52 protein-coding genes and 1 pseudogene (1 of these 53 cut by a window edge) are annotated in these 56,485 nt (G+C 59.3%); 31 read left to right on the forward strand and 22 right to left on the reverse strand.

Annotated elements, in window-relative coordinates; genetic code table 11:
* The 3 genes and pseudogenes from ICA15_RS07890 to ICA15_RS07900 all read left to right on the forward strand — a co-directional run.
* Window positions 1-790: the 3' portion of an exonuclease SbcCD subunit D C-terminal domain-containing protein gene (locus ICA15_RS07890; protein ID WP_210552914.1), read on the forward strand. The gene continues 455 nt to the left of window position 1, outside the view; the window shows 790 of its 1,245 coding nt (coding positions 456-1,245); its start codon lies off the left edge, out of view; it ends in the stop codon at window positions 788-790.
* Window positions 787-4,428, forward strand: coding sequence for an AAA family ATPase (locus tag ICA15_RS07895; RefSeq protein ID WP_210552915.1), 3,642 nt, complete (start codon window positions 787-789; stop codon window positions 4,426-4,428). Before ICA15_RS07890 ends, ICA15_RS07895 begins: the two co-directional genes overlap by 4 nt.
* Window positions 4,425-5,010, forward strand: a pseudogene (locus ICA15_RS07900) (glutathione S-transferase). The gene ICA15_RS07895 and the pseudogene ICA15_RS07900 overlap by 4 nt, the downstream one beginning before the upstream one ends.
* Before the next feature lie 105 nt (window positions 5,011-5,115).
* Here ICA15_RS07900 and ICA15_RS07905 read toward each other — a convergent pair.
* The 8 genes from ICA15_RS07905 to ICA15_RS07940 all read right to left on the reverse strand — a co-directional run bounded on the left by ICA15_RS07905 (window position 5,116) and on the right by ICA15_RS07940 (window position 11,879).
* A complete protein-coding gene (locus tag ICA15_RS07905) occupies window positions 5,116-5,373 on the reverse strand; it encodes a hypothetical protein (protein ID WP_210552916.1) in 258 nt (85 codons plus the stop codon).
* Window positions 5,370-5,582: a hypothetical protein gene (locus ICA15_RS07910; RefSeq protein ID WP_150602746.1), complete on the reverse strand. Its 213-nt coding sequence runs from the start codon at window positions 5,580-5,582 to the stop codon at window positions 5,370-5,372. The genes ICA15_RS07905 and ICA15_RS07910 overlap by 4 nt, the downstream gene beginning before the upstream one ends.
* Before the next feature lie 264 nt (window positions 5,583-5,846).
* Entirely contained in the window at window positions 5,847-6,026 is a 180-nt protein-coding gene (locus tag ICA15_RS07915) for a hypothetical protein (RefSeq protein WP_150602747.1), read from the reverse strand.
* 156 nt (window positions 6,027-6,182) lie between these two features.
* The gene (locus ICA15_RS07920) at window positions 6,183-7,358 is read right to left on the reverse strand and encodes a lactonase family protein (RefSeq protein ID WP_210552917.1); all 1,176 of its coding nucleotides are present in this window, start codon (window positions 7,356-7,358) and stop codon (window positions 6,183-6,185) included.
* On the reverse strand, window positions 7,345-7,656 hold the full coding sequence (locus ICA15_RS07925; RefSeq protein WP_210552918.1) for a DUF5629 family protein: 312 nt from the start codon (window positions 7,654-7,656) through the stop codon (window positions 7,345-7,347). Before ICA15_RS07925 ends, ICA15_RS07920 begins: the two co-directional genes overlap by 14 nt.
* A gap of 158 nt (window positions 7,657-7,814) precedes the next feature.
* The gene (locus ICA15_RS07930; protein WP_210552919.1) at window positions 7,815-9,395 is read right to left on the reverse strand and encodes an aldehyde dehydrogenase (NADP(+)); all 1,581 of its coding nucleotides are present in this window, start codon (window positions 9,393-9,395) and stop codon (window positions 7,815-7,817) included.
* A 9-nt stretch (window positions 9,396-9,404) separates the two neighbouring features.
* Window positions 9,405-10,397, reverse strand: a complete 993-nt coding sequence (araD1, locus tag ICA15_RS07935; protein WP_210552920.1) for an AraD1 family protein — start codon at window positions 10,395-10,397, stop codon at window positions 9,405-9,407.
* Between the two features lie 159 nt (window positions 10,398-10,556).
* Entirely contained in the window at window positions 10,557-11,879 is a 1,323-nt protein-coding gene (locus ICA15_RS07940; protein WP_150602752.1) for an MFS transporter, read from the reverse strand.
* 193 nt (window positions 11,880-12,072) lie between these two features.
* Here ICA15_RS07940 and ICA15_RS07945 point away from each other — a divergent pair, with 193 nt between their 5' ends.
* Both ICA15_RS07945 and ICA15_RS07950 read left to right on the forward strand, forming a co-directional pair.
* On the forward strand, window positions 12,073-13,809 hold the full coding sequence (locus tag ICA15_RS07945; protein ID WP_150615390.1) for an IlvD/Edd family dehydratase: 1,737 nt from the start codon (window positions 12,073-12,075) through the stop codon (window positions 13,807-13,809).
* A gap of 186 nt (window positions 13,810-13,995) precedes the next feature.
* Window positions 13,996-14,715, forward strand: coding sequence for a FadR/GntR family transcriptional regulator (locus ICA15_RS07950; protein WP_150592137.1), 720 nt, complete (start codon window positions 13,996-13,998; stop codon window positions 14,713-14,715).
* A 192-nt stretch (window positions 14,716-14,907) separates the two neighbouring features.
* Here ICA15_RS07950 and ICA15_RS07955 read toward each other — a convergent pair whose 3' ends face one another.
* Window positions 14,908-17,292, reverse strand: coding sequence for an efflux RND transporter permease subunit (locus ICA15_RS07955; protein WP_150602753.1), 2,385 nt, complete (start codon window positions 17,290-17,292; stop codon window positions 14,908-14,910).
* Window positions 17,289-18,332: a WD40/YVTN/BNR-like repeat-containing protein gene (locus ICA15_RS07960; protein ID WP_210552921.1), complete on the reverse strand. Its 1,044-nt coding sequence runs from the start codon at window positions 18,330-18,332 to the stop codon at window positions 17,289-17,291. Before ICA15_RS07960 ends, ICA15_RS07955 begins: the two co-directional genes overlap by 4 nt.
* Window positions 18,333-18,780: 448 nt before the next feature.
* Here ICA15_RS07960 and ICA15_RS07965 point away from each other — a divergent pair, with 448 nt between their 5' ends.
* The 7 genes from ICA15_RS07965 (at window position 18,781) to ICA15_RS07995 (ending at window position 24,119) form a co-directional block, all read left to right on the forward strand.
* On the forward strand, window positions 18,781-19,371 hold the full coding sequence (locus tag ICA15_RS07965; protein ID WP_007917992.1) for an amino acid synthesis family protein: 591 nt from the start codon (window positions 18,781-18,783) through the stop codon (window positions 19,369-19,371).
* A 31-nt stretch (window positions 19,372-19,402) separates the two neighbouring features.
* A complete protein-coding gene (locus ICA15_RS07970) occupies window positions 19,403-20,236 on the forward strand; it encodes an alpha/beta fold hydrolase (protein WP_210552922.1) in 834 nt (277 codons plus the stop codon).
* Entirely contained in the window at window positions 20,233-21,714 is a 1,482-nt protein-coding gene (locus ICA15_RS07975) for an aldehyde dehydrogenase (protein ID WP_210552923.1), read from the forward strand. The genes ICA15_RS07970 and ICA15_RS07975 overlap by 4 nt, the downstream gene beginning before the upstream one ends.
* A gap of 12 nt (window positions 21,715-21,726) precedes the next feature.
* Window positions 21,727-22,212, forward strand: coding sequence for a flavin reductase family protein (locus ICA15_RS07980; RefSeq protein ID WP_210552924.1), 486 nt, complete (start codon window positions 21,727-21,729; stop codon window positions 22,210-22,212).
* Between the two features lie 129 nt (window positions 22,213-22,341).
* Window positions 22,342-22,731, forward strand: a complete 390-nt coding sequence (locus tag ICA15_RS07985) for a carboxymuconolactone decarboxylase family protein (protein ID WP_065259878.1) — start codon at window positions 22,342-22,344, stop codon at window positions 22,729-22,731.
* Window positions 22,732-22,789: 58 nt separating this feature from the next.
* Window positions 22,790-23,554 (forward strand): GntR family transcriptional regulator, encoded by a 765-nt coding sequence (locus ICA15_RS07990; protein WP_150602758.1) that lies wholly within the window; start codon window positions 22,790-22,792, stop codon window positions 23,552-23,554.
* Between the two features lies 1 nt (window position 23,555).
* Complete coding sequence (locus ICA15_RS07995) at window positions 23,556-24,119, forward strand: NUDIX hydrolase (RefSeq protein ID WP_150592145.1); 564 nt, start codon at window positions 23,556-23,558, stop codon at window positions 24,117-24,119.
* 139 nt (window positions 24,120-24,258) lie between these two features.
* Here ICA15_RS07995 and ICA15_RS08000 read toward each other — a convergent pair whose 3' ends face one another.
* Complete coding sequence (locus tag ICA15_RS08000; protein WP_150615385.1) at window positions 24,259-24,552, reverse strand: DUF1330 domain-containing protein; 294 nt, start codon at window positions 24,550-24,552, stop codon at window positions 24,259-24,261.
* A gap of 69 nt (window positions 24,553-24,621) precedes the next feature.
* On the opposite strand from ICA15_RS08000, the gene ribBA reads away from it, so the two are divergent.
* From ribBA to ICA15_RS08025, 5 genes are all read left to right on the forward strand, one after another.
* Window positions 24,622-25,731: a bifunctional 3,4-dihydroxy-2-butanone-4-phosphate synthase/GTP cyclohydrolase II gene (ribBA, locus tag ICA15_RS08005; protein ID WP_210552925.1), complete on the forward strand. Its 1,110-nt coding sequence runs from the start codon at window positions 24,622-24,624 to the stop codon at window positions 25,729-25,731.
* Window positions 25,732-26,089: 358 nt separating this feature from the next.
* Window positions 26,090-27,115: an ABC transporter substrate-binding protein gene (locus tag ICA15_RS08010; RefSeq protein WP_210552926.1), complete on the forward strand. Its 1,026-nt coding sequence runs from the start codon at window positions 26,090-26,092 to the stop codon at window positions 27,113-27,115.
* Entirely contained in the window at window positions 27,112-28,059 is a 948-nt protein-coding gene (locus ICA15_RS08015; protein WP_210553196.1) for an ABC transporter permease, read from the forward strand. Before ICA15_RS08010 ends, ICA15_RS08015 begins: the two co-directional genes overlap by 4 nt.
* Before the next feature lie 6 nt (window positions 28,060-28,065).
* Window positions 28,066-28,875, forward strand: coding sequence for an ABC transporter permease (locus ICA15_RS08020; RefSeq protein WP_007918021.1), 810 nt, complete (start codon window positions 28,066-28,068; stop codon window positions 28,873-28,875).
* 16 nt (window positions 28,876-28,891) lie between these two features.
* Entirely contained in the window at window positions 28,892-30,046 is a 1,155-nt protein-coding gene (locus ICA15_RS08025; RefSeq protein ID WP_210552927.1) for an ABC transporter ATP-binding protein, read from the forward strand.
* Between the two features lie 221 nt (window positions 30,047-30,267).
* Here ICA15_RS08025 and map read toward each other — a convergent pair whose 3' ends face one another.
* Both map and ICA15_RS08035 read right to left on the reverse strand, forming a co-directional pair.
* The gene (gene map, locus ICA15_RS08030) at window positions 30,268-31,059 is read right to left on the reverse strand and encodes a type I methionyl aminopeptidase (RefSeq protein ID WP_210552928.1); all 792 of its coding nucleotides are present in this window, start codon (window positions 31,057-31,059) and stop codon (window positions 30,268-30,270) included.
* Complete coding sequence (locus ICA15_RS08035; protein WP_150615381.1) at window positions 31,056-31,283, reverse strand: ParD-like family protein; 228 nt, start codon at window positions 31,281-31,283, stop codon at window positions 31,056-31,058. The genes map and ICA15_RS08035 overlap by 4 nt, the downstream gene beginning before the upstream one ends.
* 506 nt (window positions 31,284-31,789) lie before the next feature.
* Between ICA15_RS08035 and ICA15_RS08040 the strand changes: the two genes are divergently transcribed.
* Window positions 31,790-33,166, forward strand: a complete 1,377-nt coding sequence (locus tag ICA15_RS08040; protein WP_210552929.1) for a pyridoxal-phosphate dependent enzyme — start codon at window positions 31,790-31,792, stop codon at window positions 33,164-33,166.
* Window positions 33,163-34,335 carry a cystathionine gamma-synthase gene (locus ICA15_RS08045; RefSeq protein ID WP_210552930.1) on the forward strand — a complete coding sequence of 391 codons (1,173 nt, stop codon included), beginning with the start codon at window positions 33,163-33,165 and terminating at the stop codon, window positions 34,333-34,335. The genes ICA15_RS08040 and ICA15_RS08045 overlap by 4 nt, the downstream gene beginning before the upstream one ends.
* Before the next feature lie 527 nt (window positions 34,336-34,862).
* Here the strand turns inward: ICA15_RS08045 and ICA15_RS08050 are convergent.
* Entirely contained in the window at window positions 34,863-35,861 is a 999-nt protein-coding gene (locus ICA15_RS08050) for a bile acid:sodium symporter family protein (RefSeq protein ID WP_210552931.1), read from the reverse strand.
* A gap of 84 nt (window positions 35,862-35,945) precedes the next feature.
* Here ICA15_RS08050 and ICA15_RS08055 point away from each other — a divergent pair, with 84 nt between their 5' ends.
* Both ICA15_RS08055 and ICA15_RS08060 read left to right on the forward strand, forming a co-directional pair.
* Window positions 35,946-36,734 (forward strand): AraC family transcriptional regulator, encoded by a 789-nt coding sequence (locus ICA15_RS08055; RefSeq protein ID WP_210552932.1) that lies wholly within the window; start codon window positions 35,946-35,948, stop codon window positions 36,732-36,734.
* 136 nt (window positions 36,735-36,870) lie between these two features.
* Window positions 36,871-37,845 (forward strand): TerC family protein, encoded by a 975-nt coding sequence (locus ICA15_RS08060; protein ID WP_150615376.1) that lies wholly within the window; start codon window positions 36,871-36,873, stop codon window positions 37,843-37,845.
* A gap of 116 nt (window positions 37,846-37,961) precedes the next feature.
* On the opposite strand, the gene ICA15_RS08065 is transcribed toward ICA15_RS08060, so the two are convergent.
* Complete coding sequence (locus ICA15_RS08065) at window positions 37,962-39,062, reverse strand: polyamine ABC transporter substrate-binding protein (RefSeq protein WP_210552933.1); 1,101 nt, start codon at window positions 39,060-39,062, stop codon at window positions 37,962-37,964.
* Between the two features lie 337 nt (window positions 39,063-39,399).
* On the reverse strand, window positions 39,400-40,839 hold the full coding sequence (locus tag ICA15_RS08070; RefSeq protein WP_210552934.1) for a purine-cytosine permease family protein: 1,440 nt from the start codon (window positions 40,837-40,839) through the stop codon (window positions 39,400-39,402).
* Window positions 40,840-41,163: 324 nt separating this feature from the next.
* Between ICA15_RS08070 and ICA15_RS08075 the strand changes: the two genes are divergently transcribed.
* Together ICA15_RS08075 and ICA15_RS08080 are read left to right on the forward strand one after the other, a co-directional pair.
* Window positions 41,164-41,649: a flavin reductase family protein gene (locus tag ICA15_RS08075; RefSeq protein ID WP_047301703.1), complete on the forward strand. Its 486-nt coding sequence runs from the start codon at window positions 41,164-41,166 to the stop codon at window positions 41,647-41,649.
* A gap of 209 nt (window positions 41,650-41,858) precedes the next feature.
* Entirely contained in the window at window positions 41,859-42,902 is a 1,044-nt protein-coding gene (locus ICA15_RS08080) for an LLM class flavin-dependent oxidoreductase (RefSeq protein ID WP_210552935.1), read from the forward strand.
* Between the two features lie 94 nt (window positions 42,903-42,996).
* On the opposite strand, the gene ICA15_RS08085 is transcribed toward ICA15_RS08080, so the two are convergent.
* Window positions 42,997-43,446, reverse strand: coding sequence for a winged helix-turn-helix transcriptional regulator (locus ICA15_RS08085; RefSeq protein ID WP_210552936.1), 450 nt, complete (start codon window positions 43,444-43,446; stop codon window positions 42,997-42,999).
* Window positions 43,447-43,630: 184 nt separating this feature from the next.
* On the opposite strand from ICA15_RS08085, the gene ICA15_RS08090 reads away from it, so the two are divergent.
* Window positions 43,631-44,449 (forward strand): alpha/beta fold hydrolase, encoded by an 819-nt coding sequence (locus tag ICA15_RS08090; RefSeq protein WP_210552937.1) that lies wholly within the window; start codon window positions 43,631-43,633, stop codon window positions 44,447-44,449.
* A gap of 163 nt (window positions 44,450-44,612) precedes the next feature.
* Window positions 44,613-45,236, forward strand: a complete 624-nt coding sequence (locus ICA15_RS08095; RefSeq protein ID WP_210552938.1) for a glutathione S-transferase family protein — start codon at window positions 44,613-44,615, stop codon at window positions 45,234-45,236.
* Window positions 45,237-45,242: 6 nt separating this feature from the next.
* Here the strand turns inward: ICA15_RS08095 and ICA15_RS08100 are convergent, their stop codons facing one another.
* Window positions 45,243-45,740, reverse strand: coding sequence for a winged helix-turn-helix transcriptional regulator (locus tag ICA15_RS08100; RefSeq protein ID WP_210552939.1), 498 nt, complete (start codon window positions 45,738-45,740; stop codon window positions 45,243-45,245).
* A 99-nt stretch (window positions 45,741-45,839) separates the two neighbouring features.
* On the opposite strand from ICA15_RS08100, the gene ICA15_RS08105 reads away from it, so the two are divergent.
* On the forward strand, window positions 45,840-46,478 hold the full coding sequence (locus tag ICA15_RS08105) for an isochorismatase family cysteine hydrolase (RefSeq protein ID WP_210552940.1): 639 nt from the start codon (window positions 45,840-45,842) through the stop codon (window positions 46,476-46,478).
* 95 nt (window positions 46,479-46,573) lie between these two features.
* On the opposite strand, the gene ptrR is transcribed toward ICA15_RS08105, so the two are convergent.
* Window positions 46,574-47,452, reverse strand: coding sequence for a putrescine utilization regulator PtrR (gene ptrR, locus ICA15_RS08110; RefSeq protein ID WP_210553197.1), 879 nt, complete (start codon window positions 47,450-47,452; stop codon window positions 46,574-46,576).
* Between the two features lie 104 nt (window positions 47,453-47,556).
* Between ptrR and ICA15_RS08115 the strand changes: the two genes are divergently transcribed.
* From ICA15_RS08115 to ICA15_RS08125, 3 genes are all read left to right on the forward strand, one after another.
* Complete coding sequence (locus tag ICA15_RS08115; protein WP_210552941.1) at window positions 47,557-48,948, forward strand: aldehyde dehydrogenase family protein; 1,392 nt, start codon at window positions 47,557-47,559, stop codon at window positions 48,946-48,948.
* Between the two features lie 256 nt (window positions 48,949-49,204).
* Window positions 49,205-49,801: a paraquat-inducible protein A gene (locus ICA15_RS08120; RefSeq protein WP_150615366.1), complete on the forward strand. Its 597-nt coding sequence runs from the start codon at window positions 49,205-49,207 to the stop codon at window positions 49,799-49,801.
* Entirely contained in the window at window positions 49,798-50,487 is a 690-nt protein-coding gene (locus tag ICA15_RS08125; protein WP_150615365.1) for a paraquat-inducible protein A, read from the forward strand. Before ICA15_RS08120 ends, ICA15_RS08125 begins: the two co-directional genes overlap by 4 nt.
* Here ICA15_RS08125 and ICA15_RS08130 read toward each other — a convergent pair.
* Window positions 50,420-53,446, reverse strand: a complete 3,027-nt coding sequence (locus tag ICA15_RS08130) for an FAD-binding and (Fe-S)-binding domain-containing protein (RefSeq protein ID WP_210552942.1) — start codon at window positions 53,444-53,446, stop codon at window positions 50,420-50,422. The genes ICA15_RS08125 and ICA15_RS08130 overlap by 68 nt on opposite strands.
* A gap of 158 nt (window positions 53,447-53,604) precedes the next feature.
* Between ICA15_RS08130 and ICA15_RS08135 the strand changes: the two genes are divergently transcribed.
* The gene (locus ICA15_RS08135) at window positions 53,605-54,489 is read left to right on the forward strand and encodes a LysR substrate-binding domain-containing protein (protein WP_210552943.1); all 885 of its coding nucleotides are present in this window, start codon (window positions 53,605-53,607) and stop codon (window positions 54,487-54,489) included.
* A 167-nt stretch (window positions 54,490-54,656) separates the two neighbouring features.
* Here ICA15_RS08135 and ICA15_RS08140 read toward each other — a convergent pair whose 3' ends face one another.
* On the reverse strand, window positions 54,657-55,262 hold the full coding sequence (locus ICA15_RS08140) for a DUF6338 family protein (protein ID WP_210552944.1): 606 nt from the start codon (window positions 55,260-55,262) through the stop codon (window positions 54,657-54,659).
* 242 nt (window positions 55,263-55,504) lie between these two features.
* A complete protein-coding gene (locus ICA15_RS08145) occupies window positions 55,505-55,840 on the reverse strand; it encodes a hypothetical protein (protein ID WP_150602794.1) in 336 nt (111 codons plus the stop codon).
* A gap of 183 nt (window positions 55,841-56,023) precedes the next feature.
* On the opposite strand from ICA15_RS08145, the gene ICA15_RS08150 reads away from it, so the two are divergent.
* Window positions 56,024-56,263, forward strand: a complete 240-nt coding sequence (locus ICA15_RS08150) for a hypothetical protein (RefSeq protein WP_016983018.1) — start codon at window positions 56,024-56,026, stop codon at window positions 56,261-56,263.
* Window positions 56,264-56,485 lie beyond the last annotated feature (222 nt).

Genomic DNA, 56,485 nt, shown 5'->3' on the forward strand with positions numbered 1-56,485 from the left:
GCACTTGGGCGACAACTATTTGCGCGGCATTGGTCAGGTGCATGAATGGCTGATCGAAGCGGCGAATGCCAAGCGCAAGCCGGGCCAGGCACTGATCGCCATCAGCCATGCGCACATGGCCGGCGGCTCCGTTTCAGAGGATTCCGAGCGCAGCCTGATCATCGGTAATGCTGAAGCCCTGCCCGCCAGCCTGTTCGGGCCAAGCATCAGCTACGTTGCCCTCGGCCACTTGCACAAACCGCAGAAGGTCAACGGTGAGGAGCGCATTCGCTACAGCGGCTCGCCGATTCCGTTGTCGTTCTCGGAGATTGGTTATCAGCACCAGATTCTCGACGTCACCCTCGACGGCGAAACGCTGGTCAGCGTCGAGCCGAAACTGATCCCCCGCGCGGTCAACTTGCAGCGCATCGGCCCGGTGCCCTTGGCGGAAATCCTCGTGCAACTGGCGGACTTGCCGAACGTCGACCTGCTGGCTGAAACCCAGCGCCAACCGTGGCTGGAAGTGCGCGTGCGCCTCGACGAGCCGCAACCGGATCTGCGCCATCAGGTAGAAACCGCCCTGCAAGGCAAAGCCGTGCGTCTGGTGCGCATCGCCGCCGAATACGCCGGCAACCGTGGCGCCGATGGCGCGGAGGACGGCACCGCGTTGATCGAACTTGACCAACTCACGCCCCAGGAATTGTTCAGCCGCGCGTGGCTCGACAACTATGGCAACGAGGTCGATGAGCAGACGCTCAAGGACTTCGCCGAACTGTTGCAAGACGTGCAAATGGAGGGCGAGCAGCCATGAAGATTCTCGCCATTCGTTTGAAGAACCTCGCCTCGCTGGCAGGTCCGTTTGAAATCGACTTCACCGCCGAGCCGCTGGCCAGCGCCGGTCTGTTCGCGATCACCGGCCCGACCGGCGCCGGTAAAAGTACTTTGCTCGACGCCTTGTGCCTGGCGCTGTTCGGCGCCGTGCCGCGTCTGAACAACACCGGCCGTGACGCCAAAGTCCCGGATGCCGATGGCGAAATCGCTACCGGCGACCCGCGCACGTTGCTGCGTCGCGGCACCGGTGAAGGCTACGCCGAGGTGGATTTTGTTGGTGTCGACGGTCGTCGCTACCGTGCACGCTGGGAAGCCAATCGTGCACGGGAAAAGGCTGGCGGCAAGTTACAGGCCAGTCGGCAGAGCCTGCGCGACATCGATCAGGATCAACTGCTCGCCAGCCAGAAAGGCGAATACAAGACTCAACTGGAAGCCGCGCTGGGCCTGAACTTCGAACAGTTCACCCGCGCCGTGCTGCTGGCCCAGAGTGAGTTCAGTGCCTTCCTCAAGGCTGACGACAACGATCGCAGCGAACTGCTGGAAAAACTCACCGACACCGCGCTGTACACGCGCCTTGGCCGCCGCGCCTTCGACAAGACCAAGGAGGCCCGCGAAGCGCATAAGCTCTTGCAGGATCAGGCCACCGGCGTCACCCCGCTTGCGCCCGAAGCCCGGGCGGAACTGGATGAGCGTTTCAATACTGCGCAACAACAACTGAAGTTGCAGCAGACGCAACTCAAGCAGCTTGAACAGCAGCACGGTTGGCTGAAGGATTTGCGCCTGTTGCAGGACTCGCAGCAAGCCGCAACCGAGCAACTGCACAGCGCGCAACAGCAATGGGAAAGTCTGGCCGGCGAGCGCGTCAAGCTGACGCGCCTGGAGCAACTCGGCCCGCAACGTCACCAGTTCGCGCGTAAATCCGAACTGGATGCGCTGCTCACACCGTTGGCCGCACAGATTGCCGCGCACACCCAGCAACATGCAGAACTGAGCAACCAGCAGACGCTGCTGGAGCAAAATCTGGCGGCGGCGAAAGTCGCCCTGAGCGAGGCACAACAGCGTCAAAGCGAGAATGCCCCGCTGTTGCGTCAGGCCTTCGAAGAACAAAGCACTCTCGCCCGCCTCGCCAAGGAAGCAGCCAGCAGCGCCGATGCCAAACAGAATGCGCAGCAAGCGTGCACGCAAGGCCAGAGCGACATTCAAGCCTTGCTGGAAAAGCAGGGCCAGGTCGCTGAACGCCTGCAACGCATCGCCGCCGGGCTTGAGCAAAGCGCTCACCTTGCACCGTTGAGCGATGCGTGGAATGCCTACCGCGATCGTCTCAAACAGTTAATGCAGATCGGCAATCGGCTCAATCATGGTCAGGCCGAACTGGCTTCGCTCGAAGAGAGCGCCACGCGCAACGCTGAGGCATTCGCCGCACAGAAGCAGCAACTTGAAGTGCTGTTCAAGGAGGCCGGCGCCGAACCCGATGCCGTCGCCGAACAGATCGGCATCCTCGGCAATCTGTTGCAGGACAATCGCAAGCAACTGCGTGCCTTCGAAGACCTGTCGCGCCTGTGGGCCAGCCAACAGGATCTGCACAAGCGCAGCAGCGAGCTGCAACAACGCCAGCTCAGCGCCCAGCAGGAACGTGATCGCCTGACCCAGGACGGCGTGAAAACCAAGGCTGAGCTGACCGTCGCCGAACAGACCCTCAACGTCACCCGCGAACTGCTGGAGCGTCAGCGTCTGGCCCGCAGTGCCAGTGTCGAAGAGCTGCGCGAGCAGTTGCAGGACGATCAGCCCTGCCCGGTTTGCGGCAGCAAAGAGCACCCATATCACCAGCCCGAAGCGCTGCTGCAAAGCCTTGGTCGCCACGATGAAAGCGAGCAGGCCAACGCCCAGCAAGTGGTCGATCAGCTCAAGGAAAAGCTGGTTGAACTGCGCGCTGAGGTTGGTGGAGTCATTGCTCAGCAAAAAGAGCTGCTGCAACAACAGGAACAATTGGCCGCTCAGCAACAGGCGCTGGCGCCGAGCCTCGACGCTCATCCGCTGTCGGCGCAATTGCATAATCAAGACGCCGATAAACGCGACGCCTGGCTCACCCGCCAAAACGAGCAATTGAATCAAAGCATCGCTCAGGACGAACAACGCCAAGACGCCCTGCTCACCCTGCAACAGGACGCCGCGCGCCTGACCCAGCAATTGCGTCAGGCCGAAACTGCGCATCAGCAAGCGGCGCAGCACTTGAGTAACCAGCAGCGCGAGTTGAGCAGCGATCGCCAGCGCCTAGACGAAGAACTCACCGCGTTTGGCAGTCTGCTGCCGGCGGACACCCTCGAAGCCTTGCGCCTGGAACCGGCCGCGACGTTCATGCAGCTCGATCAGCAGATTGCCGAGCGCCTGGCGCAAGTCGAGCAGCAGAAGGAAGAACTGGCCGAGCAGCAACAACGTCAGCAAACGCTGGAGAAAGAACAGGATCGCCAGCAGACCCGCCTGCAGCAATCGCAAGCCGCCGAACAGCAATTCAATGCGCTGGCCGAGCAACAACAGGCTTGCCAGCAAAAACTCACGCAACTGCTCGGTGAGCACAGCAGCGCCGAGCACTGGCAGCAGCAACTCGAACTCGCCGTTGAGCAGGTACGCAACGCCGAAACAAGCACGGCTCAAGCGCTGCAAAACGTCAGCACGCAACGCGTGCAGATCGCCGCCGAGCTCAAGGCACAGCGTGAACGTTTACAAGCGCTGGAAAGCGAAGACAAGGATCTCGCCGGCAAGATTGCCGACTGGCGCGCCCGCCATCCCGAGCTGGACGACGGCGGCCTCGAAGACCTGTTGCGGGTCGATGATGCGCAACTGGCTGAATTACGCGAACACTTGCAGCGCAATGAAAAAGCCATTGAACAGGCCAAAGTGCTGGTGCAGGAACGCGATCAGCGTTTGCTCGCTCATCAGGCGCAGCACAACGGCAATCTCGATGCCGAACAACTCGCCAGTGCGCTCGTTGACCTGCAGCACCAGTTCAACGTCAGCGAGCAGCAATGCGCCGAATTGCGCGCCGAACAGGCTGAAGACCAGCGCCGACAGAACGCCAATCAGGCACTGGCGCAGCAAATCGCCGACGCCTATGCCGAATACCAGCGCTGGGCACGTCTGAGTGCGTTGATCGGTTCGGCGACGGGCGACACTTTCCGCAAGATCGCCCAGGCCTACAACCTCGATTTGCTCGTGCACCACGCCAACGTGCAGTTGCGCCAATTGGTCAAACGCTATCGCCTGAAACGCGGCGGCAGCATGCTCGGCCTTTTGGTGATGGACAAGGAGATGGGCGACGAATTGCGCTCGGTGCATTCGTTGTCCGGCGGCGAGACGTTCCTGGTTTCGCTGGCCCTTGCGCTGGGCCTGGCATCAATGGCGTCGAGCACGCTGAAAATTGAATCGCTGTTCATCGACGAAGGCTTTGGCAGCCTTGATCCGGAATCCCTGCAACTGGCGATGGATGCCCTCGACGGCTTGCAGGCGCAGGGCCGCAAGGTCGCGGTGATTTCCCACGTGCAGGAGATGCACGAGCGAATCCCGGTGCAGATTCAAGTGCTGCGCCAGGGCAACGGTTTGAGCACGCTGGAGGTGAAATGAATACGCTGTACTCATTCCGCCGCTGCCCCTACGCCATGCGCGCGCGGATGGCCCTGCGTTATTGCGGCGTGCCGGTGGAAATCGTTGAGGTCAGCCTCAAGGCCAAACCGGCCGAGATGCTCGCGATCTCGCCCAAGGGCACGGTACCGGTGCTGGATGCGGATGGTCGGGTGATCGATGAAAGCCTGGAAATCATGCGCTGGGCGCTGGCACAGAATGATCCGCAGGATTGGTTGCTCAGCGGTGATGCTCGTGTTGCCGAGTTGATCGAAGCCAATGATCAGGTGTTCAAGGTCCATTTGAACCGCTACAAATATGCCGAGCGCTATCCCGAGCAGCCGATGGAAGTTTATCGGGCCGAGGGGGCGGTGTTTTTTGCGCAGGCTGGACGAATTGCTTGAGGGCCGGGATTACTTGCTGACCGATCATCCGAGCCTGGCGGATGTGGCGTTATTGCCGTTCGTACGCCAGTTCGCCCATGTCGATCGCGAGTGGTTCGCGCAGACGCCGTACGTTCGCTTGCAAGCCTGGCTTCAACACTTCCTCGAATCTGATCTCTTCACCTCGATCATGAAGAAATAGCCCCCCAGCCTTCTGCATGCACATTACCTGTGGCGAGGGGATTTATCCCCTCACCACAATGAATTTCACTCAAGGCAGTTGTTGGAGTTTGGTCAAGCCTGCAGGTCAAGCCAGCACCTGGCACATCCCGAGGGCCGAGCAATCCACTTCGAACGGGTCGAGAAAATTCGCTGCGGCCTTGCTCGGCGGATTGCCGGCCAGCAGCCCCAGCGTATTCGCCCGCTCGATGTCGTGGGCGATGTTGTGATTGGCCTCTATGGCTCGTGCCAGCGCTCCCACCGAACCCTGCCCAATGCCCAGCAACGACGCGCCGTTAGTCATCAACGCGAGACTGGCGATAACCCAAAGTCTGTAGCCTTTCATGCGCCGCCGACTCCTGCGAGTTCAGCCCGGTCGACCATCACGCTTTGCGAGCGGTGTTCGAACTGAATGCCGGGACTTGCGACCTGAATCGGTGCGTCGAAGCTGTGTTCCATCTGCGATGAGATGCTGACGATCAGCACCAGCGCCAGGTACAGGCCGATGGCCAGGTAGGCGCCGAATTTGGCAGAAGAGATGATTGCGCTGGCCATGGTGTTCTCCCGTGGGCATGTTTCGATGCCCACAGAATCGATCAAAAAAGCTGTGGCAACCACTCAGGGTTTTCCATAGTGAACATCAGCTTCGTTGATCATTAAGCCGGTCTATTTCGGCGTTGAATAAAACCTATCGTGTGGTCAAACGCACACACATGTAGGAGCTGCCGAAGGCTGCGATCTTTTGACGTTGAAGATCAAAAGATCGCAGCCTTCGGCAGCTCCTACAGGAGATCGTGTATCTCTCGGGAACGGGGAATTTCAGTGTTGGGCTTTGTGATCCAGCGCAGCGTAGAAGTTGGCGCTCTGTTGCAGATATTTCTGGGTGTAGCTCTGGGCGTGGGATTTTTTGCTGTTGATTTCGACGTTGGCACTGGCTGGCAGAACCACGGTGGCGGAGATGGCGGAAGCGGCGATGACGGAGAAAAGATTGAAGTTCATGGCGGTAACCCTCGTGTTCGGTTGGCTTGCTTGCCCGGTTGGGCTGTGGAGCCAACTTAACGCTCGAGGGTTGATCGCTTGAAATGCTTTGTAACAGTAGCAGTTATCAGCGCGATTAATACATAGAGACAGGCCCCGCGAACCGGGGCCTGTGGCTTATTGTCGCACTACGAACTTCAGGTCGCTGGGCGCGTCCATCGGCAGTTTCTGCACGGTTTTACCGAGCAGACCGGTCTTGCCATCGCGTTCAACAACGACAATCTCATTGCTCTTCTGGTTGGCAATCAGCAGGAATTTGCCACTCGGGTCGAGGCTGAATTCGCGCGGGTGATCACCTTCCACCGAACGTTTTTGCAGCTCTTTGAGTTGGCCGGTCGCCGGATCAATGCTGAACACGACCAACTGATTGGCGGTGCCACGGTTGCTGACGTAGAGGAATTTGCCGTCAGCGGAAGCATGCAGCGCAGCCCCTGCCTTGTCCGAGGTCGGTTGGCCAGCCGCGAGGTCTACAAGTTGTGTCTGAGTCAGCACGCCGTCGTTGTAATCGAATACCGCGACTTGCGCACTCATTTCCATGGTCAGCCAGGCATGTTTGCCGTCAGCACTGAACAACAGATGACGCGGACCGCTGCCGGCAGGCATGGCCACCGAGGCGGTTTTGGCCGGGGTCAGCGGCAAATCCGGGTTGGCCTTCGGGTCGAACTGGTAGATGAAGACCTTGTCCGCGCCCAGATCATTGGAGAACACATAACGGCCGTCCGGCGAAGAGACCGTCGAGTGCACGTGGTTCGATGCCTGACGTTCTGGGTTGACCCGGCTCGCCGGGTGCGCGCTCATCTGCACCACCGGTTTGAGTTTGCCGTCTGCCCCTACCGGCAACACCGCCAGCGTGCCGCCCGGATCTTCCATCACCGAATAGTTGCTGACGAACAAATGGCTGGCGTCATGGCTGAGGCTTGAATGGGTCGGCTCGTTGCCCAGGCTTTGTACCTGATTGATGAGGCTAAGCGCATGGGTTTTCGGATCGATCGCATAACTGCTGACGCGACCGACCGGATCGGTTTGACCTGGACCATTTTCGTTGACCACGAACAAGCGTTTCTGGTCTTTGGACAGAGTGAGCCACGATGGGTTTTCGCTTTTCACCACTTGCAGTGGTTTGGCTTCGATCTGACCAGTGGCGCTATCGAAGCTCATCCGATAGATGCCTTGGCTGGCGCCGGCAGTGTAAGAGCCGACCAGCAGCTGGAAGCTTTCAGCGGATGCACTGGAAAGGCCCATCGCACCGACGCTGCCGGCCATCAGCAGCGGCCAGAATTTACGCATTTTCATCAGTTTCATCCTCGTCGTCGCTGCTGCTGACTACGTCGCCAAGGCACACCAGACGGTGTTCGCCGGTGGTCTTGGTATCGCTGGCATAGCCAATGACCAGCCAGCTCTGCAGAGCTTCGTCAAACGTCGCCGCTTCAACTTGAGCCGGGGTGAATTCCCAATGCTTGGCCGCTCGGCCATCGATGCATTCGATGTGCAGATTATCGTCTTCATCGAGGGCGAATTCGAAAGCGTGCAGGCCGTCGATTTCGACCATTCCGCAGTGTTCGAGGGCGTTGAGAAGGGTTGGGGCAGTCATGGTGAACAGTCTTTGTAGGGGGGAAAGAGCGAATGATAGCTCATGGCGCCCCCGCTCCCCACTGTAGGAGCTGCCGAAGGCTGCGATCTTTTGATCTTGGTCTTTAAAACAGGATCAAAAGATCGCAGCGTGCCGCAGCTCCTACAGAGGAGCGGTGTTTAGAGGGCTTCGCGCGATGGCTTGCCATCCACCAGGCGCTGGATGCGCAGCGGGTTGGCGTTTTTCAGCGGTTCCGGCAGCAAGCTGTCCGGGTAGTTCTGGAAACACACCGGACGCAGGAAACGGTCGATGGCCAGCGTGCCGACCGAAGTGCCACGGGCGTCGGAGGTTGCCGGATACGGGCCGCCATGGACCATCGAGTCACACACCTCGACACCGGTCGGATAACCGTTTAGCAGGATCCGCCCGACCTTCTGCTCCAGCAGCGGCGTGAGTTCTGCGAACTGCTCAAAATCACTAGGCTCGCCGATAATCGTCGCCGTGAGCTGCCCGTGCAAACCGTTCAATGCGGCACTGAGTTGCGCTTGATCGGCCACCTCGACAATCACTGTCGTTGGGCCGAACACCTCTTCCTGCAGCACTTCATCGCCGTTGATCAAAAGGCTGACATCCGCTTTGAAAAGTTGCGGCTGCGCTTGATTGCCCTGCTGCGGATTGCCCGCCAGATGCTCAATGCCTTGATGCGCGAGAAGCTTCTGCAAGCCGTTGCCGTAACTGCCAAGGGTGCCGGCATTGAGCATGGTTTGAGCCGATTGGTCGCCGATCAAACCTGCAACCTGTTGCACGAATGCGCTGAATTCAGGCGAGCGAATACCGATGACCAAACCGGGATTGGTGCAGAACTGACCGCAGCCCTGCACGACCGACGCGGTGAGGTCGCGAGCGACGCTTTCCGAGCGAGCGGCCAGCGCCTGTGGCAAGACGATCACCGGGTTGATGCTCGACATCTCGGCAAATACCGGGATCGGTTGCGGGCGTGCCGCGGCCATGTCGCACAACGCACGTCCACCCTTGAGCGAACCGGTGAAACCCACAGCCTGAATCGCCGGATGCTTGACCAGCCACTCGCCGACGCCACCGCCGTAGATCATGTTGAACACACCCGCTGGCATCGCGGTTTTTTCCGCCGCACGAATCAGTGCATCAGCCACCAGCTCGGCCGTGGCCATGTGACCGCTGTGCGCCTTGAACACCACCGGGCAACCGGCAGCCAGTGCCGATGCGGTGTCGCCACCGGCAGTGGAAAACGCCAGCGGAAAATTGCTCGCGCCGAACACGGCGACTGGACCGAGGCCGATGCGGTACTGACGCAGATCCGGGCGCGGCAATGGCTGGCGATCCGGCAACGGCAAATCGATCCGTGCGCCATAGAAATCGCCGCGGCGCAGCACTTTGGCGAACAGGCGCATCTGGCCGCTGGTGCGACCGCGTTCGCCCTGAATACGGCCAGCCGGCAACGCGGTTTCGCGGCAGACAACGGCGACGAAATCATCACCGAGCGCGTCCAGTTCGTCGGCAATCGCGTCGAGAAACTGCGCGCGGCGCTCGGCGCTGAGGCTGCGATAGGCCGGGTAGGCGGCAGCGGCGGCTTTGGCGGCGGCGTCAACTTCTTCGGCAGTGGCCTGGATGAAATCGTGCGGCAGTTGTTCGCCCGTCGTCGCGTCAACGCTTTGCAATTTGACGTTGCCGGCAGCGCTACGCTGACCGCCGATGTAGTTGTGACCGAGAATCTGAGTCATGGGATCTCCTTAAAGGGTGCCGATGCTGTCCGGTTCGAAAACCGCTTGAACCGGGGCGATGCCATTGATCAGCGGTGCGCCGAATTCGGCCTGGCTGATTTCGAAAACGTCACCCGGTTGGGTGCGAATGCCATCGGCGAACGACAGGGTCGCGGTGCCGAAAAAGTGAATGTGCACGTCGCCCGGGCGCAGGAACTGGCTGTACTTGAAGTGGTGGTATTCGAGGTTCGCCAGGCTGTGGCACATATTGGCCTCGCCACTGAGGAACTCGTTCTGCCACAACACTTCGCCATCACGCAGGATACGACTGGTGCCTGCAAGGTGTTGGGGTAGCTCACCGACGCGAAGTTCCGGGCCATAACTGCAACTGCGTAATTTCGAGTGGGCCAGGTACAGGTAATTCTTGCGCTCCATGACGTGATCGGAGAACTCGTTGCCGACGGCGAAGCCCAGGCGATACGGCTTGCCGTCATGGCCGATGATGTACAGGCCGGCCATCTCCGGCTCTTCGCCGGCGTCTTCGGCGAACGGCGGCAACGGGAAGGCTTCGCCCGGACGCACGACGATGCTGCCGTCGCCCTTGTAGAACCATTCCGGCTGAACACCCGCCTGCCCCGCCGCCGGCTTACCGCCCTCGACACCCCATTTGAAGATTTTCATGGTGTCGGTCATCGCGGTTTCGTCACCGGCCTGCTGGTGCATCTTGTCGCGGGCCGAGGCGCTGCCCAGATGCGTCAGACCGGTGCCGCTGACCAGCATGTGCGCCGGGTCCGGGTGATCGAGCGGAGGCAGGATGCGCAGGTCTTTGAGCAACTGCGCATAGTCATGGCTGGTGCCCAGGCCGAGGCTTTTTACTTGCTGCTCCAGAGTGCCGCCGGCTTCGATGGCGGCCAGGGCCAGATCACGCACGCTGCGGGCATCCTGCACTTCGCGCACCACAGTGCTTTCGACCACGCCGACGCGGCGTTCGCCGTTACTCAATTCGAATTGAACCAGATGCATAAATTTTCTCCTTTATACAAAACTCTTGAACACTGAAGAACTCTGTGGGAGCTGGCTTGCCAGCGATAGCAATCTGTCAGACACATCAATGTGGGATGTGCCGCCGCCATCGCTGGCAAGCCAGCTCCCACAGGGTCGGTGGTGATTGATGGATGAGTGTCAGGTGCGGGTCGCACCACGCGCACTCGCGGCAAATTGATCAGCCGGCAACACGTGCTTACGCTCCAGCACGCGATACACCACGCCAGTCAGAATCAGCCCAAACACCATCACTCCCGACAGGAAGTACAACCCCGAAGCCAGATTGCCGGTGTGTTCTTTGAGCGCGCCGATCACGAACGGCCCGATGTAGCCGCCGAGGTTGCCCACCGAGTTGATCAGCGCGATCCCCGCCGCCGCACTCGCACCGGCAAAGAACCGCCCCGGCAGCGTCCAGAACACCGCCGTGCAGGAAAACAGCGCAAACGCCACCAGACACAGCGCTGCCAGTTGCGCCACCGGCAATGTCAGCCAGGCACTGAGGAACAAGCCAATCGCGCCCAGTACATAAAGCACCGCCAAATGCCCGTAGCGATCGTTCATGCGATCGGAACTGCGCGGGATGATCAGCAGACCGATGATCCCGAAGATGTACGGCACCGACGACACGAAACCGGTCATCAGATCGCTGCCGCCGAACTGTTTGATCAACGTCGGCAACCACAAGCCGAGGCCGTAAATGCTCAGGGTCACCGGCAGATAGAACAGCGCCAGCAGCAACACGCGTTTGTCTTTCAACGCATGCAAAGGATTGCCGTGACGGGTCTGGCCGTACTCCTGCAGATCCTTTTTCAGCTCGCCGGTCAGCCAGTCTTTCTCGGCCTGATCCATCCACTTCACCTGTTGCGGGCCGTCAGGCAACCAGCGCAGCACCGGCCAGGTCAGCAGGATCGCCGGGGTGCCGATGACGATGAACAGCCACTGCCAGCCGTGCAGGCCGAGAATGCCGTCCATGCCTAGCAAACCGCCGGACACGGGGCCGGTGATCATCATGGCGATGGGTTGCGAAAGAATGAACAGCCCGAGGATCTTGCCGCGATGGCGCACCGGGAACCATTGGGTGATGTAGTAGAGAACGCCGGGGAAGAACCCTGCCTCTGCCGCGCCGAGCAAAAAGCGCATGACATAGAAGCTGTGCGGGCCCTGGACGAAGGCCATGCCGATGGTGATCGCGCCCCAGGTGATCATGATCCGCGCAAACCAGCGCCGCGCACCGAAGCGTTCGAGCATCAGGTTGCTGGGGATTTCGAAAAGGAAATAACCAATGAAGAACAGCCCGGCACCGAGGCCATAGGCCGCATCGCCGATGCCGATGTCGGCGCCCATGTGCAGCTTGGCGAAGCCGACGGCGGAGCGATCCACATAGGCGATCAGGTACAGCAGGATCAGGAAGGGAATCAGTTTCAGTGTGATGCGCCGTATCAGGCGCAATTCCTGGCTCATGAGATCGGTCTCCGATTGTTGTTTTTATAGAACCTCGGGGGACGCCTCTCACGGAAAACCGCCAGGGCCATCCCTCCGTCGAAAACGACTATATAGTAATACTAATTACCCAACAACACTTCCAAACCGTTGAATTTGAGCTTATGTTAAGCCACAGCTGGAACACTATAGTCATACAATAAGAGAATCGATCATGTCTGATAAGAAACCCACCCTGCGCTCCGCCCAATGGTTTGGCACGGCCGACAAGAACGGCTTCATGTACCGCAGCTGGATGAAGAATCAGGGCATCGCCGACCACCAGTTTCATGGCAAGCCGATCATCGGCATCTGCAATACCTGGTCGGAACTGACCCCGTGCAACGCGCATTTCCGCCAGATCGCGGAGCACGTCAAACGCGGGGTGATCGAGGCCGGTGGTTTCCCGGTGGAATTCCCGGTGTTCTCTAACGGTGAATCCAACCTGCGCCCGACCGCCATGCTCACCCGCAACCTGGCGAGCATGGACGTTGAGGAAGCGATTCGCGGCAACCCGATTGACGGCGTGGTGCTGCTGACCGGTTGCGACAAAACCACCCCGGCGCTGCTGATGGGCGCGGCAAGTTGCGACGTGCCGGCCATCGTCGTCACCGGCGGACCGATGCTCAACGGCAAGCACAAGGGCAAGGATATCGGTTCCGGCACCGTGGTCTGGCAGCTCAGCGAACAGGTCAAGGCCGGCACCATCACCATTGACGATTTCCTCGCGGCCGAGGGCGGCATGTCGCGTTCGGCGGGCACCTGCAACACCATGGGCACCGCGTCGACCATGGCCTGCATGGCCGAAGCGCTGGGCACTTCGCTGCCGCACAACGCGGCGATTCCAGCGGTGGATGCGCGGCGTTATGTGCTGGCGCACATGTCCGGCATGCGTGCAGTGGAGATGGTTCGCGAAGATCTGAAACTGTCGAAGATCCTCACCAAGGAAGCCTTCGAAAACGCCATCCGTGTTAACGCCGCGATCGGTGGTTCGACCAACGCCGTGATCCACTTGAAAGCCATCGCCGGACGCATTGGCGTCGAACTGGATCTGGACGACTGGACGCGCATCGGCCGCGGCATGCCGACGATTGTCGATCTGCAACCGTCCGGGCGTTTCTTGATGGAAGAGTTCTATTACGCTGGAGGTCTGCCAGCGGTGTTGCGTCGCCTCGGTGAAGCTAATCTGATCCCCAATCCGAATGCCCTGACCGTCAACGGCAAGTCCATCGGCGAGAACACCAAGGACGCGCCGATCTATGGCGAAGACGAGGTGATCCGTACCCTCGACAATCCGATTCGTGCCGACGGCGGTATCTGTGTGCTGCGCGGTAACTTGGCGCCACTGGGCGCGGTACTCAAACCGTCCGCAGCCAGCGCCGAACTGATGCAGCATCGCGGTCGTGCAGTGGTGTTCGAGAACTTCGACATGTACAAGGCGCGAATCAACGATCCGGAACTGGATGTTGATAAAGATTCGATTCTGGTAATGAAAAACTGTGGGCCGAAGGGTTATCCGGGCATGGCCGAAGTCGGCAACATGGGCCTACCTGCCAAGCTGTTGGCCCAGGGTGTGACCGACATGGTGCGCATTTCTGATGCGCGGATGAGCGGCACGGCGTACGGCACGGTGGTTTTGCACGTCGCGCCGGAAGCGGCAGCCGGTGGGCCGCTGGCCACGGTGAAGGAAGGCGACTGGATCGAACTCGATTGCGCCACTGGCCGTTTGCACCTGGACATTCCGGATGCCGAACTGGCGGCGCGCATGGCCGATCTGCAACCACCGCAGCAATTGCTGGTGGGCGGTTATCGTCAGCTGTACATCGACCATGTGTTGCAGGCGGATCAGGGCTGTGACTTTGACTTTTTGGTGGGTTGCCGAGGGGCTGAAGTGCCGCGTCATTCTCACTGACAGCACAAACCCCTGTAGGAGTGAGCCTGCTCGCGATAGCAATCTGTCAGTTGACACCTCTATTGACCGTCACACCGCCATCGCGAGCAGGCTCACTCCTACATTCGGTTTTGCATCCACCTCAAGAATGCCCGGTGCCTGCTATGATGCGCGGCATCTCCATCGCTCAGGATCGCGCCGCTCCCCATGGATTACCGTAAACCTTCCGACCGCAAAAGCATGCACTCGCGCATTGTCCAGGAACTGGGCAAGCAGATCGTCTCCGGACGCTTTTTGCCCGATGACAAACTGCCCGCCGAAGCCTTGTTGTGCGAGGAGTACGCGGTCAGCCGGCCGGTGTTGCGCGAAGCCACGCGGGTGTTGGTGGCCAAAGGTCTGGTGTATTCGAAGCCGCGCGTCGGCACGGTGGTCAAGGCGCGCCGCGAATGGCACATGCTCGACCCGGACGTGCTGCACTGGCTGATGCAAAGCAGCCCGCAGAATGAGTTTTTCAACGTACTGACCAGCGTGCGCAGCATCATCGAACCTGCCGCCGCCGCCCTCGCCGCCCAGCATGCGACCGACGCCGACATTGCCGCCATCGGCGAAGCCTACCAACGCATGGAAGCGGCGCCGACGCCGGAAGCACTGCTGCAACCGGACCTGGATTTTCATAGCCGCATTGCCGATGCGACGCACAATGATTTGTTGGCGAATCTGTGCAACATGTTGTCGGTGGCGATTGCCGAGGCGTTGAAACATTCGAATCAGCGGCCGAATCTGCATGAATTGGCGTTACCGAGGCACAAGGCGATTTTGACGGCCATTGAAAATCGCGATGCGCTGGGGGCGCGGCATGCAACGTTGGTGCAGCTGGATGATGCGCGCAGTGCGTTGAGTGTTGTGTTGGGGGCTGAGCTTTCTTGAAGCAAAGTCAAAAGATCGCAGCCTTCGGCAGCTCCTACAGGGGCTGAGTGCATCCGCAGTTCAACGATGCATGGGGCATCTAACCTGAATGAAACCCATGTAGGAGCTGCCGAAGGCTGCGATCTTTTGATCCTGATCCACAAAAAAAGCCGCAACCCTAAGGTTGCGGCTTTGTCGTTTCAGCCCTTCAGATCAATGCGCAAACAGCGAGTTGCCCTTCTGCCCCGCCAGTTTCTCTGGCTTGATCAGGAACTTCGCCAGTGCCGGCAGCAGCCACAGCGCACCGAACATGTTCCACAGCAGCATGAAGGTCAGCATCAGGCCCATGTCGGCCTGGAACTTGATCGCCGAGAAGATCCAGGTGCATACGCCGATGGCCAGGCACAGACCGGTGAACAGCACCGCTTTACCGGTGGATTTCAGGGTCTGGTAATAGGCTTCCTGCAACGGCAGACCGGCACGCAGGAAACTTTCCAGGCGGCTGTAGATGTAGATCCCGTAGTCGACGCCGATACCCACGCCCAGCGCCACCACCGGCAACGTCGCCACTTTTACACCGATGCCCATGAACGCCATCAGCGCGTTGCCGAGTACCGAAGTCAGCACCAGCGGCAGCACGATGCACAAGGTCGCCGCCCACGAGCGGAAGGTGATCATGCACATCACCGCCACGCAGATGTACACCAGGATCAGGATGGTCAGCTCAGCCTGTTTGATGACTTCGTTGGTGGCCGCTTCGATACCGGCGTTACCCGCGGCGAGGATGAATTCCAGGCCGTCCTTGTTGTTGTCCTTGGCGAATTCCTGCACCGCATGCACCGCACGATCAAGGGTTTCCGCCTTGTGGTCGTTGAGGAACACCAGCACCGGCGCCAGCGAGCAGCTGTTGTTGTACAAACCATCAGCACGGGCAATCGAGTTGTTCAGCACGTCCGGGTTGCGCGACAGGGTTTCCCATTTCAGGTTGCCCTCGTTCATGCCTTTGATCATCTGCTTGGACACAGTCACCAACGAGATCGCCGACTGCACGCCCTCGGTGTTCTGCATCTTCCACATCAGCTCATCGATCGGCGCCATGGCTTCAATGCGTGAGCAGCCTTCAGCCTTTGTCTTGACCATCACCACCAGCACGTCGGAACTGGTCGAATAGTTGCTGATGATGAAGTTGTTGTCCTTGTTGTAGCGCGAATCAGGACGCAACTCCGGCGCGCCTTGGTCAAGGTCGCCGATTTTCAGGTTCTGGCTGTACCAGAGGCCACCACCGAAGGCGACCAGCGCCAGAGCGACGGAGATCGGTGCAACTTTCGGGCTGGCAAAGTTCGACAGCAGGCGCCAGAACGGATGTTCGCGGTTCGCGTCCTTCTTGCTCTTGGCAATAGCGCGTTTGCTGATGCCGACATAGGAGATGGCGACCGGCAACAGGATCAGGTTGGTAAACACGATCACCGCCACACCGATGGACGCACCGATGGCCAGTTCACGGATCACGCCGATGTCGATGATCAGCAGCGTGATGAAGCCCACCGCATCCGCGAGAATCGCGATCATCCCCGGCAGAAACAGTTGCCGGAACGTGCGTCGTGCAGCGGTCAGCGCGTTGTCGGCCTCGCTGGATTGCAGGGCGATACCGTTGATCTTCTGCACGCCATGAGAAATGCCGATGGCGAAAATCAGGAACGGCACCAGCATCGAATACGGATCGAGTCCGAAGCCGAAGAAGTGCATCAAGCCGAGTTGCCAGACCACCGCCACCAGCGTCGTGCTCAATACCGCGATGGTGCTGCGCACGCAGTTGGTGAACCACAGCAGCAGAATCAGGGTGATCACGAAGGCAATGCCGAAGAACAGCACCACCATCACCAGACCATCGATCAGATCGCCAACCTTCTTGGCGAAACCGACGATGTGGATCTTGATGTTCGGGTTCTGCGCTTCGAACTTGTTGCGGATCTTGTCTTCCAGCTCATGGGAGAACTTGCGGTAATCCAGCGCCAGCAACTTGCCCTGATCCTGCGGGTCCGGGTAGGACTCCAGCAGCGGGATGTCGACGATGCTCGACTTGAAGTCGTTGGCCACCAGACGGCCAACCTGACCGGACTTGAGCACGTTGTTGCGCAGCAGATCGAGGCTGTCTTGCGAGCCGTTGTAGCTCTGCGGAATCACCTCACCGCCGGCGAAACCCTCCTCGGTCACTTCGGTCCAGCGCACGCTCGGGCTCCACAGCGACTTCAGCCCGGAGCGGTCAACGCCGGAAATGTAGAACACCTCGTCGTTGATCTGGCGCAGGGTCTCCATGTACTCCTTGGAGAAGATGTCGCCATCGGTGGCTTCCACCGAAATCCGCACGGTGTTACCCAGGTTCGCCAGATCGTTGCGGTGCTCCATCATCTTCTCGATGAACGGATGCTGCAGCGGGATCATTTTTTCGAAACTGGTGGACGGCCGGATCAACGTGGCCTGCCAGAACAGGAAAATGCTCACCACCAGGCAGATCAGGATCACAGCCGGGCGGTTGTTGAAAATCAGGCGTTCGAGAACCGTCGCCTTTTCCTGGTTATGTGTGTTCAAGGAAGTCATAGCCCCGCCTTCTTATTATTGATCTCGGCGCCGTTTGGCAGCGTGGTGTGGACGCCACCCTGCCCGGTCAGAATCAGGTTGCCATTGCCGGCGGCGGTGACCGACGACAGCGAAATGCGATCCGCGCGGTTGAATACGCTGAAGGTTTCGCCGTTGTCGCTGCTGCTGATCACCGAGCCGCCGTTGCCGACGATGACGATTGAGCCGTCTTCAAGCAAGGTCGCGCCGGAAAGGCCGAATTCCAGTGATCCGCGCGCGGCTTTCAGCTCGACCTGTTCCCAGTTGCTGCCGAAATCGCTGGAGCGGTAGAGGTTGCCGCGCAAGCCGTAAGCCAGCAGCGTCTGCGGTTGAGCCGTGCCGATCACGCCGAACAGCGAGCCTTCGTATGGGCCTTCGAGTTTTTCCCAGGTCTGGCCCTCGTCGGCGGAGCGGAACATGCTGCCCGATTCGCCGACGATGAACAGCCCGGCGTCTTTCACAGCAGCGATGGCGTTGAGGTGGAACTGGTCTTCGTTGTCGAGGCGGTCACTGACGTCTTCCCAGTTTTTGCCGCCATCGGTGGTTTCCAGCAGCGCGCCATAAGCGCCCACGGCAAAGCCGCTGTTGGCGTCCTTGAACCAGACGTCGAGCAGCGGCGATTCACGTTTGAGGTCTTCGAATTGTTTGGTCCAGGTCAGGCCACCGTCCTCGCTGGCGAGGATTTGCGCGTCATGGCCGACCGCCCAGCCGTGCTTGTCGTCGACAAAATACACGGCCGTCAGCAACTGCCGGCTCGGCACCTTGGCCTGAGTCCAGGTCTTGCCCTGGTCATCGGAATAGAGAATGTGCCCGCGATCCCCGACCGCCACCAACCGGGCGCCGGCGTGGACTACGTCAAGAATGAGGCTTTTCGCGGCTTTGGCTGATTCGGTGGCATAAACCACATCGGCTGGAGCCTGGGCGGCAATCACAGGTGCCGACAACATGGCAAAGCCCAGCATCGAGAGTGCTGTGGCCAGCAACGCGGTGTTGCATAACGCCGGCGGGCGGCAACGACTCATAGACCTTCCCCTATTTATTATTGTTAGGCCATTTGGCCTTCAAGGGCGCCGCAAGGGTGTTCGAGCGATCGCTGGTCAGAAGCATAGTCCTGAAACCCGCAATCCAGAGCCCCTTCGGAAGCTGGCTCATCCTATCGGGCTTTGGAAACGTCTGACAATCGGCGCCACGTTATCTTTTGTTAACCGCCGGGGAACGACACAACCCCTGTAGGAGCTGCGGCACGCTGCGATCTTTTGATCCTGATGTTTAAAAACAGGATCAAAAGATCGCAGCGTGCCGCAGCTCCTACATATAAATCGCCTCCGCTCCGATGGATTGCGACGGCGGCTGAATGCACCGCCATTCGCCGGATGGATGACGCAAAACTCGCAAGGGGGACTTGCGCGACAGGTATTATGGTATACCATCAGACGGACAGACACTTTCAATCCTCCACCGGAGCAGCTCATGAGTTTCGAAATTCGCAAGATCGTCAGCTATGTCGAAGAAACCTTCATCGAAGGCGGCAAAGCCACCGACAAGCCAGTGACCATGGTTGGTCTCGCCGTGGTGATGAAAAACCCTTGGGTGGGCAACGGCTTTGTTGAAGACCTCAAGCCGCAGATCCGCGCCAACTGCTCCGACCTCGGCGCGCTGATGGTTGAGCGACTGGTGGGGATCATTGGCGGCGCAGAAAAAATCGAGGCCTACGGCAAAGCCGCTGTCGTCGGCGCTGATGGCGAGATCGAGCACGCCTCCGCCGTGATCCACACCCTGCGCTTCGGCAACCACTACCGCGAAGCGGTCAACGCAAAGAGCTACCTGAGCTTCACCAACAAGCGCGGCGGCCCGGGTACCTCGATTCAAATCCCGATGATGCACAAAGACGACGAAGGCCAGCGTTCGCACTACATCACCCTGGAAATGCAGATCGAAGACGCGCCGCGCGCCGACGAAATCGTCGTCGTGCTGGGTTGCGCCGACGGTGGTCGCCTGCACCCGCGCATCGGTAACCGCTACATCGATCTGGAAGAACTGGCCGCCGAAAAAGCCCAGTAATCACAATAAAAAAGGCAAGCAGGAGCGCTCCATGATTCGGCTCACCGCTGAACTCACCCCGGCTGGCACCAGTTACCTGGCGACCGGCCAAGGCCAGCCCGTGGTTTTGATCCACGGCGTGGGCCTGAACAAAGAAATGTGGGGCGGCCAGATTGTCGGCCTCGCCAGCCAATATCAGGTGATCGCCTACGACATGCTCGGCCACGGTGCCAGCCCACGACCGGCCAGCGGCACCAACCTGCTCGGTTATGCCGATCAGTTGCTGGAGCTGCTCGATCACTTGAACTTGCCTGAGGCAGCGGTGATCGGCTTCTCCATGGGCGGTCTGGTGGCGCGGGCGTTTGCCCTGCATTACCCGCAGCGCCTGCAAAGCCTGGTGGTGCTTAACAGTGTGTTCAATCGCAGCGAAGAGCAGCGTAATGGCGTCATCGAACGCACCGCTCAGGCGGCCGAACACGGCCCTGATGCCAATGCCGAAGCGGCGCTTTCACGCTGGTTCAGCCGCGAATATCAGGCAGCGAATCCGGCGCAGATCGCCGCGTTGCGTCAGACCCTGGCGAACAACGATCCGCAGGGTTACCTGACCACTTACGAGCTGTTCGCCACCCAAGACATGTATCGCGCCGAAGACCTGGGCAGCATTCAGGCGCCGACGCTGATCGCCACCGGTGAGCTCGATCCGGGCTCGACCCCGGAAATGGCCGAGCAACTGGCCCTGCGCATCCCCGGCGCCAAGGTTGCCGTGCTGCCCGAGCAACGGCATATGATGCCCGTAGAGTCGCCGCGTCTGGTCAACCAGACACTGCTGGAATTTCTCGAATTCGCACACTCCCGACAAAACCAAATAAAGGGGATCGTTGCATGACGCTCGCACGCTTCCAGATGTGCATCGGCGGAGAATGGGTCGACGCCCTCTCCGGCAAGACTTTCGAAAGCCTCAACCCGGCCACGGCCCAAGCCTGGGCCGAATTGCCCGACGCTGATGAAGCTGACGTCGAACGCGCCGTGCAATCGGCGCAAAACGCTTTCGACAGCCCGGCGTGGCGTGGTCTGACCGCCACTGCGCGCGGCAAACTGCTGCGTCGTCTCGGTGACTTGATCGCCGAGAACAAGGAACAACTGGCGCAACTGGAAAGCCGCGACAACGGCAAACTGATCCGCGAAACCCGTGGTCAGGTCAGTTATCTGCCAGAATTTTTCCACTACACCGCAGGGCTTGCCGACAAGCTCGAAGGCGGCACCTTGCCGCTGGATAAGCCGGATCTGTTCGCCTACACGGTGCACGAAGCCATGGGTGTGGTCGCCGCGATCATTCCGTGGAACAGCCCGCTCTATCTGACCGCGATCAAACTCGCCCCCGCCCTCGCCGCCGGCAACACCATCGTGATCAAGCCATCGGAGCACGCTTCGGCGACCATTCTTGAGCTGGCGCGCCTGGCCCTCGAAGCCGGGATTCCGCCAGGCGTGGTCAACGTCGTCACCGGTTACGGCCCGAGCACCGGCGCCGCCCTCACCCGTCATCCGCTGATCCGCAAAATCGCCTTCACCGGCGGAGCGGCCACAGCTCGGCATGTGGTGCGCAGCAGTGCCGAGAACTTCGCCAAGTTGTCGCTGGAACTCGGCGGCAAGTCGCCGAACATCATCTTCGCCGACGCCGATCTGGACAGCGCGATCAACGGCGCGATTGCCGGGATTTACGCGGCATCCGGTCAGAGTTGTGTGTCCGGCTCGCGGCTGTTGGTGCAGGACGAAATCTACGACGAGTTCGTCAGTCGACTGGTCGAGCGCGCCCAGCGCATTCGCATCGGCAACCCGCAGGAAGACAGCAGTGAAATGGGCCCGATGGCCACCGCACAGCAGCTCGCGGTGGTTGAAGGTCTGGTCGCCGATGCCCTTGCCGAAGGTGCAGTTTTGCGTACCGGTGGCAAGCGTCCGACGGGGCTTGGTGACGGCTGGTTCTACGAGCCGACACTGTTCGTGTGCGACAGCAATTCGATGAAGATCATGCAGGAAGAAGTCTTCGGCCCTGTCGCCTCGGTCATTCGCTTTAAAGATGAAACCGAAGCGCTGGCCATCGCCAACGATTCACAGTTTGGCCTCGCCGCCGGTATCTGGACCCGTGACCTGGGCCGCGCCCATCGCCTCGCTCGGGATGTGCGGTCGGGGATTATCTGGGTCAACACCTACCGCGCGGTGTCGGCCATGGCGCCGATTGGCGGCTTCAAGAACAGTGGCTATGGACGCGAAAGCGGCATCGATTCGGTGCTGGCCTACACCGAACTGAAAACGGTGTGGATCAACCTTTCTCAGGCGCCAATGCCTGATCCGTTTGTGATGCGCTAGGAGACCTGCGACATGATCGAACCCGGCATATATAAAGACGTGATGAGCTCGTTTCCGTCCGGCGTCACGGTGGTCACCGCCCTCGACCCGGACGGCGGCATCGTCGGCATCACCGCGAGCGCCTTCAGCGCACTGTCGATTGACCCGGCATTGGTGCTGTTCTGCCCTAATTACGCTTCCGACACCTACCCGATCTTGCGCGACAGCAAGCGCTTCGCCATTCATTTGCTCTCAGCCGAGCAGACCGCCGAGGCCTACGCTTTTGCCGGTAAAGGCAAGGACAAGGCCAAAGACATCGAGTGGCATTTGAGCGAACTGGGCAACCCGATATTGGCCAAGGCTACGGCGATCATCGAGTGCGAGTTGTGGCGTGAATACGATGGCGGCGATCACGCGATCATCGTTGGCGCGGTGAAAAATCTGATCCTGCCCGAGCAACCAGTGACGCCGATGATTTATCACAAGGGCAAGCTAGGTCCCCTGCCAACCTTGGCCTGACGGATTCACACAATTCCCTGTGTAGGAGCTGCCGAAGGCTGCGATCTTTTGACTTTGATTTTTAAAGACAAGATCAAAAGATCGCAGCCTTCGGCAGCTCCTACAGGGGAATGTGTGTGAGGAGGAATGATGAACAATGAAAAATACGAAAAAGGCCTGAAGATCCGCACTCAGGTATTGGGCGAAGCCTATGTGCAACGCTCAATAGAGAACGCCGACGACTTCACCCGCCCGTTGCAGGAAATGGTCACCGAATACTGCTGGGGCCATGTCTGGGGTCGCGAGGGTTTGTCGCTCAAGGAACGCAGCATGATCAACCTGGCGATGATCTCGGCGCTCAACCGCCCGCACGAACTCAAGCTGCATGTGCGTGGCGCCTTGCGTAACGGCCTGAGTCGTGAGCAAATACGCGAAATTCTGCTTCAAGTCGGCATTTATTGCGGCGTCCCGGCGGCCGTGGACAGTTTCCGGCTCGCCCGTGAAGCCTTTGCCGAAGCCGACGCCGAGGCATCCAGTTAACCCCTCGGCTGTTTTGATGCCCGTCTGGCATGGACAGCCACAGTAAAGAGCGGACCCCATGAAACGCCAGCCACTCGACGACAGCTTCAAGGTCAATCGCAACCCCGTTACCCTGCGCGAAATCGTGCTGGATAAACTGCGTAGCGCGATCATGAATTTCCAGCTTATGCCAGGGGATCGTCTGGTCGAACGCGATCTGTGTGATCGCCTGGGCGTCAGCCGTACGTCGGTGCGCGAAGCCTTGCGGCACCTTGAATCCGAAGGCCTGGTGGAGTTCGCCGATGCCAAGGGCCCCCGCGTCGCCATCATCACCCTCGCCGATGCCGTCGATATCTACGAACTGCGTTGCGTGCTGGAAGGCTTGATCGTGCAACTGTTCACCCTGCGCGCCAAAGCCAAGGACATCAAAGCCCTGGAGAAAGCCCTCGACGAGAACCGCAAGGCGCTCAAGGACGGCGAATTGCAGCAAGTGATCGACTCGGTACAAGGTTTCTACGATGTGCTGCTGGAAGGTTCGGGCAACCATGTCGCGGCCACTCAGTTGCGTCAGTTGCAGGCGCGCATCAGCTACCTGCGCGCGACCTCGGTGTCTCAGGAAAACCGTCGCGGCGCGAGTAATCAGGAAATGGAAAAAATGGTCGAAGCGATCAAGAGCGGTGATCCGCTGCTGGCGCATCAGGCTTGCGTGGATCACGTTCGCGCTGCCGCTGCCGTTGCTCTCGACTATCTCAAGCGCAAGCAGGAAGAAACCGGTGTCGCCGTCAAAGGCACGCCACCGATCACCCTGCCCATCGCGCTCAAAGAACCTCGTATAGGTCACTGACATGTTCAGCCCGAGCTTTTGCCCAAAGTGCGGTGGCCCTGATCTCGGTCAGCAGGTACCGCCGGGCGATACGCACGAGCGCCTGATGTGCCGCGGTTGCGGCTTCATCCACTACGTCAATCCGAAGATCATCGCCGGCTGCATCATTGAGCAGGACGGCAAATACCTCTTGTGCCAACGGGCGATTCCCCCGCGCCCGGGCACCTGGACGCTGCCCGCAGGCTTCATGGAAAGCGGCGAAACCACCGAGCAGGCCGCGCTGCGTGAAGTCTGGGAAGAAAGCGGCGTGCGCGCGGAAATCCTCTCGCCCTACTCGATTTTCAGCGTGCCGAAGATCAGCGAGGTGTACATCATCTTCCGCGCCATCGCGCTGGAGATCACCGGCCAGTTTGGCCCGGAAACCCTCGACTATAAGTTCTTCGCTCCGGAAGATATTCCGTGGGAACAGATCTATTACCCGGCGATCCGGCAGATCCTCGAACGCTATATCGAGGAACGCCAGGCTGGGGTTTACGGGATCTATGTGGGCAATGACGACAGCGGCAAGATCCATTTCATCCGCTAATCCCCCAAACGACGTAGCCCCTGTAGGAGCTGCCGAAGGCTGCGATCTTTTGATCTTGTCTTTAGAAAAACAACATCAAAAGATCGTCCGATCGCGGCCCGAGCCTTCGGCAGCTCCTACAGGGTGATCGTATGTTCGGTTAGGGGGCAACGCCTTCGACAATGATGATTTCCGCCCTCGCCCATCCCTCGCGGTAACTTTTCGCCTCTTGATACGCCGCCGAGTGGTAGCACGCCACCGCTTGTTCATAGCTATCAAACTCGATCACCACGCTGCGCTGCGGGGTCTTGCGTCCTTCCATCGCCTCGCTGCGACCGCCTCTGGCCAAAAACCGCCCACCAAACTCCGCAAACGCCTTCGGTCCGCGCTGGGTGTATTGGCTGTAGTGGTCGGGATCGGCAATGTCTACGTGAGCAATCCAGTACGCCTTCATAGTGACCTCTTTGCTGATTATGTATTATGGTATACCAATAATATTTCCAACAAACACTGAGAGTCCAGCATGGCCTTCAACAGCATCGAAGAAATCATCGCAGATTATCGCCTCGGCAAAATGGTCTTGCTGGTCGATGACGAAGATCGGGAAAACGAAGGCGACCTGTTGCTGGCCGCCGACTGTTGCACGCCCGAGGCGATCAGCTTCATGGCCCGTGAAGCACGCGGCCTGATCTGCCTGACGTTGACCGACGAACATTGCCAGCGGCTAGGTCTGGAGCAGATGGTGCCGAGCAATGGCAGCGTGTTCAGCACCGCGTTTACCGTGTCGATTGAAGCGGCGGTTGGCGTGACCACCGGTATTTCTGCAGCGGATCGCGCCTGCACGGTGGCAGCCGCGGTGGCCCCGAACGCCAGCGCCGAAGACCTGGTGCAGCCCGGCCACATCTTCCCGCTGCGCGCCAAGGAAGGTGGCGTGCTGACCCGCGCCGGCCATACGGAGGCAGGTTGCGATCTGGCCAGACTGGCCGGTTTTACGCCGGCCTCGGTCATCGTCGAAGTGATGAACGACGACGGCACCATGGCTCGTCGCCCGGATCTGGAAGTGTTTGCGCGCCAGCACGGGATCAAGATCGGCACCATTGCCGACCTGATCCACCATCGTTTGAGCACCGAGCACACCATCGAACGTATTGGCGAACGCGACCTGCCGACGGTGCATGGCACGTTCCGCCTGATCACCTTTGAAGACCGTATCGAGGGCGGCGTGCACATGGCGATGGTCATGGGTGATGTGCGCCGCGAACAACCGACGCTGGTGCGCGTGCACGTGATCGATCCGCTGCGTGATCTGGTCGGTGCCGACTACAGCGGGCCAAGCAACTGGACGCTGTGGGCGGCGCTGCAGCGGGTCGCGGCAGAGGGTCATGGAGTGGTTGTGGTGCTGGCCAATCATGAGTCTTCACAGGCGTTGCTGGAGCGGGTTCCGCAACTGACTCAACCGCCCCGGCAGTTCAGCCGGTCGCAGTCGCGGATTTATTCAGAAGTGGGGACTGGGGCGCAGATTCTGCAGAACCTTGGGGTCGGCAAGCTGCGGCATCTTGGGCCGCCGCTGAAATATGCGGGGTTGACGGGGTATGACCTGGAAGTGGTCGAGAGCATCCCCTACACCAAATAACCCACAGTTATCGATGAGCCCCTGTGGTGAGGGGATTTATCCCCGTTGGGCTGCGAAGCGGCCCCAAATCCTGCCAACGCGATCCTTCAGGAATAGCGCGTTTTCCGCTTTCAGGGCTGCTCCGCAGCCCAACGGGGATAAATCCCCTCGCCACAATTTCATCCACTGCACATCTTCGGTGCCCCCCCAAAAAACTACTTCGCCAGATAACCGGTCAGGCAAAGTGCTTGCAGAAAGTTTGGAATACCATAATATGATATTCCATAGACCGGACACTCCAACGAACGTCCATCTACTGCTCCCGACAGGCGGGCAACAACGCAAGCCCGCTCAAAAACACAACAATGAGGGCGTGAACATGGTGTTGAACAAAGCTGCAACCGCGATCTTTTTTGCGGGACTGCTCAGCGTTACCGGCCAGGCTGCAATGGCCGCCGAAAGCGTGAATTTTGTCAGTTGGGGCGGAAGCACCCAGGATGCGCAAAAACAGGCCTGGGCTGATCCGTTCAGCAAGGCCAGCGGCATCACCGTCGTTCAGGATGGCCCGACCGACTACGGCAAACTCAAAGCCATGGTTGAAAGCGGCAACGTGCAATGGGACGTGGTCGATGTCGAAGCCGATTTCGCCCTGCGCGCTGCGGCTGAAGGCCTGCTCGAACCCCTCGATTTCAAAGTCATCCAGCGCGACAAAATCGACCCGCGTTTTGTCAGCGATCACGGCGTCGGCTCATTCTTCTTCTCCTTCGTCCTCGGCTACAACGAGAGCAAACTCGGCGCCAACAAGCCGCAGGACTGGAGCGCCCTGTTCGACACGAAGACCTACCCCGGCAAACGCGCCCTGTACAAATGGCCAAGCCCCGGCGTACTCGAACTGGCGCTGCTGGCCGATGGCGTAGCCGCCGACAAGCTCTATCCGCTGGATCTGGATCGCGCCTTCAAGAAACTCGACACCATCAAGAAAAACATCGTCTGGTGGGGCGGCGGCGCGCAGTCGCAGCAACTGCTGGCATCCGGCGAAGCGAGCATGGGCCAGTTCTGGAACGGCCGCATTCACGCTCTGCAAGAGGACGGCGCGCCAGTCGGCGTGAGCTGGAAACAGAACCTGGTCATGGCCGACATTCTGGTCATTCCCAAAGGCTCGAAAAACAAGGACGCGGCGATGAAGTTTCTGGCCAACGCCAGCAGCGCCAAGGGTCAGGCCGACTTCTCCAACCTGACCGCCTACGCCCCGGTCAACCTCGACAGTGTGGAGCGTCTGGATTCGACGCTCGCCCCCAACCTGCCGACTGCCTACGCTAAGGATCAGATCACTCTTGATTTCGCGTACTGGGCCAAGAACGGTCCGGCCATCGCGACACGGTGGAACGAATGGCTGGTCAAATGAAAATGGCGGCCACTGCGTCCCGTCCCTCCACTGCCACCGGGAGCGCCGCACGCGCTGCCGGCTCGGCCGAAGGCAAAAAGGCGATTGCGATGCCGCAAGCCGAGTCCCTCAAACAACGCTGGCGCGGTGCCGGCAACCTCCTCCCGGCGATGCTGTTTCTCGGCCTGTTCTTTCTTGCGCCGCTGATTGGCCTGCTGTTGCGCGGCGTGCTGGAACCTGTGCCTGGCCTGGGCAACTATGAACAACTGTTCGCTAACTCGGCGTACGCCCGAGTGCTGCTCAACACCTTTTCGGTGGCCGGGCTGGTAACGGTGTTCAGTCTGCTGTTGGGCTTTCCGCTGGCCTGGGCGATCACGTTGGTGCCACGCGGCTGGGGGCGCTGGATTCTCAACATCGTGCTGCTGTCGATGTGGACCAGCCTGCTCGCCCGCACCTATTCGTGGCTGGTGCTGCTGCAAGCTTCGGGGGTGATCAACAAAGCGCTGATGGCGATGGGCATCATTGATCAGCCGCTGGAAATGGTGCACAACCTGACCGGTGTGGTGATCGGCATGAGCTACATCATGATCCCGTTCATCGTGCTGCCGTTGCAGGCGACCATGCAGGCCATCGACCCGATGATTCTGCAGGCCGGCTCGATCTGCGGCGCCAGTCCCTGGACCAATTTCTTCCGGGTGTTCCTGCCGCTGTGCCGGCCAGGTCTGGCGTCCGGCGGCTTGATGGTGTTCGTGATGTCGCTCGGTTACTACGTCACCCCGGCGCTGCTCGGCGGGGCGCAGAACATGATGCTGCCGGAGTTCATCATTCAGCAGGTGCAATCGTTCCTCAATTGGGGCCTGGCCAGTGCCGGCGCCGCGTTGCTGATCGCGATCACGCTGGTGCTGTTCTACTTCTACCTGAAGCTTCAGCCGGAATCCCCGGTTGGCGCCAGTAACGCGAGGTAAGCCGACATGCTCCTGACTCCCAACGCAATGAGCCGGCGCATGCGTTTCGGCCTCTACGCCACCACCGGGTTGATCGGTCTGTTTTTGCTGTTGCCGATCGTCTTTATCGTGCTGCTGTCGTTCGGTTCATCCCAGTGGCTGGTGTTCCCGCCTCCGGGCTGGACGCTGAAATGGTACGGCCAGTTCTTCTCCAACCCGGACTGGATGAACGCCGCTGCGGCCAGCCTCAAGGTCGCGGTACTGACGACGATCTGCGCCGTGGCCCTCGGTTTGCCGACGGCGTTTGCCTTGGTGCGTGGGCGTTTTCCCGGCCGCGAGATGCTCTACGGCCTGTTCACCCTGCCGATGATCGTGCCGCTGGTGATCATTGCCGTGGCGGTGTACGCGCTGTTTCTCAAGCTCGGTTACACCGGGACGATGTTCGCCTTCGTCGTCAGCCATGTGATCGTCGCACTGCCGTTCACCATCATCTCGATCATCAACTCGTTGAAGCTGTTCGATCAGTCGATTGAAGACGCAGCGGTGATCTGCGGGGCCTCACGCCTGCAAGCGGTATTCAAGGTGACGTTCCCGGCGATTCGTCCGGGCATGGTCGCCGGCGCCCTCTTCGCCTTCCTGGTTTCGTGGGACGAAGTGGTGCTCAGCGTGATGATGGCCAGCCCGACGCTGCAAACCCTTCCCGTAAAAATGTGGACCACCCTGCGTCAAGACCTGACACCGGTGATCGCCGTCGCTTCGACGCTGCTGATCGGGCTGTCAGTATTGGTCATGGTGATCGCCGCCGCTCTGCGCCGGCGCAACGAAATCAGCGCTTGAGCGCCAGGAGTACGACATGAGTGCCGTGATCAAAGACGCATCCCAGCAGAACGACAAACCCCTGGTCAGCCTGCGCAACCTGAACAAGCACTACGGCGACTTTGCTGCCGTGGACGACATCTCGCTGGACATCAAGGACGGTGAATTCCTCACCTTCCTCGGCTCCAGCGGCTCCGGCAAAAGCACCACGCTATCGATGCTTGCCGGTTTCGAAACGCCGAGCAGCGGCGAGATCCTCGTCAACGGTCAGTCGCTGGTCAACGTGCCGCCGCACAAGCGCGACATTGGCATGGTGTTCCAGCGTTATTCGCTGTTCCCGCATCTGTCGGTGCGCGACAACATTGCGTTCCCGTTGGCGATCCGCAAACTCGCGACTGCCGAACGCGAACGGCGTGTCGATGCGATGTTGAAACTAGTGCAGCTCGAACAGTTCGCCCATCGCCGTCCTTCGCAACTGTCCGGTGGCCAACAGCAGCGTGTAGCAATTGCTCGTGCACTGGTTTACGAGCCACGCATTCTGCTGATGGACGAACCGCTGGGTGCGCTGGACAAAAAGCTGCGTGAAGATTTGCAGGATGAACTGCGCCAGTTGCATCGGCGTCTAGGCATCACCATCGTCTACGTGACCCACGATCAGGAAGAAGCGATGCGCTTGTCGCAGCGCATCGCGATTTTCAGCCACGGCAAGATTGTCGGTTTGGGCAGCGGGTATGACCTTTATCAGAACCCGCCGAATGCGTTTGTTGCGTCGTTTCTTGGCAACTCGAACTTCCTCAAACTCAAGGCGCAGGGCAATGCGGCTGCTTCGTTTGAAGGGCAATCGCTGTCTATTCGACTGACGGCCGGATTGCATACTGATCAGGATGTGTTGCTGATGGTGCGCCCGGAGAAGGCGCTGGCGTTGAGCGTATCGCAAGCGATCAGTGAACCGCTGGCGGCGGGTTGGAATGAAGTGTCCGCGAAGGTTGTCGAGGTGCTGTTTCTGGGTGAGAGCCAGACGTGCAGTGTGGTGACGTCGGGCGGGACTTCGATGACGGTCAAGGCGTTGTCGGCGGCGGGCATGCCGCTCAAGGCTGGGGATCCGGTGCAGGTACGCTGGGCCACCGCCGACGCTTGCGTCTACACCGAATGGACTGAAAGCGATCTGAACAAAGCCGCCGGAGCCCACTGAGCCCCCCCTGTAGGAGCTGCCGCAGGCTGCGATCTTTTGATCTTGCTGTGAAAAAACAAGATCAAAAGATCGCAGCCTCGTTTCACTCGACAGCTCCTACAAGAATATATTCCGAATGTGGGAGCGAGCCTGCTCGCGAATGCGGTGTGTCATTCAATGTTGATGTTGACTGAGACGGCCTCTTCGCGAGCAGGCTCGCTCCCACAGTGATTTTGCGGTGCTCAGACGATCGGGGTAAAACCCTCAATCTCATCCGGCCAAGCCGTCAGCACTTCAAACCCCGTTTCCGTCACCGCCACCATATGCTCCCACTGCGCCGACAACGAGCCATCCTTGGTCAGCACGGTCCAGCCATCCGGCATGTTCTTCACATGGCGTTTACCGGCATTGAGCATCGGCTCAACGGTAAAAATCATCCCGGCCTTGAGCTTCATGCCCTGATTCGGGAAGCCGTAATGCAGGATCTGCGGGTCATCGTGATAAACCTTGCCGATCCCGTGGCCGCAATACTCACGCACCACGCTGAAGCCTTCCTTCTCCGCCAGGCTCTGGATCGCGTGGCCGATATCGCCCAACGTCGCGCCCGGTTTTACCACGCGAATGCCCGCGCACATGGCGTCGTACGTCGTTTTGATCAGGTGCTGCGCCTCAGGCGTCGCCTCCCCGACCACGTACATGCGACTGGTATCGCCAAACCAGCCATCCTTGATCACGGCGATGTCGAGGTTGACGATATCGCCATCCTTGAGCGGCGTGCCCGACGGGATACCGTGGCACACCACATCGTTGACCGAGGCGCACACGGTTTTCGGGAAACCGTGATAGCCGACATTGGCAGGAATGGCTTTCTGCACATTGACGATGTAGTCGTTGCACAACCGATCCAGGTCATCGGTAGTGACGCCTGCCTTGACGTGCGGCACCAGCATCGCCAGCACTTGCGCGGCGAGTTTGCCGGCGGCGCGCGATTGAGCGATGTCGGCCGGGGTGTTGATCTTGATCTGGTTTCTCATGCCGTGACGTCTTCCTGAGTCAGTTGTTGCAGGTCCAGCCCGCCGTTTTGTTCAGCACGAATCAGCAAACGGCAGATCGCGCGGTGATCGAGGTTGGGGTGCAGTTCGGCAAGCATGCCGATGCGCATCCAGTGCTCGGCCTGCGCATTGATCGAGCGGCTGAGTGCGTTGCTGGAGATGCGCAGATTCTCGTGCATATCCTCTGAAATCTTTACGATGCCCATGGTGAAATCCGATACGAAGTGTATATGGTTCGTATATTAGCCAGGCCTGTTGAGGAATTGCAAATCGAACCCTGCAGGCAAGGAATTTCAGGCAAAAAAAAGCTGCCGGAAATGGCAGCCAAAAACTTTGAAGAACACGCGATGTGTTGGGCTCAGTATGGTTGTCGAATAATGACAGTGTCATGACAGCAACACTTCACCGCTGATCCCTGTGGGAGCTGGCTTGCCAGCGATGAGGCCCGGACACTCGACATTGATGCTGGCTGACCCACCGTCATCGCTGGCAAGCCAGCTCCCACATTTTTTCTGTACAGCCCTCGAACTCGCATGGCCCTCCTCCCGTTGATAACGCCCCGCCCCTCGGCAAATTCAGTTCTATAGTTAGATCAAAATCGCTGAGCTTTTCAGCCCACTGGGTGGTTGCGGCAGATCCCTTCACGGCCTATGTTGCAGGCGAGCTTTTCCCCGCGAATGGAACGCGATCCATCACCAACAAGAGGTGAAGAATGTCGAAGGAATCCCGCCCTGCCGTACTTGGGCTGATAGGAAATACGCCGCTGGTACAAGTGACCCGCTTCGATACCGGCCCCTGCACACTGTTTCTCAAACTCGAATCGCAAAACCCCGGCGGCTCGATCAAGGACCGAATCGGTCTGGCGATGATCGACGCCGCCGAACGCGACGGGCGCCTCACTCCCGGTGGCACCATCGTCGAAGCCACCGCCGGCAATACCGGCCTGGGCCTGGCACTGGTCGGCCGCGCCAAGGGTTATCGCGTGGTGCTGGTGGTTCCGGACAAAATGTCCACGGAAAAAGTCTTGCACTTGAAAGCCATGGGCGCCGAGGTGCACATCACCCGCTCCGACGTCGGCAAGGGTCATCCCGAGTATTACCAGGACGTCGCCGCGCGGTTGGCGAAAGACATTCCCGGGGCATTTTTTGCCGATCAGTTCAACAATCCGGCCAACCCTCTGGCCCATGAGTGCAGTACCGCGCCGGAAATCTGGGCGCAAACCGAACATGATCTGGATGCAATTGTGGTCGGCGTCGGCTCGGCCGGCACCCTGACCGGGCTGACCCGTTTTTTCAAACGTGTGCAACCGGAACTGGAAATGGTTCTGGCCGATCCGGTCGGCTCAGTGATGGCGCAATACAGCCGCGACGGCTCGCTGCCAACCCCCGGTTCATGGGCGGTTGAAGGCATTGGCGAGGACTTTATTCCGTCGATCACCGACCTCTCCAGCGTGCGCCACGCCTACTCGATCAGCGACGAAGAAAGCTTCGACCATGCCCGTCAATTGCTGCGTGCCGAGGGCATTCTCGGTGGGTCATCGACAGGCACCCTGCTCGCTGCCGCGCTGCGCTATTGCCGCGAACAGACCGAGCCAAAACGCGTGGTGAGTTTCGTCTGCGACACCGGCACGCGCTATTTGTCGAAGGTCTACAACGACCAGTGGATGACCGATCAGGGCCTGTTGCAGCGCAAAGGCTATGGCGACCTGCGGGACTTGATCGCCCGACGTTTTGAAGACGGTCGTGTCATCAGCGTCGGCCCCGATGACACGCTGCTAACCGCCTTCCAGCGCATGCGCCTGGCGGATGTCTCGCAGCTGCCGGTGCTGGTGGAAGGCAAACAACTGGTCGGCGTGATCGACGAATCGGACATTTTGCTGGGTGTGCATGAGGACGCCGCACGCTTCAGCCAATCGGTCTCCAGCGTGATGACCGACAAACTGCAAACCCTCGCGCCCGACGCCCCCCTCGCCGAGCTGGAATCGGTGCTCAGCCGTGGCCTCGTCGCCATCGTCGCCGACGCTTCGGGCTTCCATGGCCTGATCACCCGCGTCGACATGCTCAACCAATTACGGAGATCCCTCGCATGAGTCAGCAGGACAACAATGCCCAAGGTTTCGCGACCCGGGTAATCCATGCCGGGCAAGAGCCCGACCCGACCACCGGCGCGTTGATGCCGCCCATTTACGCCAACTCCACCTACCTGCAAGACAGCCCAGGCGTGCACAAGGGTTTCGACTACGGGCGCTCGCATAACCCGACGCGTTTTGCCCTTGAGCGCTGCGTGGCGGATCTGGAAGGTGGCACCCGGGCGTTTGCGTTCGCCTCCGGGCTGGCGACGATTTCCACCGTTCTTGAGTTGATCGATGCCGGCTCGCACGTGATTTCCGGCAACGACTTGTACGGCGGCACCTTTCGCTTGTTCGACAAGGTGCGCCAACGCAGCGCCGGGCACCGCTTCAGCTACGTCGACCTGACCGACCTGTCGGCATTCGAAGCGTCGTTACAGGACGACACGCGCATGGTCATGGTCGAGACACCGACCAATCCGCTGCTGAGCCTGTCGGACCTGGCCGCCATCGCGCGCATCTGCCGCGCACGGGGGATCATCAGCGTGGCTGACAACACTTTTGCCAGCCCGTATATCCAGCGCCCGCTGGAGCTGGGTTTCGACATCGTGCTGCACTCGACCACCAAATATCTGAACGGTCACTCCGACGTGATCGGCGGGATCGCCGTGGTCGGGCAGAACGCCGAACTGGCCGAGCGCCTGGGCTTTTTGCAGAACGCGGTCGGTGCGATATCCGGGCCGTTCGATGCGTTTCTTACCTTGCGTGGCGTGAAAACCCTGGCGCTGCGCATGGAGCGTCATTGCAGCAACGCGCAGGATCTGGCGCAGTGGCTGGAGCGGCAACCGCAGGTCAAACGCGTCTACTATCCGGGGCTGCCGTCGCATCCACAGCATGAGTTGGCCAAGCGGCAGATGCGTGATTTCGGCGGGATGATTTCCGTGGATCTGAACAGCGATCTGGCCGGCGCGCGACGCTTTCTGGAGAACGTGAAAATCTTCGCCCTGGCGGAAAGTCTGGGCGGTGTGGAGAGCCTGATCGAGCATCCGGCGATCATGACGCATGCCACCATTCCACCCGAAACCCGCGCGAAACTGGGGATTGGTGACGGGTTGGTCCGGCTGTCGGTGGGGGTTGAGGATGTTGAGGATCTGCGGGAGGATTTGGCGCAGGCTTTGGCTAAGATGTGATTCTTTGAAAGGGGCTGCATCGCAGCCCAACGGGGATAAATCCCCTCGCCACAGGGGTAAAAAACAAAGCCCGCACAATGCGGGCTTTGGTGTTCGAGTAGGCGGCCAGTGCTGGTCTCTGGCTTACAAGGTTTATCAGGCTTCTCACAGTACCGGGCCAAATTGAAAAAGGTAGTGCCTAGGCTGCTTCACACGGCATAAGGGCTGGATCTCAGCGCGGAGATCTTTCTAACCGTGCACCCTTCGGAACGCGCCCCACGTCCCCTTGCTATCCGTTTGCGCATCAGTCTGCGTCTTCACCTACATCATTGAGCCTAGCAAACGGTCGCAGCGCTGCTGCGGTGTTTTTAGACTGATTTCCTTCTTGTCGCCGTTTGCAAGGAAGCGAAACGCCTATTAAGTCGCAACGCTCCTCACAAAATGCTGATCCCCCATGTAGGAGCTGCCGAAGGCTGCGATCTTTTGATCTTAAAAACAACATCAAAAGATCGCAGCCTGCGGTAGCTCCTACAGGTGACGGTGTGGGGTTATGGATCGACCTGCGCCATCAACTCCGGCACCGACTCCGGCCGTTTCGCATAGCGCTGTGCCAACACCGCGCAAACCATCAATTGAATCTGATGGAACAGCATCAGCGGCAGGATCAACACACCAATGGTGCTGCCGGCAAACAATACCAGCGCCATCGGCACGCCGGTGGCCAGACTCTTTTTCGAACCGCAAAACAGAATGGTGATGCGGTCTTCCTGACTGAAACCGAAGGCCTTGCCCAGCAACGTCGCCGCCACTAGCACCAGTGCCAGCAAAATGCAGCAGACCACCGCCAGCCCGAGCAATTCGATCAGCGGGATCTGCTGCCAGATGCCTTCGTTGACTGCCTCGCTGAACGCGCCGTAAACCACCAGCAGAATCGAACCCTGATCGACAAACTTCAGCCAGTTCTTGTTGCGCCCTACCCACGCACCAATCCAGCGACGGGCAATCTGACCGACGATGAATGGCAGTAGCAACTGCATGCTGATTTTCAGGATCGCATCGAGGGTCGAACCGCCGTCACCATGGACATCGAGCAGCAGCGTCACCAGCAACGGCGTGAGGAAAATCCCGAACAGGCTCGACGCCGCCGCACTGCAAATCGCCGCCGGAATGTTGCCCCGCGCCAGCGAGGTGAAGGCAATCGCCGACTGCACAGTTGCGGGTAACGCGCACAGGTAAAGCATGCCCATGTACAACGTGTCGCCGATCAGCGGCGACAGCAGCGGTTTCAGCGCCAGCCCCAGCAGCGGGAACAGCACGAAGGTCAGGCCGAACACCAGCAAATGCAGGCGCCAGTGACCGGCGCCGGCGATGATCGATTCCCGCGAGAGTTTGGCGCCGTGGAGGAAAAACAGCAGCGCGATGGCGATGTTGGTCAGCCAGCCGAAACCGACCGCGACCTGACCGCTGGCGGGCAGAAAACTCGCCAGTAGCACGACGCCGATCAGCGTCAGGGTGAAGTTATCGGGCAGGAATCTTGGGCGCGTCATGGTGTGTTCATCCGGGGGTTGCCAGTGCGTGCCGACGACTCTAACGTGAGCGGGAATTACCGACTAACGCCGAAGAGCCTGCAGATGCCGTCTAAAGGACATGAAAAAAGCATACGACGCAGCATTCCCGGGCTGCCCAGCCTGCCGCGCCCGCTGTACGGACGCACTGAATCCCTGCCCAATCGCGCACTGACCCGACGTCACAGCCATCCCTGGGTGCAATTATCCTATGCGATTCAAGGGGTGCTTGAGGTCCAGACCAGTGCCGGACGCTTCGTTGCCCCGCCTGAGCGCGCCGTATGGATTCCGGCCGGTGTGCCGCATCGTGTATTCAGCTCGCCACACACTGAAATGCGCAGTTTGTATATCGATTGCAGCGTTGCCGGTTGGGCTGTCGAGCATTGTCATGTACTCGGTGTCAGCGATTTGCTGCGCGAATTGATCCGCGCCTTCAGCCTGGTTCCCGTGGAATACGATCAGTCCGGCCCACACGGACGGCTGGCCCAGGTGATCCTCGATCAACTGGCCGAAGCGCCACAGATCGACCTGATGCTGCCGCTGCCCCAGGACGCGCGCTTGCAACAGATCTACCAGAGCCTGGAGCAGCATCCCGAACAGCAAACCACCCTGAGCCATTGGAGCGAAAAATTCGGCGTCACCGAAAAGACCCTCACGCGCCTGTTCCTGCGCGATACCGGCCTGACCTTCCGCGCCTGGCGCCAACGCTTGCGCCTGCTCGGAGCGCTGACGCCACTGGAAAAAGGCGAACGCGTCACCGACGTCGCACTGGCCTGCGGCTACGACTCGACGTCGGCGTTTATTGCAGCGTTTCGTCAGCAGTTTGGGGAAACGCCGGGGGAGTTTTTTCGCTGATCCGCGATCAGCCACGGGGCCGACACTTCGTTAATAACGAACTCTAACCCAGAAATAAACGATTTTTCTTTCGCCCAAACACGTCGCTAGCATGGCCTCGTCTGACCCTAATACAACCAGAAAAAGGGAGCGTGACATGCCAGAAACGAACATCAATATCGGCGAACCGTGGATGTGGGGTGCCTTCATCGTCTTCGTACTTGCGATGTTGGCACTGGATCTTTTTGTGTTCGGCGGGCGCAAGGCGCATCGGGTTTCAGTGCGCGAAGCCTTGGCTTGGGTGATCGCCTGGTGCTTGCTGGCGCTGAGTTTCGCAGGCCTGCTCTGGTGGTATCTGCACGGTGAATTCGGTGGCGAAATTGCCCGGCAGAAAACCCTGGAATTCCTCACCGGTTATCTGATTGAGCAGTCGCTGTCGATCGACAACATGTTCATCTTCGTGATGATCTTCAGCTACTTCGCCGTGCCGCCGGAGTTACAGCGTCGGGTGCTGCTGTACGGCGTACTCGGGGCGATCGTGATGCGCGCGGTGATGATTTTTGCCGGAGTGTGGCTGGTCTCGCAGTTCGAGTGGCTGCTGTACGTGTTCGGCGTGTTTCTGATCATCACCGGGATCAAGATGCTGGTGTTTGCCGATCAGCAACCGGATCTGGAGAAAAACCCTTTGTTGCGCTGGGTGCGCGGGCATTTGCGCATCACCAGCGGCTTTCATGGCGAACGGTTTTTTGTCCTGCAAAACGGCGTGCGCTGGGCCACGCCGATGTTTCTGGTGCTGGTGCTGATCGAGGCCAGCGACTTGATGTTCGCGGTCGACAGCATCCCGGCGATCTTCGCCGTCACCACTGACCCGTTCATCGTCTTCACCTCGAACATCTTCGCGATCATGGGCCTGCGGGCGCTGTACTTTCTGCTGGCGGACATGGCTGACCGCTTCCACCTGCTCAAGTACGGTTTGGCGATTGTGCTGGTGTTCATCGGCGGCAAGATGACGTTGATGCCGTGGTTTCATATGCCGGTGGAATGGTCGTTGGCGGTGGTGGGTGGGGTGATTTTTGGGTCGGTGGTGTTGAGCCTGATCACGACCCGAGACCCAAAACGCAGCATTCAATGACACCACACAAAAACCTGTAGGAGTGAGCCTGCTCGCGATGGCGCCAGACCATTCAAAGTCGATGTTGAATGACATAACGCTATCGCGAGCAGGCTCACTCCTACAGGGAGGGCGGGTTAATTGCCGGACTTGATGCTGGTCCAGACCCGGGTGCGTACACGCTCGACCTTTTGCGGCAGTGGCTGGACGACGTAGAGGGTTTTCAGAGCCTCGGGGGTCGGCGTCAGGTTCGGGTTGCCAGTGATTTCCTTGTTGATCAACGCCATCGAATCCTTGTTCGCATTCGGGTAACCGAGGAAGTCACTGATCGGCGCGATGACCTTCGGATCAAGCAAGGTGTTGAGAAACTCATGGGCCTCGGCGACGTTCTTCGCGCTCTTGGGAATCGCGAACGTATCGAACCAGATCGGCGCGCCTTCCTTCGGCAAGCGCCAGTCGACCACCACGCCATTGCCCGCCTCTTTCGCGCGGTTGCCGAACTGATAGAAGCTGCCGGAGTAACCGATGGCCACGCAGATGTCGCCGTTGGCGATGTCCGTCATGTATTTGGCCGAGTTGAAGTAGGTCACGTACGGACGAACCTTAAGCATCAGCTCCTTGGCTTTTTCGTAGTCGGCGGGGTTTTGGCTGTTCGGATCGAGGCCCAGATAATGCAGGGCCAGCGGCAGAATTTCCGTCGGCGAATCCAGCATCGCTACACCGCAGGATTTCAGCTTTTCCATGTTCTCGGGTTTGAACACCAGATCCCAGCTGTCCACCGGCGCTTTCTCGCCCAAGGCAGCCTTGACCTTGGCGGGGTTGAAGCCGATCAGCACCGTACCGACCATGTAGGGCACGCCGTACTGGTTGCCGGGATCGTTCTTGCCCAGCAGCTTCAACAGCTCCGGGTCCTGGTGTTTCCAGTTAGGCAACTTCGACTTGTCGAGTTTCTGAAACACACCCGCCTTGATCTGGGTCTCGAGGAACTGGTTCGACGGCACCACCAGATCGTAACCGGAGTTACCGGTCAGGAGTTTGGCTTCCAGGGATTCGTTGGTGTCGAAGGTGTCCCAGGTCACTTTGATGCCGCTTTGCGCAGCGAAATCCTTGGGCACCGCCGGCAGGATGTAATCCGCCCAGTTATACACCCGCAGTTCGCGCTGCTCGGCCTGGACCGCGCTGGCCAGCAGCGTCAGTCCACACACGGTGGCACCCAGAATGCGTTTCATCGTGACCATGGTTGTTTTCCCAAAATGCGACGTGAGTTCGATGGTTTTTATGTTCTGTACACGGCAGTGGCTTTAAAGATAGCCAAGGGTAAAAAGGTCTGGCATTTCGTTGTGGTTTTGATTCTTGCTGACCGCGTAGATGGATCACAGTGGGCGACGGGCCAAAAGGGGATCGATATGGCCAATTTGAATGACCACCGGAATGCGGAGGGAGGATGTATAGCACCGCTGTAATACTGTTCAATCGCAAACAGTAGAAGCCAGGAGTCATTGTGGCGAGGGGATTTATCCCCGTTGGGCTGCGAAGCGGCCCCCTTCATCTAAAAGGGCGCCGCGTTCGCCAATTTTACGACTGCTTTGCAGCCGAGCGGGGATAAATCCCCTCGCCACAGCCCAACCTGGCAGCCCTGCTCTGCTCAGTCTTGCTGCGCGTCGCCAGGCAGTAATAAAGCGGAACCGTCACCACAAGGCCGACCAGCCAGGACAAGTCCGCACCGTCAACCAGATTGGCGTAAGGCCCGACGTACAACGAGGTGTTGGCGAACGGCAGCTGCACGACGATGCCGATGAAGTAAGCGACGATCGCGTGCAGGTTGAAGCGCCCGTAAATGCCGCCATCAGCACGGAAAATCGAGGTGATGTCGTAGCAACCGCGCTTGATCAAGTAGAAATCGATCAGGTTGATCGACGCCCACGGCACCAACACCAGCAATAGCGCCAGAATCAGGCCGATGAACTCGGAAATGAAATCCGCCGACGCACCAAGCGCCACCACGCAGCAACCGACAAGGATCACGCTCGACAGCACTACGCGCACTTTGATGCTCGGCGTCCACTGGCTGGCGAAGGTCTGGATCGAGGTGATGATCGACAGCACGGCGCCGTACAGATTGAGGGCGTTGTGACTGATGATGTTGAGCAGGAACAGCACCATCAGAATCGGCCCCAGCCAGCCGGTGGACTGCTTGACCGCTGCCATTGCTTCGGTGCCATCCGGCGTCGCCAGCACCGCTACCGCGCCGAAACTGAACGACAGAATCGTGCCCAGCGTAGCGCCCAGATAAGTGGCCCAGAATGGCTTGGCGATACCGATATCCGCCGGCAGGTAACGCGAATAATCGGACACATACGGCGAGAAACTGATCTGCCAGATGATCCCCAGCGACACCGTCGCCAACCAGCCAGACAGGTTGAAACTGCCGCGAGTCAGGAAATCCGCCGGCAAGTCATGAGCGAAGATATAGATGAAACCGGCCAGCAGCGCCCCGCCCATCACCCAGGTGCCAATGCGGTTCAGCGTATGAATGAAGTTGTAACCAATGACGCCAATCGCCGTAGCCGCCAACGCACCGATAAGAATGCTCAGCGGCGCCGGCACCGCAGGCGCGATGCCGACGATTGATTTACCCGCCAGTACAATGTTGGAAATGAAGAAACCGATGTAGATGATCGCCGCAAAGAACACGATCAACAGCGCACCATAACGGCCGAACTGCCCACGGCTCTGGACCATCTGCGGAATGCCCATGCGTGGGCCCTGCGCTGACGCCAAAGCAATCACCACGCCGCCGATCATGTGCCCAAGCGCAATCGCCAGCAGCCCCCAAAGCAAATCGAGATGGAACACCTGAACCACCATGGCGCCGGTGACGATGGGCAGTGGCGCAATGTTGGTGCTGAACCAAAGGGTGAAAAGGTCGCGGGCCTTCCCGTGGCGTTCCGCGAGTGGGACGTAGTCGACCGTGTGATTCTCGATCAACGGATCTTGCCGGGACATCTGGGTCATATCTATGGACTCGAGTTTGTCTGTTCTTATCGTTGTATGAAGCCAAACCGGGGGAGCTTCGTGGCCGCCCCTCAGATGCAGACCATATTATGGTATTCCAAATATTCCACAAGACTGATCCGTAGTTTACGAAGCGATCTGATACGCCATCCTCGCTGATTCCGCGGCCTTCAGGTCACTGGAAAGCCCAATAAACGTTGAGTTTCCGACGAAAGCGCGACGTTTATCGATTCAGCTTGAAAGCCCTTGCAAAGAACAAATACTGGTATACCATCAGACCAATAAACACATAATAATCGCGTCACAACATCCGAGGACTGTCCAATGATCGATGCCGCCATCTACAAACAAGTCATGGGCTCGTTCCCGTCCGGCGTAACCGTCATCACCACCCTGGACGATGACGGCCAGATTGTCGGGCTGACCGCCAGCGCCTTCAGCTCGCTGTCGATCGATCCGGCCCTGGTGCTGTTCTGCCCCAACTACAGCTCCGACTCCTATCCGGTACTGATCAAGAACAAACGCTTCGCGATCCATGTTCTGTCCGGTGGCCAGCAAAGCGAGGCCTACGCCTTCGCCCGTAAAGGCAAGGACAAGGCGCAGGGCATCGAGTGGACATTGAGTGAGCTGGGCAATCCGATCCTGGCCAACGCGACAGCGGTGATCGAGTGCGAGTTGTGGCGTGAATACGAAGGTGGAGACCACGCGATCATGGTCGGAGCGGTGAAGAACCTGATCGTGCCCGAGCAGTGCGCCGGTCCGCTGGTGTATTGCCACGGCAAGATGGGCGCCCTGCCCGTCCTGGCCTGATCGAACATTTTCAGTCCTGTAAAAATGAACTGAAGGCCCCGTCTTGCTCGCGCGAACCTTGTAGGAGCTGCCGCAGGCTGCGATCTTTTGATCTGGTCTTTAAAGCAAAATCAAAAGATCGCAGCCTTCGGCAGCTCCTACAGAGTTCGCCGTGAGCTAGCGATGGCACAAAATTTTGTAGCCACAACAAAAAGATCCGAGGAAACGTCATGAAATTTTCCCTGTTCGTACACATGGAACGCTGGGACGAAAGCGTCAGCCACCGCCAACTGTTCGAAGACCTGACCGAACTGACCCTGATGGCCGAGGCCGGTGGTTTCAGCACCGTGTGGATCGGCGAACACCACGCCATGGAATACACCATCTCGCCGAGCCCGATGCCGCTGCTCGCCTACCTCGCGGCCAAAACCACCACCATCCACCTCGGCGCCGGCACCATCATCGCGCCGTTCTGGCATCCGCTGCGGGTCGCCGGCGAATGCGCGTTGCTCGACGTCATCAGCAACGGCCGCATGGAAGTGGGCCTGGCGCGCGGTGCCTATCAGGTTGAATTCGACCGCATGGCCGGCGGCATGCCCGCATCAAGCGGCGGCCAGGCCCTTAGAGAAATGGTCCCGGTGGTTCGCGCCCTATGGAAAGGCGACTACGCCCACGACGGCGACATCTGGAAATTCCCCACCTCCACCAGCGTGCCGAAACCGATCCAGAAGCCCAATCCACCGATGTGGATCGCCGCCCGTGACCCGGACTCGCACAACTTCGCCGTCGCCAACGGCTGCAACGTGATGGTCACGCCTTTGATGAAGGGCGATGAAGAAGTGCTCGACCTGAAGAACAAATTCCAGACCGCGCTGGACAACAACCCAGATGTACCGCGCCCGCAATTGATGGTGCTGCGTCATACCCACGTGCACACCGCAGACGATCCTGAGGGCTGGAAAGTCGGCGCTAAAGCGATCTCGCGTTTTTACCGCACGTTTGATGCTTGGTTTGGCAACAAGGAAACGCCGGTCAATGGCTTCCTCGCCCCGAGCCCGGAAGAGAAGTTTGCCGGGCGTCCAGAGTTTGAACTGGAGAGTCTGCACAAGACGGCGATGATCGGTACGCCAGAAGAGATCATTCCGCGGATCAAGTACTACCAGGAACTGGGGGTGGATGAGTTCAGTTTTTGGTGTGACAACAGCTTGCCGCATGAAGAGAAGAAGAAGTCGTTGGCGTTGTTTATCAAGCATGTGGTGCCGGCGTTTCGCTGAAAACCTGGCAGAAAACCAGAACTGAAAAGGGGAGAATTCATCAGGATGAACGCTCCCCTTCTACTCCGTCGAAGACGCTGGTAACGACGGTTTTTCAGTGCTCCACGCCGAACCGGGTCGCTACCTCGTTCGCCGCCAACACGCGACCGTCCGCGGCCTTCAATTCAAGCTTGCAGAGCGGTTGGCGATTCTTCGCATCGACCATCACCGATCCCGCCTCTCCCGGCTCGTACATAAACTCGCCGCCCCATTGCGACAGCGCGACAATCACGGTCTGCAAGGCCTTGCCGCGTTCGGTCAGCACGTACTCCTTATAGGCGCCCCCATCGGACGCCGGCACCGTTTGCAGGATGCCCTGCTCCACCAGCGCCTTGAGGCGGGCGCTGAGCATGTTTTTGGCGATATCCAGATTCTTTTGAAAATCGCTGAACCGGCGTATGCCCTCCAGCGCATCGCGGATGATCAGCAATGACCACCAGTCACCGATCAGGTCCAGTGTCCGGGCAACCGGGCAGGCATTGCCCTGCAGGCTTTTGCGCTTCACGTCAACGTACTCCCTCAAACCAGTGATCGGCCTTGTGGCTCAGGGTTGCATCATACAACCCTGATGCGGAGATCCAACCCAGCACCTGCATACAAGTGACCCGTTGCGATTGCGTGGATAGTGAAGGCTGCCTTTTCGGCAATCCATGCACGCCCTTCGAAAAACCCTGACGCAAGGAGTTTCCATGAGCACGTTCACCGCACAAGACGGCACCGAAATCTATTACAAGGACTGGGGCAGCGGTAAGCCCGTGCTGTTCAGCCACGGCTGGCCACTGGACGCCGACATGTGGGAATACCAGATGGAATACCTGAGCAGTCGTGGCTATCGCACCATCGCTTTCGACCGCCGGGGTTTCGGCCGCTCCGATCAACCGTGGACCGGTTACGACTACGACACCTTTGCCGATGACATCGCGCAACTGATCAATCATCTGGACCTGCGTGAAGTGACGCTGGTGGGTTTCTCCATGGGCGGCGGTGATGTCAGCCGCTACATTGCCCGGCACGGCAGCGAGCGCGTTGCCGGGTTGGTATTACTGGGCGCGGTGACGCCGCTGTTCGGCAAGAAAGCCGACTTCCCGCAGGGGGTAGACACGTCGGTGTTCGATGGCATCAAGGCCGGTCTGCTGAAAGATCGCGCGCAGTTCATCGCTGATTTCGCCGCGCCATTCTATGGCACCAATCAGGGTCAGACCGTCTCTGATGGCGTGCTGACGCAAACCCTGAACGTCGCGCTGCTGGCGTCGCTCAAAGGCACCGTGGACTGCGTGACTGCCTTCTCGGAAACCGACTTCCGCCCGGACATGGCGAAGATCGATGTGCCGACGCTGGTGATTCATGGCGACGGCGACCAGATCGTGCCGTTTGAAACCACCGGCAAACAGGCTGCCGCGCAGATCAAGGGGGCTGAACTCAAGGTCTATGCCGGCGCACCGCATGGTTTCGCGGTGACGCATGCGCAGGCGTTGAATGAGGATTTGTTGGCGTTCCTCAGCCGATAACCCAGGTCAATCAAACCTGACACTAACCTGTGGCGAGGGAGCAAGCTTCCTCGCCACAATCAAAGCTTCATTCTCAAGTGAAACAGCATCGCGTCATGCGGGCCTTCTGCATTGCGCTGTGGTATTTGTTGACGGTCTACAAATACCGGGAGAGGGACATCCAATGCTGCGAATTCTGGGCAAGGCTTCATCAATCAACGTGCGCAAAGTGCTGTGGACCTGCGCCGAACTGCAGATCCCGTTCGAGCGTGAAGATTGGGGCTCGGGCTTCAAATCCACCGACACACCTGAATTTCTCGCACTCAATCCCTGCGCCATGGTGCCGGTGATTCAGGACGGCGATTTCACCCTGTGGGAATCCAATTCGATCATTCGCTATCTGGTAGCGCGTTATGACGGTTCGCACCTTTATCCGGCGGATGCGCGCGAGCGTGCGCGCATCGATCAGTGGCTGGACTGGCAGCCTTCGGAGCTGAACCGCTCGTGGTCGTATCCGCTCATGTCGCTGGTACGCAAGTCACCGGATTATCAAGACCCAGGCGCATTGGCCGCCGGCTGCCGAGACTGGTCGCGCAACATGGAAATCCTCGACCGGCAACTGGAGAAAACCGGCGCCTATGTCAGCGGCGAGCAGTTTTCCCTCGCCGATATCCCGATTGGCTTGTCAGTCAATCGCTGGTTCGAGACGCCACTCGCGCATCCGCACCTGCCAGCGGTAAATGCCTATTACGAGCGCTTGAGTCAGCGTCCCGGTTACCTGCTTTACGGTCGCAACGGCACGCCGTGATCAACGCTATTTCGCCTTGAACGCCTCACGCCGCGCCTGCCGTTCGGCGGCGTAGGCTTCTCGCGGTTGGCTGATCAGGTCTGCGCGCCGCAGAGGTTCGCCGCAGTGATCGCATAGCGGGCCCAAACCTGCGTCGTGATCACAGGTTTTGTGGGTCATGTTGACTGCCACTCCCTCTTCCGGTGCCTTGCACCAGGTTTCTCCCCACGCCCGCAACGCAATCAACACCGGATAAAACGCCTCGCCTTTCGCGGTGAGGTGGTACTCGTAGCGTTTTGGCCGCTCGTTGTACAAACGACGCTCGACCAACCCGTCTGCCTCCAGATTTTTCAGACGGGAGGCGACCATCTGCGGGGTGCCAGCGGTTTGCGCCTGAATCTCGTCATAGCGATGGCTGCCCATAAACAACTCGCGCAAAACCAGCACTGTCCAGCGGTCACCTACGATTGCCTCCGCTCGCGCCACCGGGCACAGCGTGTCAGACGGACTATCGTTTATTGCCATCAGGGCTTGCCTCTTTCATCATTACTATGATTATCATATCAACATGGCAGCGGGACAAGCCCTGCGCACCGTTCAATCTCTTTGCCGGAGCAAACAGTCATGTTGCAACCTCGCTATCCGCTAGACAGAACCGCTTACTTGCTGGTCGATCCGTACAACGATTTTCTCTCGGAGGGCGGCAAGGTCTTCCCGCTGATCAAGCCGATGGCCGAACAGAACGGTTTACTCGACAACCTGCGCAAACTCGACCGCGCCGTGCGCGGCCTGCAAATTCCAGTAGTCATCGTCCCCCATCATCGCTGGGAAAAAGGCGATTACGAAAACTGGGATCACCCCACGCCGACCCAATGCAAGATCATGCACATGCACCATTTTGCCCGTGGCGAATGGGGCGGTGAATGGCATCCGGACTTCGCGCCGCAAGACGGCGACATCGTCGTTCAGGAACATTGGGGCTCCAGTGGTTTCGCCAATACCGATCTGGATTTTCGCCTGAAACAGAAAGGCATCACTCACGTGATCATCGCCGGTCTGCTGGCCAACACCTGCATCGAGGCCACCGCCCGCTATGCTTCTGAACTGGGCTATCACGTCACCTTGCTGCGCGATGCCACCGCCGCGTTCAAAGCGGAAATGATGCACGCCGCTCACGAACTCAACGGCCCGACCTTCGCCCATGTCATCGCCAGCACCGACGAACTGATCGCCAACCTCAACCCACACGGTGAGGCGCAATGAGCCGATCCGGTATTTGACACGGGTCGTATGCGTGGAAACTCTCGCGGCCATCGCCGATGGCCTGTGCCAAAAACCACACTCACACACAGTGCCAATTACTCTTCGGCACGCACCACACCGCGCTCTTCAAGCAAGCGCACGAACATGCTCAAACTGCGCGACACCGTGCCCCGCCGCCACACCAGCCAAGTGGTCAGGTAGCGAAAATCTGCCGTCAGCGGCCAGACACTCACTGTCGCGCTGCCTGGCATGCTTTGCAGCATTTTGCGTGGCATCAGCGCCAGGCCTGCGCCAGCACTGACGCAGGCGAGCATGCCGTGATAGGACTCCATTTCGAAGATCTTGCCGGGCACGGCGGCGTCGGTGCTGAACCATTTTTCGAAGTGGTGACGGTAGGAGCAGTTGGAGCGAAATGCGTAGATGCTCTCGCCGTTCACATCCGCCGCGCGCTGGACTGGCAGGTGGTTAAGCGGTGCGATGATGACCATTTCCTCTTCAAACGCCGGCACGCCCTCCAGCGCCGGATGCAACACCGGGCCGTCGACAAATGCAGCGGCCAGACGCCCGGATAGCACGCCGTCGATCATTGTCCCGGACGGACCGGTGGACAGGTCCAGATCGACTTTCGGGTGCAACTGGTTATACGCCGCCAGCAGCTCAGGGATGCGCACTGCGGCGGTACTTTCCAGCGAACCCAGAGGAAACGCGCCCTGCGGTTCTTCACCGGCAACCGTGGCCCGCGCCTCTTGCACCAGATCGAGAATGCGCCGTGCGTATTCAAGAAAACTCCAACCAGCCGGCGACAGGCGCAAACGGCTTTTCTCACGAATAAACAGATCGACGCCCAGGTCCTGCTCAAGCTGTTTGATCCGCGTGGTCAGGTTCGACGGCACGCGATGGATCTGCGCGGCGGCGGCGCTGATGCTGCCGTGTTCGGCAACGGCTTTGAAGATTTCCAGCTGCACCAGATCCATAGTCATTCTCTAATCGTGAAAGAAACGATCTTTATTATTCAGTTTCCAGAAAACAAACACCACCCTACTCTAGCTCCATCCTTTGAACACGCAGGACGACAGCCATGAGCCAGATTTCCAGCCAGACCCACGCCATCTCGATCAACCCCGCCACCGGCGAGCAGATCGGCCACTACGCGTTTGAATCCGCAGAAGCCCTCGATGCCGCGCTGACCCGCGCCGCATTCGGCTTCAGCAAGTGGAAACGCAAGCCGCTGCAAGATCGCTCTCGCGCTCTGACCGCCCTCGCCGGCGCGCTGCGTGAAACCGCTGAGGCCATGGCCACCATGATCACCTTGGAAATGGGCAAGCCCATCGCCCAGGCCCGCGGTGAAATCGAGAAATGCGCCAAGCTCTGCGAGTGGTACGCCGAACATGGCCCGGCCATGCTCGATGCTGAAGCGACTCAGGTTGAAGGCGGCAAGGCGCGCATCGAATACCGCCCGCTCGGCCCGATCCTCGCCGTGATGCCGTGGAACTTCCCGATCTGGCAAGTGCTGCGAGGTGCCGTTCCAGCGCTTATCGCCGGCAATACCTACGTCCTCAAGCATGCGCCTAACGTGATGGGTAGCGCTTATTTGCTGCGCGATGCGTTTACCCGCGCAGGCTTTGCCCCTGGCGTGTTTGAAGTGATCAACGTCACTCCAGAAGGCGTCTCCAGCGCCATCGCCGACCCGCGCATTGCTGCCGTTACGCTGACCGGCAGCGTCCGCGCTGGCATGGCCATCGGCGCTCAGGCCGGTGCCGCGCTGAAGAAATGCGTGCTGGAGTTGGGTGGATCTGATCCGTTTATCGTGCTTAATGACGCCAATCTCGACGAAGCCGTTCAGGCCGCGGTGATCGGTCGCTACCAGAACTCCGGCCAGGTCTGCGCAGCGGCCAAGCGTCTGATCATCGAAGAAGGCGTCGTTGAAGAATTCACCCGCAAATTCGTTGAGGCAACGCGCAAGCTGAAAGTGGGTGATCCGCTGTCTGCCGATACTTACATCGGGCCGATGGCGCGTTTTGATCTGCGTGATGAACTCGATCAGCAAGTGCGCGACACCCTCGAAGAAGGTGCGACCCTGTTGCTCGGCGGCGGCAAAACCGCTGGGGCTGGCAACTACTACGAACCGACCGTACTGGCCGACGTCACCGATCGCATGACCTCGTTCAAACAGGAACTGTTCGGCCCGGTCGCCTCGATCATCACCGCCCGCGATTGCGCGCATGCCGTCGCGCTGGCTAACGACAGCGAATTCGGCCTGACCGCAACGATCTACACCGCCAATGTGCAACTGGCGCAACAACTGACCAGCGAGCTGGAAACCGGCGGGGTATTCATCAACGGCTATTCCGCCAGCGACCCACGCGTGACCTTCGGTGGTGTGAAAAAGAGTGGGTTTGGCCGTGAACTGTCGCACTTCGGCGTTCGCGAGTTCTGCAACGCGCAGACGGTGTGGCTGGATCGTAAATAATCCAGACACCACAAAACCACTGAAGGAGCGAGCCTGCTCGCGATGAGGGAGTGTCAGTGAACATTTGACTGGCTGACACTGCGCTATCGCGAGCAGGCTCACTCCTGCATTTTTTGTATTTCAGGTCTGGAAATCACTAAGCAACACCGCTCGAGGTTTTTTTGATCGTCAAAAACAGGCGTTAAAAATCGCAGCCTGCGACAGCTCTTCAGGATGAGCGTCTATAGTGATCAGGTCCCTGAATCGAGCGTTGTCCATGATCGCCCCCGAACAACTGATCATCTGCGAGCACTGCGATTGCGTGTATGAAAAAGCCGTGCTCGGCAAACATCAGAAATCCCTATGCGTACGCTGCGGCGGGGTACTCGAGCGCTTCAACGGACTGACCGTTGAGCAGCGTCTGGCCCTGACGTTCACGGCGGCGATGCTGTGGCTGTTCGCCAATTTCTATCCGGTGATGAGCATCAGCCTCAAAGGCCTGAAAAATAGCGCGACACTGTGGGATTCGGTGCTCGCCCTGAACCAGGGGCCGATCACGTTCATGGCGATGGTGGCCGCAATTTCGATCATTATTGCCCCGGCGTTTCAGTTGGTGCTGCTGATCTGGGTGCTGAGTTTCGCCCTTTCATCCCGACGCGCGCCAGGCTTCAAGGTCTGTATGCGCTGGCTGGAAACGCTGCGCCCGTGGAGCATGCTGGAAGTGTGTTTGCTCGGAGCGATGGTCGCCGTGTTCAAACTGGCCGGGATGCTTGATGTGCTGCCCGGTATCGGCTTGTTCGCCCTGGCCGTGCTGAGCCTGATGATGATCCGCATTGCCGGCCGAGACATCCGTGAACTCTGGGACATCTTATGAAGCGACCGGCGACCGCCAGCGAGCTCAACCTGTGCCTGTGCCACAGTTGCGGCCTGGCCTGCGACATGACCGACGAACCCCATGAGTGCCCGCGCTGCGATGCCCCGCTGCACCGGCGCAAAACCAATTCGCTCACCCGCACCTGGGCCTATCTGATTGCCGCACTGGTGTTTTACGTGCCGGCCAACTTGCTGCCGGTGATGAACACCACGATGCTGGGCAGCGGCGCCGACAGCACGATCATGAGCGGCGTGCTGGAGTTCTGGCAACACGGCGCGTGGGATATCGCGCTGATCATCTTCATCGCCAGTATTGCCGTGCCGGGCGTCAAGTTCGGCGCCCTCACGCTGCTGCTGATCACCGTGCAGCGTGACAGTGGCTGGGCGCGTCGGGAGCGCTCGAAGCTGTTTCGATTTGTCGAGTTGATCGGCTATTGGTCGATGCTCGACGTACTGGTGGTTGCCCTGGTCGCGGCGCTGGTGAAATTCCAGGCGCTGGGCGATATCGAACCGCGTATGGGCATCCTGTTTTTCGGCATGGTCGTGGTGCTCACCATGCTCTCGGCGATGAGCTTCGACCCGCGACTGATCTGGGACAACGCGCCGGACGACGAACCGCTCAGCGACGCAGCCCCGCAAGCAGCACCTGCAACGGATGGCGCACAGCCCGATCCGACTGGCGCTTGACCTGGCTGCGGCACGAATATCCGGTGGCCAGCGCTTCGCCCTCGTGCTCCGGCGTGTCGATCTGGCGCGCCCACGATTGTTCGTAGATCACTGCCGATGTGTCGCGGTTGCGTGCTTCGTGGCCGTAGGTCCCGGACATGCCGCAGCAGCCCGTAGCCTGCGTGGTCAGTTTCAATCCCGCTCGTTCGAACACTTGCTCCCACTGCCGGGTCGCGGCCGGTGCATTGGTTTTCTCCGTACAATGCGCCAGCAGACGGAAGGTCTCGGCGTTGCCTTGGGGTGCCTGCTCCGGCATCACATTGAGCAGCCATTCCTGCAGCAGCGCGACTTGCGGACATGCCTGCATACCGGGAACTTTCTGATATTCCTGGCGATAAACCAGGGTCATGGCCGGGTCCAGTCCCACCAGCGGCACACCAACATCCGCCAGTTCGCGCAACTGCCGCGCATTGCGCAACGCCGCACGATTGAAGGCCGTCAGAAAGCCCTGCACGTGCAGCGGCTTGCCGTTGGCACTGAACGGCGCCAGATAGACCTGATAGCCAAGCCGCGAAATCAGCTCGACCAGATCCGCCAACAATGGCGCTTCGAAGTACCGGGTAAACGCGTCCTGCACCAGCACCACGCTGCGCTCGCGTTGCGCCTTAGTCAGCGCAGACAAGGTCGGCACCGTCGCCGGCTGCACCTGCCAACGGCGCATCGCTGCGTGGAAATCGAAACGGCTGAGCAACGGCACATCCACCATGCCGCCCAGGCGTTCCAGCAGTTGTCGAACCACCGACGCGCCCATCAAACCGTTGTACAGCGCCGGAATCCGCGCCATATAGGGGATGCTGTATTCCAGCGAAGCGATCAGATAATCCCGCGCCGGACGCAGATAACGGCTGTGATACAACTCCAGGAATCGCGAGCGAAACTCCGGCACGTTGACCTTCACCGGGCATTGGCCTGCGCAGGATTTGCACGCCAGACAACCGGCCATGGCATCGTAGACCTCATGGGAGAAGTCTGGCGTTTGCGCGCGGCTGTTGCGCCAGCGCCGCCAAAAAGTGCTGAAAAACGCGGGTCGGCGAATGGCCTCCGACAGCACATCAACCCCCGCCTCGCCCTGCAATCGCAGCCATTCGCGGATCAACGACGCCCGGCCCTTGGGCGATTGCGCGCGCTCACGGGTGGCTTTCCACGACGGGCACATCGCGTCATCAGGATCGAAGTTGTAACAAGCGCCGTTGCCATTGCAGTGCATCGCTGCACCGTAGTCCTGCCAGACTTTCTCGTCGATTTGTCGGTCCAGTTCGCCACGCAAGGTCACTTCATCGATCTTCAGCAGCTCAGCGCCAGTGTTGGCCGCCGTAGCGATTTTGCCCGGATTGAATTGGTTGAACGGGTCGAACGCGGCCTTCAGCGCTTGCAGCGCCGGGTACAGCTCACCAAAAAACGCCGGCGCATATTCCGAGCGCAGGCCCTTGCCGTGCTCGCCCCACAGCAGGCCGCCGTAGCGTTGAGTCAATGCGGCGACGCCATCGGACACCGGCCGCACCAGCGCCGCTTGTTGCGGGTCTTTCATGTCGAGAATCGGCCGCACGTGCAGCACACCGGCATCGACATGACCGAACATGCCGTACTGCAAACCATGGCTGTCGAGCAGATCACGCAACTCGGCGATGTACTCGGCAAGATGCTGCGGTGGAACGGCCGTGTCTTCGACAAACGGCTGCGGCCGCGCTTCACCCGCAACGTTGCCAAGCAAGCCCACGGCGCGTTTGCGCATGCCGTAAACCTTGTTCACCGCGGCATGACCTACCGCCAGCGTGTGGCCCAGACGCTCAACGGTAAGATCGTTGCTCAAGTGCTCAACGAACATCTCGACACGGCGCTGAAGTTCTTCGGCATCGTCACCGCAGAATTCCACCAGGTTGATCCCCAGCGTCGGCCGTTCGGGGCTCTGTGGGAAATACTCGGCAACGCCGTGCCAGACAATGTCCTGCATCGCCAGCAACAGCACTTTCGAGTCGACGGTTTCAATCGACAGCGGCTTAAGCGCCATCAGCGCCCGGGCATCGCGCAACGCGTCCATAAACCCGGCGTAGCGAATGTTCACCAGCATCGTATGTTTGGGGATCGGCAACACGTTCAACTTCGCCTCAACCACAAAGCCAAGCGAACCTTCGGCGCCACACAGCACGCTGTTGAGGTTGAAGCGATTGTCCGCCTCGCGCAGGTGCGCCAGGTCGTAACCGGTCAGGCAGCGGTTGAGATCGGGAAAGCGCGCCTTGATCAGCGCACCCTGCTCATCAATGATCTGCCGCGCACAACGATAGACTTCGCCAACCCGATCCTCGCGGGCGCACTGTGCCTGGAGTTCACTCTCCGCAAGCGGCAGACCGTGCAGACGCTCGCCGCCGCGCAGGATCATATCGAGTTCGAGCACGTGATCGCGGGTCTTGCCGTAGGTGCAACTGCCTTGGCCGCTGGCGTCGGTGTTGATCATGCCGCCGACGGTGGCGCGGTTGGAGGTCGACAACTCCGGGGCGAAAAACAGCCCGGCTGATTTCAGCGCGGCGTTGAGTTGATCCTTGACCACCCCGGCCTGCACGCGCACCCAACGCTGCTCGACGTTGATTTCCAGAATACGGTTCATGTGCCGCGACAAGTCGACAACGATACCGTCGGTCAACGACTGGCCATTGGTGCCGGTACCACCGCCGCGCGGCGTGATTACCACATGTTGGTAAACAGGGTCGGCAATCAGCCGCGCGACCTTGGCCACGTCCTCAGCGTCCATGGGGAACACTGCTGCTTGCGGCAAGCGCTGATAGATAGAATTGTCAGTGGCCAGCACCACGCGACTGGCGTAGTCGGCGCTGATTTCACCACGAAAACCGCTGGCCTTCAGCGCATTGAGGAACTGCTGGTAATTGGAGGTTTGCGCGGTTACGGGCGACAGCTGGGCAATCATCGGTCAGGACATCTCGGTAAAAATCGGGCCGTGTGGCGGTGAACAGTTGTACGCAACGAATGATTGCGTCAGGCTCCGCCATCTCATGTTGCCCATATTCATTGCTGACGAACGCTGGGACAACCGTAAATTCGACCCACTATCAATGACTTTTACGAATGAATCCGCGCACCCTCACTCCTTCCATGTCGTTATTGCTGGCTTTCGAGGCTGCCGCGCGCCACGAAAGCTACACCCGCGCCGCCCATGAACTGTCGCTGACACAAAGTGCGGTCAGCCGTCAGGTGCAAATCCTCGAGAAGATGCTCGGCATGCGCCTGTTCAGCCGCGAAGGCCGGCAAGTAGTCCTGACCGACGTCGGGCGCATGTATCAACGTGAACTCGCCGAAGCACTCGGGCAGATCCGCAGCGCCACTTTGCAGGCCATGGCATTTGGTTCGGGCATCCACAGTCTGCGGCTGGCGACGCTGCCGACCTTCGGCTCGAAATGGCTGTTGCCGCGACTCAAGGATTTCTACACCGCACATCCGGGTATGACCGTGCACTTGCACTCACGCATCGAAGCCATCGACTTTGATACCAGTGAAATCGACGCGGCGATTTGTGTGGGCGGCGGCGACTGGCCAGGGCTGAACGCCCTGCCCCTGCACACCGAGGAACTGGTAGTCATTGCCAGTACGCAGCTGTCCGCCGCCGAGCGCAACGACGCCGGGCAACACATCGCCGGGCAATTGCTACTCAACGTCAGCAATAATGCTCAAGCGTGGACAGAATGGTTCAGCCAGCACGACTTGCCGCATCGCAGCATGCGCATCGGCCCGAGTTTCGAAATGACTGCGCATTTGATTCAGGCGGTGCGGGCGAATATTGGCGTTGGCCTGGTGCCGCGGATTCTGGTCGAGGACGAACTGCTGAATGGGGATTTGCTGCAACTGGGGGAACCGATTATCAGTCGGCGCAGCTATTACCTGGTGTACCCACCGCGTAATGAAGCGCTGCCGTCGCTGAAGGCGTTTCGGGATTGGTTGGTGGAGACGCTTTGAAGCATCACGATGACTGCCGGGCAGTCATCAGGTTTCCAAGGATGGCTGGCGCTTCAGGGGTGGTGGCGCGCTCGGCCCTTTGATCAGTGGTTCCGCCAGTGGTTTTCCGTCTGCCCCCCTGAAAAGGCGCTCGTACTCCTTTGGCATGGGTTGTGGTGCTCTGGCGGTCATGATGAACCCTCTAATGCCGGGTTGAATTCAACCCATTTAACTTTCGCCGAATCTATCAGCAAAAATTCGGCACCAAAAGGCACCGATTTGCCATCTTCGTCGAGCCAATGCGGATCCTGCATCACAAACTGCCCATTGGCTGACTCAGGCGGCCACTCAACCGGCCAGCCAAGCACGCGCCTTTCGTCGGTCAAATGCAAAGTGATGAAGCGGTCATTTTGAACGAATGCGCTGAACCATTCGCTTGGGTAGGAAGATTGTTTCGTTACGTTTCTATTGCGCAACCATCCATGCAACTTGTCATTGGTGGCCAAACGACAGGCCAGCAGCCCAAGCAGCACCGAAGAAAAGAATGCCCACACTGCCTCAGCCTCTCCATTCCACTTTCCTACAGAAAATCCCTTTGCACCCACCCACAAACAGGCCACACCAATTCCTGCAACCGCCCCATGAATCACAAACGTGAAAATCAACGCCTGCATAATCTGGCCAAACGTATCCGGCCGCCTGAACGCTGTAAGCGAATAAAAAATCCACGTTGATAGAAAACCGGGAATCAGATACTGCAACAGCGGAATAACTTCTTTGACCAGATCATCCATGATCCGTGGCTCCTTGAAAGACATGTCGGCCTGATTTTCGGCCGGCACTCCAAAGCCTAGCGCACGCTAAAAAAATCCTCGCGAGCAACTGTCACAGCTCATTTCGCCGAACCGCCATCGCGTTGCAAGCCCCCAGAACAATGACCGACATTTCAGACCAAGCGCCCTTTTTAACTACCAACAGGCGAAAAAAAAGCAGAAACCGTTAAAGCGGTTTCTGCTTTTTCTGCACCCGACAATCGCTACAGGCAATCACGCACAGATTGGCGTAGCGAGCCGGACTTGGCCCAAGGCGGGCCCTGGTACAAGGACACGCTGCTGCCGTCCTTGTATTTGACGATTTCAAGAATCTCGTCAGCCGTGATGATGCTCGGTGCGGTGATGCGGTAACCGTTGGAGATCGATGTCTGCGAGGTTTTCGCAACATCCTTCTGCCACAACGGTAATACGCACGCGGCATAGTCTTTGGGCGCCTTGCTACTGGTCTTTCTGACATTGGGCTCACCCGGCACCAACGATGTCGGCAACGAGCACCCTGCCAACACGGCCAACGCCAGCCCCCCGATCCATATCCGCATGATGTTTCCTTTTGCTAAAAAAGTGAATGTACCGCCTAACAGACAACACATCCATCGTGGCATCGCGCCCGCTGTGGAGATTGGACAATTTTTTACACCCATTCAGCAGATCACAGATAAACCACGCGCGACGGGTGAAAAATGCGACTACTCTTTTTTACCGAGAATGTTCCGGAGGTGATCATGCGGCTCAACGAATACGAACACGAACTGCAACGCGACCTGCAAAGCGTTGCATCGGATCTGCGCTGGTCGGCAGTCGATCTGAAACGCATCGCCGAGCAGTTGCGCAAGTCTGGCAACGAGGCTGACGCGCAGTCAGTCCTGAGGTCCTGTGAGGTCTTGCAAAGCGATGAAGAGCGGCTGCAGTTGTATGCCAAGGAAGTGAAGGCACGGGCAATCAGTCGTACCAAAGTCCACTGACGTTTACTGTACCGCTGCAAACCAAAGCCCTGGCGTCAGCCGGGGCTATTTTTACAACCCGTCTTCTCGCCTCGCGCCCCTAAACACGCGTTTAGCGTTTTCTATATCCGCTCGTACTACGCAAGCCTGTCCTCCATTTGGCACTTCTCTCAATACTCGACGCTCCAACGTCAAAGGAACCTTTATCCAAAGGCCCGGCTCGAATATTGCAGTTTTATTTCT

Source organism: Pseudomonas sp. P116 (assembly GCF_020149425.1).
Lineage (GTDB): Bacteria > Pseudomonadota > Gammaproteobacteria > Pseudomonadales > Pseudomonadaceae > Aquipseudomonas > Aquipseudomonas anatoliensis.

Excerpts from the sequence above, each read along its gene's own strand:
- ICA15_RS07895 (WP_210552915.1), top strand. The coding sequence starts at position 787 with ATGAAGATTCTCGCCATTCGTTTGAAGAACCTCGCCTCGCTGGCAGGT.
- ICA15_RS07905 (WP_210552916.1), bottom strand. The coding sequence starts at position 5,373 with ATGAAAGGCTACAGACTTTGGGTTATCGCCAGTCTCGCGTTGATGACT.
- ICA15_RS07910 (WP_150602746.1), bottom strand. The coding sequence starts at position 5,582 with ATGGCCAGCGCAATCATCTCTTCTGCCAAATTCGGCGCCTACCTGGCC.
- ICA15_RS07915 (WP_150602747.1), bottom strand. The coding sequence starts at position 6,026 with ATGAACTTCAATCTTTTCTCCGTCATCGCCGCTTCCGCCATCTCCGCC.
- ICA15_RS07920 (WP_210552917.1), bottom strand. The coding sequence starts at position 7,358 with ATGAAAATGCGTAAATTCTGGCCGCTGCTGATGGCCGGCAGCGTCGGT.
- ICA15_RS07925 (WP_210552918.1), bottom strand. The coding sequence starts at position 7,656 with ATGACTGCCCCAACCCTTCTCAACGCCCTCGAACACTGCGGAATGGTC.
- ICA15_RS07930 (WP_210552919.1), bottom strand. The coding sequence starts at position 9,395 with ATGACTCAGATTCTCGGTCACAACTACATCGGCGGTCAGCGTAGCGCT.
- araD1 (WP_210552920.1), bottom strand. The coding sequence starts at position 10,397 with ATGCATCTGGTTCAATTCGAATTGAGTAACGGCGAACGCCGCGTCGGC.
- ICA15_RS07940 (WP_150602752.1), bottom strand. The coding sequence starts at position 11,879 with ATGAGCCAGGAATTGCGCCTGATACGGCGCATCACACTGAAACTGATT.
- ICA15_RS07945 (WP_150615390.1), top strand. The coding sequence starts at position 12,073 with ATGTCTGATAAGAAACCCACCCTGCGCTCCGCCCAATGGTTTGGCACG.
- ICA15_RS07950 (WP_150592137.1), top strand. The coding sequence starts at position 13,996 with ATGGATTACCGTAAACCTTCCGACCGCAAAAGCATGCACTCGCGCATT.
- ICA15_RS07955 (WP_150602753.1), bottom strand. The coding sequence starts at position 17,292 with ATGACTTCCTTGAACACACATAACCAGGAAAAGGCGACGGTTCTCGAA.
- ICA15_RS07960 (WP_210552921.1), bottom strand. The coding sequence starts at position 18,332 with ATGAGTCGTTGCCGCCCGCCGGCGTTATGCAACACCGCGTTGCTGGCC.
- ICA15_RS07965 (WP_007917992.1), top strand. The coding sequence starts at position 18,781 with ATGAGTTTCGAAATTCGCAAGATCGTCAGCTATGTCGAAGAAACCTTC.
- ICA15_RS07970 (WP_210552922.1), top strand. The coding sequence starts at position 19,403 with ATGATTCGGCTCACCGCTGAACTCACCCCGGCTGGCACCAGTTACCTG.
- ICA15_RS07975 (WP_210552923.1), top strand. The coding sequence starts at position 20,233 with ATGACGCTCGCACGCTTCCAGATGTGCATCGGCGGAGAATGGGTCGAC.
- ICA15_RS07980 (WP_210552924.1), top strand. The coding sequence starts at position 21,727 with ATGATCGAACCCGGCATATATAAAGACGTGATGAGCTCGTTTCCGTCC.
- ICA15_RS07985 (WP_065259878.1), top strand. The coding sequence starts at position 22,342 with ATGAACAATGAAAAATACGAAAAAGGCCTGAAGATCCGCACTCAGGTA.
- ICA15_RS07990 (WP_150602758.1), top strand. The coding sequence starts at position 22,790 with ATGAAACGCCAGCCACTCGACGACAGCTTCAAGGTCAATCGCAACCCC.
- ICA15_RS07995 (WP_150592145.1), top strand. The coding sequence starts at position 23,556 with ATGTTCAGCCCGAGCTTTTGCCCAAAGTGCGGTGGCCCTGATCTCGGT.
- ICA15_RS08000 (WP_150615385.1), bottom strand. The coding sequence starts at position 24,552 with ATGAAGGCGTACTGGATTGCTCACGTAGACATTGCCGATCCCGACCAC.
- ribBA (WP_210552925.1), top strand. The coding sequence starts at position 24,622 with ATGGCCTTCAACAGCATCGAAGAAATCATCGCAGATTATCGCCTCGGC.
- ICA15_RS08010 (WP_210552926.1), top strand. The coding sequence starts at position 26,090 with ATGGTGTTGAACAAAGCTGCAACCGCGATCTTTTTTGCGGGACTGCTC.
- ICA15_RS08015 (WP_210553196.1), top strand. The coding sequence starts at position 27,112 with ATGAAAATGGCGGCCACTGCGTCCCGTCCCTCCACTGCCACCGGGAGC.
- ICA15_RS08020 (WP_007918021.1), top strand. The coding sequence starts at position 28,066 with ATGCTCCTGACTCCCAACGCAATGAGCCGGCGCATGCGTTTCGGCCTC.
- ICA15_RS08025 (WP_210552927.1), top strand. The coding sequence starts at position 28,892 with ATGAGTGCCGTGATCAAAGACGCATCCCAGCAGAACGACAAACCCCTG.
- map (WP_210552928.1), bottom strand. The coding sequence starts at position 31,059 with ATGAGAAACCAGATCAAGATCAACACCCCGGCCGACATCGCTCAATCG.
- ICA15_RS08035 (WP_150615381.1), bottom strand. The coding sequence starts at position 31,283 with ATGGGCATCGTAAAGATTTCAGAGGATATGCACGAGAATCTGCGCATC.
- ICA15_RS08040 (WP_210552929.1), top strand. The coding sequence starts at position 31,790 with ATGTCGAAGGAATCCCGCCCTGCCGTACTTGGGCTGATAGGAAATACG.
- ICA15_RS08045 (WP_210552930.1), top strand. The coding sequence starts at position 33,163 with ATGAGTCAGCAGGACAACAATGCCCAAGGTTTCGCGACCCGGGTAATC.
- ICA15_RS08050 (WP_210552931.1), bottom strand. The coding sequence starts at position 35,861 with ATGACGCGCCCAAGATTCCTGCCCGATAACTTCACCCTGACGCTGATC.
- ICA15_RS08055 (WP_210552932.1), top strand. The coding sequence starts at position 35,946 with ATGCCGTCTAAAGGACATGAAAAAAGCATACGACGCAGCATTCCCGGG.
- ICA15_RS08060 (WP_150615376.1), top strand. The coding sequence starts at position 36,871 with ATGCCAGAAACGAACATCAATATCGGCGAACCGTGGATGTGGGGTGCC.
- ICA15_RS08065 (WP_210552933.1), bottom strand. The coding sequence starts at position 39,062 with ATGGTCACGATGAAACGCATTCTGGGTGCCACCGTGTGTGGACTGACG.
- ICA15_RS08070 (WP_210552934.1), bottom strand. The coding sequence starts at position 40,839 with ATGACCCAGATGTCCCGGCAAGATCCGTTGATCGAGAATCACACGGTC.
- ICA15_RS08075 (WP_047301703.1), top strand. The coding sequence starts at position 41,164 with ATGATCGATGCCGCCATCTACAAACAAGTCATGGGCTCGTTCCCGTCC.
- ICA15_RS08080 (WP_210552935.1), top strand. The coding sequence starts at position 41,859 with ATGAAATTTTCCCTGTTCGTACACATGGAACGCTGGGACGAAAGCGTC.
- ICA15_RS08090 (WP_210552937.1), top strand. The coding sequence starts at position 43,631 with ATGAGCACGTTCACCGCACAAGACGGCACCGAAATCTATTACAAGGAC.
- ICA15_RS08095 (WP_210552938.1), top strand. The coding sequence starts at position 44,613 with ATGCTGCGAATTCTGGGCAAGGCTTCATCAATCAACGTGCGCAAAGTG.
- ICA15_RS08100 (WP_210552939.1), bottom strand. The coding sequence starts at position 45,740 with ATGGCAATAAACGATAGTCCGTCTGACACGCTGTGCCCGGTGGCGCGA.
- ICA15_RS08105 (WP_210552940.1), top strand. The coding sequence starts at position 45,840 with ATGTTGCAACCTCGCTATCCGCTAGACAGAACCGCTTACTTGCTGGTC.
- ptrR (WP_210553197.1), bottom strand. The coding sequence starts at position 47,452 with ATGGATCTGGTGCAGCTGGAAATCTTCAAAGCCGTTGCCGAACACGGC.
- ICA15_RS08115 (WP_210552941.1), top strand. The coding sequence starts at position 47,557 with ATGAGCCAGATTTCCAGCCAGACCCACGCCATCTCGATCAACCCCGCC.
- ICA15_RS08120 (WP_150615366.1), top strand. The coding sequence starts at position 49,205 with ATGATCGCCCCCGAACAACTGATCATCTGCGAGCACTGCGATTGCGTG.
- ICA15_RS08125 (WP_150615365.1), top strand. The coding sequence starts at position 49,798 with ATGAAGCGACCGGCGACCGCCAGCGAGCTCAACCTGTGCCTGTGCCAC.
- ICA15_RS08130 (WP_210552942.1), bottom strand. The coding sequence starts at position 53,446 with ATGATTGCCCAGCTGTCGCCCGTAACCGCGCAAACCTCCAATTACCAG.
- ICA15_RS08135 (WP_210552943.1), top strand. The coding sequence starts at position 53,605 with ATGAATCCGCGCACCCTCACTCCTTCCATGTCGTTATTGCTGGCTTTC.
- ICA15_RS08140 (WP_210552944.1), bottom strand. The coding sequence starts at position 55,262 with ATGGATGATCTGGTCAAAGAAGTTATTCCGCTGTTGCAGTATCTGATT.
- ICA15_RS08145 (WP_150602794.1), bottom strand. The coding sequence starts at position 55,840 with ATGCGGATATGGATCGGGGGGCTGGCGTTGGCCGTGTTGGCAGGGTGC.
- ICA15_RS08150 (WP_016983018.1), top strand. The coding sequence starts at position 56,024 with ATGCGGCTCAACGAATACGAACACGAACTGCAACGCGACCTGCAAAGC.